Annotated in this window: 58 protein-coding genes and 1 other RNA gene (2 of these 59 cut by a window edge); 27 read left to right on the top strand and 32 right to left on the bottom strand. The window is 40.0% G+C overall.

The genetic code is table 11. From position 1 onward, the window contains the following. On the top strand, positions 1-260 hold the 3' portion of the coding sequence (locus F909_RS06825; protein WP_005152143.1) for a regulatory protein RecX. The gene continues 223 nt to the left of window position 1, outside the view; only the last 260 of its 483 coding nucleotides appear in the window; its start codon lies off the left edge, out of view; its stop codon occupies positions 258-260. A gap of 10 nt (positions 261-270) precedes the next feature. Here the strand turns inward: F909_RS06825 and ffs are convergent. Then, positions 271-367: signal recognition particle sRNA small type (gene ffs, locus F909_RS20880), an RNA gene on the bottom strand. 324 nt (positions 368-691) lie between these two features. Here ffs and F909_RS06830 point away from each other — a divergent pair. Continuing rightward, complete coding sequence (locus F909_RS06830) at positions 692-1546, top strand: YbgF trimerization domain-containing protein (RefSeq protein ID WP_005152140.1); 855 nt, start codon at positions 692-694, stop codon at positions 1544-1546. Between the two features lie 63 nt (positions 1547-1609). Here F909_RS06830 and F909_RS06835 read toward each other — a convergent pair whose 3' ends face one another. From F909_RS06835 to F909_RS06845, 3 genes are all read right to left on the bottom strand, one after another. Next, the gene (locus F909_RS06835; RefSeq protein ID WP_005152137.1) at positions 1610-3481 is read right to left on the bottom strand and encodes a SurA N-terminal domain-containing protein; all 1872 of its coding nucleotides are present in this window, start codon (positions 3479-3481) and stop codon (positions 1610-1612) included. Positions 3482-3620: 139 nt separating this feature from the next. Then, positions 3621-3893, bottom strand: a complete 273-nt coding sequence (locus tag F909_RS06840) for an HU family DNA-binding protein (protein ID WP_004639426.1) — start codon at positions 3891-3893, stop codon at positions 3621-3623. A gap of 168 nt (positions 3894-4061) precedes the next feature. After that, on the bottom strand, positions 4062-4517 hold the full coding sequence (locus tag F909_RS06845; RefSeq protein ID WP_005152136.1) for a phasin family protein: 456 nt from the start codon (positions 4515-4517) through the stop codon (positions 4062-4064). 209 nt (positions 4518-4726) lie between these two features. Here F909_RS06845 and F909_RS06850 point away from each other — a divergent pair, with 209 nt between their 5' ends. The 8 genes from F909_RS06850 (at position 4727) to fdx (ending at position 10847) form a co-directional block, all read left to right on the top strand. Further along, on the top strand, positions 4727-5374 hold the full coding sequence (locus F909_RS06850) for a hypothetical protein (RefSeq protein ID WP_005152135.1): 648 nt from the start codon (positions 4727-4729) through the stop codon (positions 5372-5374). 107 nt (positions 5375-5481) lie between these two features. Further along, entirely contained in the window at positions 5482-5955 is a 474-nt protein-coding gene (locus F909_RS06855; RefSeq protein ID WP_004807972.1) for an Rrf2 family transcriptional regulator, read from the top strand. Between the two features lies 1 nt (position 5956). Further along, a complete protein-coding gene (locus F909_RS06860; protein ID WP_005152133.1) occupies positions 5957-7174 on the top strand; it encodes an IscS subfamily cysteine desulfurase in 1218 nt (405 codons plus the stop codon). Between the two features lie 79 nt (positions 7175-7253). Continuing rightward, complete coding sequence (gene iscU / locus F909_RS06865; RefSeq protein WP_004652980.1) at positions 7254-7640, top strand: Fe-S cluster assembly scaffold IscU; 387 nt, start codon at positions 7254-7256, stop codon at positions 7638-7640. Between the two features lie 29 nt (positions 7641-7669). Then, positions 7670-7990: an iron-sulfur cluster assembly protein IscA gene (iscA, locus tag F909_RS06870; protein WP_004807977.1), complete on the top strand. Its 321-nt coding sequence runs from the start codon at positions 7670-7672 to the stop codon at positions 7988-7990. 84 nt (positions 7991-8074) lie between these two features. After that, on the top strand, positions 8075-8593 hold the full coding sequence (gene hscB, locus F909_RS06875) for a Fe-S protein assembly co-chaperone HscB (protein WP_005152131.1): 519 nt from the start codon (positions 8075-8077) through the stop codon (positions 8591-8593). Between the two features lie 38 nt (positions 8594-8631). Continuing rightward, entirely contained in the window at positions 8632-10491 is a 1860-nt protein-coding gene (hscA, locus tag F909_RS06880) for a Fe-S protein assembly chaperone HscA (protein ID WP_005152127.1), read from the top strand. Between the two features lie 17 nt (positions 10492-10508). Beyond that, positions 10509-10847, top strand: coding sequence for an ISC system 2Fe-2S type ferredoxin (gene fdx, locus F909_RS06885; protein ID WP_005152126.1), 339 nt, complete (start codon positions 10509-10511; stop codon positions 10845-10847). Between the two features lie 63 nt (positions 10848-10910). Here fdx and F909_RS06890 read toward each other — a convergent pair whose 3' ends face one another. The 6 genes from F909_RS06890 to aceI form a co-directional block, all read right to left on the bottom strand. Beyond that, the gene (locus tag F909_RS06890) at positions 10911-11750 is read right to left on the bottom strand and encodes a hypothetical protein (RefSeq protein WP_005152125.1); all 840 of its coding nucleotides are present in this window, start codon (positions 11748-11750) and stop codon (positions 10911-10913) included. 113 nt (positions 11751-11863) lie between these two features. After that, on the bottom strand, positions 11864-13300 hold the full coding sequence (locus tag F909_RS06895; RefSeq protein ID WP_005152124.1) for an adenylate/guanylate cyclase domain-containing protein: 1437 nt from the start codon (positions 13298-13300) through the stop codon (positions 11864-11866). Positions 13301-13350: 50 nt separating this feature from the next. Further along, positions 13351-13785, bottom strand: coding sequence for an HIT domain-containing protein (locus F909_RS06900; protein ID WP_032857985.1), 435 nt, complete (start codon positions 13783-13785; stop codon positions 13351-13353). A 194-nt stretch (positions 13786-13979) separates the two neighbouring features. Further along, entirely contained in the window at positions 13980-17441 is a 3462-nt protein-coding gene (mfd, locus tag F909_RS06905; RefSeq protein ID WP_032878039.1) for a transcription-repair coupling factor, read from the bottom strand. Positions 17442-17608: 167 nt separating this feature from the next. Then, positions 17609-18004: a tautomerase family protein gene (locus F909_RS06910; protein WP_005152119.1), complete on the bottom strand. Its 396-nt coding sequence runs from the start codon at positions 18002-18004 to the stop codon at positions 17609-17611. 192 nt (positions 18005-18196) lie between these two features. After that, the gene (gene aceI / locus F909_RS06915; RefSeq protein ID WP_005152117.1) at positions 18197-18625 is read right to left on the bottom strand and encodes a chlorhexidine efflux PACE transporter AceI; all 429 of its coding nucleotides are present in this window, start codon (positions 18623-18625) and stop codon (positions 18197-18199) included. Between the two features lie 88 nt (positions 18626-18713). Here aceI and F909_RS06920 point away from each other — a divergent pair, with 88 nt between their 5' ends. The 4 genes from F909_RS06920 (at position 18714) to F909_RS06935 (ending at position 22719) form a co-directional block, all read left to right on the top strand. Then, on the top strand, positions 18714-19604 hold the full coding sequence (locus tag F909_RS06920) for an HTH-type transcriptional regulator AceR (RefSeq protein WP_005152115.1): 891 nt from the start codon (positions 18714-18716) through the stop codon (positions 19602-19604). Between the two features lie 114 nt (positions 19605-19718). Then, on the top strand, positions 19719-20708 hold the full coding sequence (gene tal / locus F909_RS06925; protein WP_005152113.1) for a transaldolase: 990 nt from the start codon (positions 19719-19721) through the stop codon (positions 20706-20708). Between the two features lie 73 nt (positions 20709-20781). Further along, a complete protein-coding gene (gene leuE / locus F909_RS06930) occupies positions 20782-21432 on the top strand; it encodes a leucine efflux protein LeuE (RefSeq protein ID WP_005152105.1) in 651 nt (216 codons plus the stop codon). Positions 21433-21540: 108 nt separating this feature from the next. Then, the gene (locus tag F909_RS06935; protein WP_005152101.1) at positions 21541-22719 is read left to right on the top strand and encodes a benzoate/H(+) symporter BenE family transporter; all 1179 of its coding nucleotides are present in this window, start codon (positions 21541-21543) and stop codon (positions 22717-22719) included. A 47-nt stretch (positions 22720-22766) separates the two neighbouring features. Here the strand turns inward: F909_RS06935 and F909_RS06940 are convergent, their stop codons facing one another. From F909_RS06940 to pepN, 6 genes are all read right to left on the bottom strand, one after another. After that, complete coding sequence (locus F909_RS06940; protein ID WP_005152098.1) at positions 22767-24599, bottom strand: monovalent cation:proton antiporter-2 (CPA2) family protein; 1833 nt, start codon at positions 24597-24599, stop codon at positions 22767-22769. Positions 24600-24713: 114 nt separating this feature from the next. Continuing rightward, entirely contained in the window at positions 24714-25433 is a 720-nt protein-coding gene (locus F909_RS06945; RefSeq protein WP_005152097.1) for an MgtC/SapB family protein, read from the bottom strand. Positions 25434-25489: 56 nt separating this feature from the next. Beyond that, positions 25490-26185 carry a hypothetical protein gene (locus F909_RS06950; protein WP_005152096.1) on the bottom strand — a complete coding sequence of 232 codons (696 nt, stop codon included), beginning with the start codon at positions 26183-26185 and terminating at the stop codon, positions 25490-25492. 323 nt (positions 26186-26508) lie between these two features. Beyond that, the gene (locus F909_RS06955) at positions 26509-26946 is read right to left on the bottom strand and encodes an RDD family protein (RefSeq protein ID WP_005152095.1); all 438 of its coding nucleotides are present in this window, start codon (positions 26944-26946) and stop codon (positions 26509-26511) included. 64 nt (positions 26947-27010) lie between these two features. Then, complete coding sequence (locus tag F909_RS06960) at positions 27011-27697, bottom strand: dienelactone hydrolase family protein (RefSeq protein ID WP_032878181.1); 687 nt, start codon at positions 27695-27697, stop codon at positions 27011-27013. Positions 27698-27808: 111 nt separating this feature from the next. Then, complete coding sequence (gene pepN / locus F909_RS06965; protein ID WP_005152093.1) at positions 27809-30415, bottom strand: aminopeptidase N; 2607 nt, start codon at positions 30413-30415, stop codon at positions 27809-27811. Positions 30416-30859: 444 nt separating this feature from the next. Here pepN and F909_RS06970 point away from each other — a divergent pair, with 444 nt between their 5' ends. Continuing rightward, a complete protein-coding gene (locus F909_RS06970) occupies positions 30860-31117 on the top strand; it encodes a hypothetical protein (protein WP_005152091.1) in 258 nt (85 codons plus the stop codon). A 60-nt stretch (positions 31118-31177) separates the two neighbouring features. Here the strand turns inward: F909_RS06970 and F909_RS06975 are convergent, their stop codons facing one another. Together F909_RS06975 and F909_RS06980 are read right to left on the bottom strand one after the other, a co-directional pair. Next, complete coding sequence (locus tag F909_RS06975; protein WP_005152089.1) at positions 31178-31651, bottom strand: DUF2147 domain-containing protein; 474 nt, start codon at positions 31649-31651, stop codon at positions 31178-31180. A 214-nt stretch (positions 31652-31865) separates the two neighbouring features. After that, positions 31866-32342 (bottom strand): DUF2147 domain-containing protein, encoded by a 477-nt coding sequence (locus F909_RS06980; RefSeq protein ID WP_005152087.1) that lies wholly within the window; start codon positions 32340-32342, stop codon positions 31866-31868. Positions 32343-32725: 383 nt separating this feature from the next. On the opposite strand from F909_RS06980, the gene F909_RS06985 reads away from it, so the two are divergent. Further along, positions 32726-33886, top strand: a complete 1161-nt coding sequence (locus F909_RS06985; RefSeq protein WP_005152085.1) for a hypothetical protein — start codon at positions 32726-32728, stop codon at positions 33884-33886. Positions 33887-33924: 38 nt separating this feature from the next. Further along, positions 33925-34740, top strand: coding sequence for a hydroxyethylthiazole kinase (gene thiM / locus F909_RS06990; protein WP_005152084.1), 816 nt, complete (start codon positions 33925-33927; stop codon positions 34738-34740). A gap of 26 nt (positions 34741-34766) precedes the next feature. On the opposite strand, the gene F909_RS06995 is transcribed toward thiM, so the two are convergent. The 3 genes from F909_RS06995 to F909_RS07005 all read right to left on the bottom strand — a co-directional run bounded on the left by F909_RS06995 (position 34767) and on the right by F909_RS07005 (position 37791). Beyond that, on the bottom strand, positions 34767-35618 hold the full coding sequence (locus tag F909_RS06995) for an AraC family transcriptional regulator (protein WP_005152083.1): 852 nt from the start codon (positions 35616-35618) through the stop codon (positions 34767-34769). 86 nt (positions 35619-35704) lie between these two features. Then, positions 35705-36067 (bottom strand): 5-carboxymethyl-2-hydroxymuconate Delta-isomerase, encoded by a 363-nt coding sequence (locus F909_RS07000; RefSeq protein WP_005152081.1) that lies wholly within the window; start codon positions 36065-36067, stop codon positions 35705-35707. Positions 36068-36078: 11 nt separating this feature from the next. Further along, positions 36079-37791: an AAA family ATPase gene (locus F909_RS07005; protein ID WP_005152079.1), complete on the bottom strand. Its 1713-nt coding sequence runs from the start codon at positions 37789-37791 to the stop codon at positions 36079-36081. Between the two features lie 195 nt (positions 37792-37986). Between F909_RS07005 and F909_RS07010 the strand changes: the two genes are divergently transcribed. Together F909_RS07010 and F909_RS07015 are read left to right on the top strand one after the other, a co-directional pair. Next, positions 37987-38952, top strand: coding sequence for an alpha/beta hydrolase (locus tag F909_RS07010; protein ID WP_005152078.1), 966 nt, complete (start codon positions 37987-37989; stop codon positions 38950-38952). 30 nt (positions 38953-38982) lie between these two features. Further along, positions 38983-39699, top strand: coding sequence for a glutamine amidotransferase (locus F909_RS07015; RefSeq protein ID WP_005152076.1), 717 nt, complete (start codon positions 38983-38985; stop codon positions 39697-39699). A 97-nt stretch (positions 39700-39796) separates the two neighbouring features. On the opposite strand, the gene F909_RS07020 is transcribed toward F909_RS07015, so the two are convergent. Next, positions 39797-41524, bottom strand: coding sequence for a glutamine--tRNA ligase/YqeY domain fusion protein (locus F909_RS07020; RefSeq protein ID WP_005152074.1), 1728 nt, complete (start codon positions 41522-41524; stop codon positions 39797-39799). A gap of 167 nt (positions 41525-41691) precedes the next feature. Between F909_RS07020 and F909_RS07025 the strand changes: the two genes are divergently transcribed. The 3 genes from F909_RS07025 (at position 41692) to nfsB (ending at position 43890) form a co-directional block, all read left to right on the top strand. After that, positions 41692-42201, top strand: a complete 510-nt coding sequence (locus tag F909_RS07025) for a peptidylprolyl isomerase (RefSeq protein WP_004661403.1) — start codon at positions 41692-41694, stop codon at positions 42199-42201. Positions 42202-42302: 101 nt separating this feature from the next. Continuing rightward, on the top strand, positions 42303-43019 hold the full coding sequence (locus tag F909_RS07030) for a UDP-2,3-diacylglucosamine diphosphatase (protein WP_005152071.1): 717 nt from the start codon (positions 42303-42305) through the stop codon (positions 43017-43019). Positions 43020-43236: 217 nt separating this feature from the next. After that, complete coding sequence (nfsB, locus tag F909_RS07035; RefSeq protein ID WP_005152068.1) at positions 43237-43890, top strand: oxygen-insensitive NAD(P)H nitroreductase; 654 nt, start codon at positions 43237-43239, stop codon at positions 43888-43890. Positions 43891-43951: 61 nt separating this feature from the next. Here the strand turns inward: nfsB and F909_RS07040 are convergent, their stop codons facing one another. The 7 genes from F909_RS07040 to tsaE all read right to left on the bottom strand — a co-directional run bounded on the left by F909_RS07040 (position 43952) and on the right by tsaE (position 50208). Continuing rightward, positions 43952-44578, bottom strand: a complete 627-nt coding sequence (locus tag F909_RS07040) for an NAD(P)H-dependent oxidoreductase (RefSeq protein WP_005152066.1) — start codon at positions 44576-44578, stop codon at positions 43952-43954. Between the two features lie 72 nt (positions 44579-44650). After that, positions 44651-45244: a TetR/AcrR family transcriptional regulator gene (locus F909_RS07045; RefSeq protein WP_005152064.1), complete on the bottom strand. Its 594-nt coding sequence runs from the start codon at positions 45242-45244 to the stop codon at positions 44651-44653. A gap of 33 nt (positions 45245-45277) precedes the next feature. Continuing rightward, on the bottom strand, positions 45278-46135 hold the full coding sequence (locus F909_RS07050) for a DMT family transporter (RefSeq protein ID WP_005152061.1): 858 nt from the start codon (positions 46133-46135) through the stop codon (positions 45278-45280). 81 nt (positions 46136-46216) lie between these two features. Then, positions 46217-46732, bottom strand: coding sequence for an RNA chaperone Hfq (hfq, locus tag F909_RS07055; protein WP_005152059.1), 516 nt, complete (start codon positions 46730-46732; stop codon positions 46217-46219). 91 nt (positions 46733-46823) lie between these two features. After that, positions 46824-47768, bottom strand: a complete 945-nt coding sequence (miaA, locus tag F909_RS07060; RefSeq protein ID WP_005152056.1) for a tRNA (adenosine(37)-N6)-dimethylallyltransferase MiaA — start codon at positions 47766-47768, stop codon at positions 46824-46826. A 6-nt stretch (positions 47769-47774) separates the two neighbouring features. Next, on the bottom strand, positions 47775-49742 hold the full coding sequence (gene mutL / locus F909_RS07065) for a DNA mismatch repair endonuclease MutL (RefSeq protein WP_005152052.1): 1968 nt from the start codon (positions 49740-49742) through the stop codon (positions 47775-47777). After that, entirely contained in the window at positions 49732-50208 is a 477-nt protein-coding gene (gene tsaE / locus F909_RS07070) for a tRNA (adenosine(37)-N6)-threonylcarbamoyltransferase complex ATPase subunit type 1 TsaE (protein ID WP_005152050.1), read from the bottom strand. The genes mutL and tsaE overlap by 11 nt, the downstream gene beginning before the upstream one ends. 117 nt (positions 50209-50325) lie before the next feature. Between tsaE and F909_RS07075 the strand changes: the two genes are divergently transcribed. The 3 genes from F909_RS07075 (at position 50326) to F909_RS07085 (ending at position 52195) form a co-directional block, all read left to right on the top strand. Next, complete coding sequence (locus F909_RS07075; RefSeq protein WP_005152046.1) at positions 50326-51282, top strand: pseudouridine synthase; 957 nt, start codon at positions 50326-50328, stop codon at positions 51280-51282. A gap of 61 nt (positions 51283-51343) precedes the next feature. Continuing rightward, a complete protein-coding gene (locus F909_RS07080) occupies positions 51344-51652 on the top strand; it encodes a type II toxin-antitoxin system RelB/DinJ family antitoxin (RefSeq protein WP_005152044.1) in 309 nt (102 codons plus the stop codon). A gap of 99 nt (positions 51653-51751) precedes the next feature. Then, positions 51752-52195 (top strand): GNAT family N-acetyltransferase, encoded by a 444-nt coding sequence (locus F909_RS07085; RefSeq protein ID WP_005152043.1) that lies wholly within the window; start codon positions 51752-51754, stop codon positions 52193-52195. Here F909_RS07085 and F909_RS07090 read toward each other — a convergent pair whose 3' ends face one another. After that, a complete protein-coding gene (locus F909_RS07090; RefSeq protein ID WP_005152041.1) occupies positions 52196-52909 on the bottom strand; it encodes a pseudouridine synthase in 714 nt (237 codons plus the stop codon). It abuts the gene before it with no gap. A gap of 246 nt (positions 52910-53155) precedes the next feature. Between F909_RS07090 and F909_RS07095 the strand changes: the two genes are divergently transcribed. Continuing rightward, complete coding sequence (locus F909_RS07095; RefSeq protein WP_005152040.1) at positions 53156-53668, top strand: glycine zipper 2TM domain-containing protein; 513 nt, start codon at positions 53156-53158, stop codon at positions 53666-53668. Between the two features lie 135 nt (positions 53669-53803). Further along, positions 53804-54805 (top strand): LLM class flavin-dependent oxidoreductase, encoded by a 1002-nt coding sequence (locus F909_RS07100; RefSeq protein WP_005152038.1) that lies wholly within the window; start codon positions 53804-53806, stop codon positions 54803-54805. Between the two features lie 60 nt (positions 54806-54865). Here the strand turns inward: F909_RS07100 and F909_RS07105 are convergent, their stop codons facing one another. Continuing rightward, complete coding sequence (locus tag F909_RS07105) at positions 54866-56944, bottom strand: sensor domain-containing protein (protein WP_005152036.1); 2079 nt, start codon at positions 56942-56944, stop codon at positions 54866-54868. A gap of 276 nt (positions 56945-57220) precedes the next feature. Next, positions 57221-57671 carry the 3' portion of a posphoenolpyruvate synthetase regulatory kinase/phosphorylase PpsR gene (locus F909_RS07110; RefSeq protein WP_005152027.1) on the bottom strand. Its footprint extends 386 nt past the window's final position, so the window shows 451 of its 837 coding nt (coding positions 387-837); its start codon lies beyond the right edge, outside the window — the gene reads right to left on this strand; its stop codon occupies positions 57221-57223.

Below are 57671 nucleotides of genomic sequence, written 5' to 3'. Positions count from 1 at the left end.
GCCAAATTAGAAAAGGGAAAGGCTTACAACGAATCAAACAGGCTTTAAAAGCAAAACAACTGGATGCGGAGCTACTTGTAGAAGAACTTCAAGACGTGAACTGGCTCGATCAAGCCTATCAACTCAAAGTTAAAAAATTTGGAGAAGAAGTCGCAACTGACCCAAAAATCAAAGCAAAACAAGTTCGATTTTTACAATATCGTGGTTTTGATATGGGGGTAATTATGAAAGCAATTGCTCGAACGAGCGAAGAGGAATAAATGGTGGCAGCCCTACCAGCATGACTTCGGCACATCATAGATCTACTACCGTTGCTACCTTCCGGTCCTGGCGGGGTTCGTAGAGTACAATTGCGAAGCTACCAGCAGGGCTACCATTGCCTGACAAAGTATAGAGATTTTTGCCTGAGTTGCAAGACTTGTCTCTATTTTTCAGCGAGTTTTCAGTTCAACTGCCTAATTCCTCATCAATCGCTATTTATTTGTTATCTATTTACTTTCAAGGCGTGCAAACATTAAACAACAACCCATCATTTCCCTTCAAAAGTGCTTGAAGATTGTAAATGCTTATTGCATTTAAATGAGTTGCTGTTTTAATGACTTAATCAAAAATCTATATCTGGTGTGTTGCAAGTAAAACGTGAAGACTTGTTCGGCCACAGCTTTATATTTCAACTTATGGATGAATTTTTATGCTAAAAAAGCATTCCGTACTTTTTATTGCCCTGCTCAGCAGTGCGCATCTATATGCCAATGTTCCAATTGAATCGCGCTCTTTGAGCCAACAACAAGCCAATAATGTTGTTGCTGGTACTCCAAGTTTAAACTGGGAAATCATGCAAAAGAACCAGAAGCTTGAAGAAGAAATACGTAAATTACGCGGTCAACTTGAAGAACATGACAATGCGATCGAGCAATTGAAAAAAGAATTGACCAATCGCTATACCGATCTTGATCAGCGTTTAGAGTTACTGTCACAAAAAATTGATCCGCCAGAAGAAAATGCCGAAGCTCAAGATCAGACAGCTGCAACAGGAACTGCCAATGCTGAGACAGCAGCACCTATAATCGCTCCGACAGCGCCTGCGCAGCAACAAACAGCACCTGCGAAAGCACAACCCGCTGCGGATCAACCACCTGCTAATACCGCCACCACGAGCAATACCACCAATCAAATCGAGTTAGAAAAAGCAGCCTATACTGTTGCGCTTGATGCATACAAACAAGGTGGTGCAAAAAAAGCCATTCAGCCAATGCAAAACTTCATCAAAAATCACCCGAATGGTATTTATGTGGGGAATGCATATTTCTGGCTTGCTGAATTCTACTTAGCCGTTGAGCCGGTTGACTATAAAGCTGCAAAGCAAAACTACAATATCGTGGCGACTCGCTATCCAAACTCAGCAAAAGCATCTCGTGCGGTTTATCAGTTGTATAGCATTGCCAAAGAGGTCGATAAGAATACTGCCCTCGCAAATCAATACAAAACCAAATTAATCAGCCAATATCCACAATCTGAAGAAGCTAAATTTATTCAGAAGAAATAATTTATAGCGTCCATAAAAAAAGCCAGTCTAAACAAACTGGCTTTTTTTATGCTTAGAACAAACTTATTTGATCTTCGCCTGTGTTTTTAAGTATTCAGTATAGTCTTCCAACACCTGCTGACCACGGAACTGTTGATAAAGCTTATTCAACTCTTGCAACTGTTCTGCTGGTAATGTACTTGCCACACTACTATTTACATTAGAAACAGCAACGATCACCAATTCATTTGGCAACTTAGCCGTCGTCGCAGACCATAAACCTTCTTTGCTTGGCGCTGGAATACTAAATGCTGCACGTTCAATCGGACGCTTTAAACCTTGTGAACGAGCAAATGTACCTGCATTTTCAAAGGTTACTTGTGATTTTGCAACAACCTGAGCAGCTGGTAACGTTTTAAAATCAGCAAGGATCGTCGCAATTTTCGCTTGAGCTGCTTTATATGCTTTCGCTTCGATCACTTTTGCTTTTACTTCAGCTGTCGCTTGCTCTAAAGGCTTTACACCCGCAGCATGATAGTTACGAACCTTAATCCAAACCGTATCCCCATTGGCCAACTGAATATTTGATGAAGCATTACGATCGCCATTCTTCACATCATCATTAAACAGTTTCGCTTTAACACTCAAATCACTTAGATACGGATTATCTGTTGCTAACGTCACATCATTTGCAGATTCAATACGTGCACCCTTCACTTCCTGTGCAACCACATCCAATGAATCAGCACCAACAACCATTTCATTCAGGTTATTGACTGTATCACTAAATAAATTCGCTGCTTTAGATTTTTCTACCTCAGCAGTTAAACGTGCTTTTTCTGATTCAAATGATGATAGTTTCACCATTGGCGATTCAGCTTCAATGATGTGATAACCATATTGTGTTTTAACAGGTTTCGAAATTTCACCATTTTTTAATGCATTCACTGCATTATCAAAATCAGCCGAGAATGCGCCTGGTGCATAAGCCTCAACCAAACCACCTTGAGTCTTCGAAGTTGGATCATCGGAGAACTGAGCAGCAGCGTCTGCGAATGTCATACCTGCCTGAATTTTTGCATAGACATCATTGGCAAGCTTTTGTGCAGCCGCATCATCACGCGCATCAGTAGTAATTAAAATATGCTTAACCTGACGCTTAATTGCTTTTTTCTGTTCATCTACAAAAGCGGTGTACGCCTGCTGTAAATCAGCCTCAGTCACTGCAAGATTTGTTTTAGGCAGCAATGCTGGTGTTAAAACCACATAATCAACATCGACACTAGCAACTTGCTTAAATTGATTTTTATGCTTGTTATAGTAGTCTGCGATTTCTTGATTTGATGCAGTTACACCTTTTTTGTAATCATCTAACTTGATACTTGCCAAGTGCAAACTGCGTTGTTCAGTTTGCAAATTCGCTAACTGCTGCACATCAGACTTACTCACCAATGCATAATCCATCAAGGAGGTTGAAATCATTTTAAGTGCATGATCTTGACGTAAGCTAGCAATCAATGCCTGATTAGTCATCCCAACAGAGCGCAAATAGTTTTCATATAGTTTTTGAGAGAACTGACCATTTTCTTGAAAGCTTGGCTGTTGAGCTAACATTTGCTCAAGTTGCACATCGCTTAAAGTCAAACCCAATTTCTCAGCTTGCTGTTGCAACAAACTACGTGCAACAAGTGCATCTAATGCTTTTTCCTGAATAACAGGCAAGTTTAAAAGAGATTCATCACCTTTCACTAATGACAAATATTGATCTTTATAGTTCTTGGTTGCACTTTCTAATTCTTTATTAGAAATATCTTGACCGTTTACTGATTTCGCAACGTCTGCTTTATTGCTACCACTAAAATACCCTTCTATACCGACAAGTGCTAAAGGAGTCAAAAACAAAACTAACAGGACTTTGCCAAGCCAACCCTTAATGAGAGTACGAAACGATTCCATAAGAATTCCAATATTTTATTTCGGGGCAATTTTAACTGAAAAACAAAGACGAATGAATGGAGAATAAAGATCAAATTAACTTTTTCATTCAATAAATAAAAAACGCACCCTAAATGGTGCGTTTATTGATTTAAAAAGATTACGCAACCGAATCTTTTAAACCCTTACCAGCTTTAAAGCTAGGTACTTTGCTTGCTTTGATTTGCAGTTCTTCACCAGTTTTAGGGTTACGACCTGTACGAGCAGCTCGTTCTTTAACGCTGAAAGTACCGAAACCAACTAAAGTAACCGTGTCACCTTTTTTAAGTGCTTCAGTGATTGACGCGATTGTCGCATCGAGTGCCTTACCAGCATCCGACTTAGACACTCCCCCTTTTTCAGCAATCGCATCAATTAATTCTGATTTATTCATGATAAAAAATATCCTCTTAATATCGTTTGTTAAGATCCAAGGCTATAGTTTAAAAGGCCATGACGCCTTTATAGCAATGCTTTGGGGGAGAACGCAATACTAGAAAGACCTTTTAATTAAAATAAATACTGAAATACGACATAAACAGACGAGTTACCTGCCATTTTTTTACTTTTTATTCAATTTGGCCTTCAATTGATTATTTTCTTCGATTAAAGCGTCCACCTTAATATGCAGCTGTACAAGAAGCTGTTCGATGTGCTGGAGATCCTTTGGTGTGACCAAACCGATACGATTCAATGAATGATTCACGCCCGTATCTAAAATCTTCTCAACTTTATCTTTGGTATCTGTCACAGACTCTTTTGCTTTCTCTGTTACCTTACCAACCGTATTATCAGCAAAATCGACTGTTTTCGACTCAAGCTCTTCACCGACCTTGACCAGCGAGTCAAACAATTTATTTCCTTCTTCTTCCGCACGTGAAAAAGCACCTAAACCCGCAAGCCAAATTTGTTGTGTATATTTTTTGAAATCCAGGGCAGATTTCTTAGAACTCTTTGATTTTTGCTTAGTTTTTACCTCAGCTTCTTCGTTAGGATTTTCTATATTTGAGTTATCCATTGACCATTGCTCCTAAGCACTTTACAAACAGTATGTCGTATTTAACCATAAAAATGTTTTTATAATATCAAAGTTAAGACTTGATCGTTTTAAAAAACTGTTCTACAAAGCAATAAAGTCATGTAAATTATTTTTAACAATTGAGTAAGGATGCTCAAGTTTACAGACGATATTGTTTCACAACGCTATTGGTAAGGAAAAAGAGATCTATGAGTGATACGCAACAAAGACATAAACATCCCCATTTGTTGCTAAACATTGTCATCATTGTTTTAGAAACTTTTTTCTCCTTCATCCTTACACATGATGCGGCATTGCGCCTGCAAGCCCAGAAATTAATCAATCGAAACATGACGATTCGTATCAATAGTTACATCCCATTTTTCGATTTTTACATTCAATTTACCGAAAAGGGTCTTTTATTTGATATGAAAGCACTCGATCGGACCATTGATTTAGAAATTAATAGCACACTCATCGATCTGATTAAGATTTTTGTGTTTAACAATCAGCGTAGCATCACCAATATGCGTATCTTGGGTGACTCGGCACTGGCAGAAGAATTTCTAGACTTACTTCCCCATCTCACTCTCACCAGTATTTTTGCGAACTGGAAACAATGGTTTAGCCTATTTAACGATGAAGCTGAAGCAGCTGCATCTCAGCAACGTATTGCCCCACTTTTAGATAAAATCGATCAGCAACGCACCGAAATCAACACATTACTGGTGGAAGTGAAGCAATATCAAAACCGTATTCATCGCCTACAAAAGCGTCAACGTTTGATCAATATTGGCTTCACGGTATTCAGCTTTATTTTAATCGCCTTTTTTGTATATAATACGTGGATACAATAATTCCAATATATTTTACTTTTCACGCTGATATTGGCAATTTAAAACTTGACTATTTTAGTCGGAATTCATAAAATTTAGACATCTAGTCTAACCATGTGTACCGAATCATGCGTCTTACAACTCGCGGTCGTTACGCAGTGACTGCTCTACTTGATTTAGCTTTGCAGCCAACTGAACAAACGATCACGCTTGCGGAAATAGCAGCACGCCAATCCATTTCAGTCGCTTATTTAGAACAGTTATTCGCAAAACTTAAACGTCACGGGCTAGTTTCAAGCGTTCGTGGTGCAAATGGTGGCTATCACCTTGCGCGCACTGCAAGTGAAATCACCGTGCTAGAAATTATCGAAGCTGTAAATGAAACTGTTGATGCAACCCGTTGTGACCATAAAGGCAATTGCCAGAATGGTGCAATGTGTTTAACGCACGACTTATGGCAAGAACTCTCCCACCATATTGCCGATTATCTCGCAAAAATCACACTTGCTGACTTAATTGCGCGTGACAACGTTCAAACTGTTGCTCTACGCCAAAATTCACCAAGCCTAGATTCAGCCCTTCTATCGGTTACAGGTATTTGACATGAAACGTCCAATTTATCTTGATTACGCAGCAACCACTCCTGTACTGCCTGAAGTTGCAGAACGTATGGTGGAGTGTTTAACGTTCGAAGGAACTTTTGGTAACCCTGCGTCACGTTCACATGCTTATGGTTGGCAAGCCGAAGAAAAAGCTGAGTATGCGCGTGAGCAAGTTGCAAATTTAATCAAAGCAGATCCACGTGAAATCGTTTGGACTTCAGGCGCAACTGAATCTGACAACATTGCATTAAAAGGGATTGCTCAGTTCTATGGCTCAAAAGGCAAACACATCATTACAAGTAAAATCGAACACAAAGCAGTGTTAGATCCTTGCCGTGAGCTTGAAGAACAAGGTTTCGAAATTACATATTTAGAGCCAGAACCACGTACAGGTTTAATTACACCTGAAATGGTAAAAGCAGCTTTACGTCCAGATACGATTCTTGTATCCCTAATGATGGTGAACAATGAAATCGGTACCGTAACAGACGTTGCTGCAATTGGTGAATTAACACGTGCCAATAAAACATTCTTCCATGTCGATGCTGCTCAAGCTGCAGGTAAAGTTGAAATTGATCTTTCAACGATGAAAGTCGACTTGATGAGTTTCTCTGGTCACAAAATTTATGGTCCTAAAGGTATTGGCGCATTGTTCGTTCGTCGTAGCCCACGTGTTCGCTTAAAAGCACAAATGCACGGTGGTGGTCATGAGCGTGGTATGCGTTCTGGTACTTTAGCGACACACCAAATTGTTGGTATGGGTGAAGCTTTTGAAATTGCTGGCAAAACCATGCAAGCAGAGCAAGAGCGTATCCGTAAACTGCGCGACAAGCTTTGGAATGGTTTACAAGACCTTGAACAAGTATTCTTGAATGGCCATCCAACTCAAAACGTTGCAAACTATCTAAATGTCAGCTTCAACTTTGTTGAAGGTGAATCACTGATGATGGCACTGAAAGATGTTGCTGTTTCAAGCGGTTCAGCGTGTACATCTGCAACTTTAGAGCCTTCATACGTTTTACGTGCTTTAGGTTTATCTGATGAGTTAGCGCACAGTTCAATCCGTTTCAGTTTTGGTAAATACACAACTGAAGCAGATATTGATCACGTGTTAACAATTACCAAAGCTGCAGTTGAGAAATTGCGTGAACTTTCTCCGCTTTGGGATATGTACAAAGAAGGTATCGACCTTTCAACAGTTGAATGGGCTGAACACTAATTCATTGAACTTTCTATTGAAAAACGTGTTTTTACCCTCATATTAATATTAGGCTGACCCCGAGGTTTGGAGAAGCGACATGGCTTATAGCGAAAAAGTAATTGATCATTACGAAAACCCTCGTAATGTTGGTGTTTTAGACAAAAATGCAGAAAACGTAGGTACAGGTATGGTCGGTGCACCAGCATGTGGCGACGTGATGCGTTTACAAATTCAAGTCGATGACAATGGCGTAATTGAAGAAGCTCGCTTCAAAACTTATGGCTGTGGCTCTGCAATTGCATCAAGCTCTCTTGTAACCGAATGGTTAAAAGGTAAAACGCTTGATGAAGCTCAATCAATCAAAAATATTGATATTGCGACTGAGCTTGCACTTCCACCAGTAAAAGTACACTGCTCTGTATTGGCTGAAGATGCAATTAAAGCTGCGATTGAAGACTATCGTGGCAAAAAAGCGAAAGCTTAATTGATGAACGAAATAACATTGGAGTTTTCATGATCCATTTAACTGAAAATGCTGCGAGTCACATCAGCAATTACCTGCAAAATCGCGGTAAGGGTGAAGGCATTCGTATTGGCGTGAAAACTTCGGGTTGTTCTGGGTTGGCTTATGTACTTGAGTTTGTCGACGATGTCGACACGCATGACCAAGTATTTGAACAACTTGGTGTTAAAGTATTTGTTGACCCTAAAAGCTTAGTTTATCTCAATGGTTTAGAGATGGACTATGTCAAAAATGGTCTCAATGAAGGCTTTGAATTTAACAACCCAAATCAAAAAGGTGAATGTGGTTGCGGTGAATCATTTACTGTTTAACTTGCAGCACCCCTCTTTCTTTTCGTCAAAACAGTGTGTTCCGCACTGTTTTAACGTATTTATCAATAGCGGAATTCATCTCCCATGAATCATTTTGAGTTGTTCCAATTACCCGAAGCACTCGATATAGATTTAGCAGCTTTAAAAAAACAGTTTTTAAGTTTGCAACAGCAATATCACCCCGATAAAGCCAGTGACAAAGATCAAGCATTGATCAAGTCCAGCGAAATCAATCAAGCGTATAAAGTACTTTCACAAGTTGATAGTCGTGCTGCGTATTTGCTTGCCTTAAAAAAACAAGATCATCATCTGGATCAATCTATTAGTGATTTTGAATTTTTACAATCTGCGCTCGAAATGCGTGAACAATTAGATGAAGCAACATCTACAGAGCAACTTAATACGTTAAAAATTGAAATTCAACAGTGGATCGATAGTCTAGTTCGCGAATTTAAAATTGATTTTGCTGACGAAGACTGGGCAGAAGCACGTGATACTGTTCGTAAATTACGTTTTTTCCAACGTGTTATGAATGATATTGATAAAGCTGAAGATCGCATGTTGGACGAAGAAGAGAGCTTCGACCTCGATGATGATTTTTAATTCGCTGTTACCGATTATTTTCAAGGGATACCGCACGCATGGCGCTTTTGCAAATTGCTGAACCAGGTCAAGCTACTGCCCCGCATCAACACCGTATTGCGATCGGCATTGACTTAGGGACAACCCACTCTTTAGTGGCGACAGTGCTATCGGGAAAACCGAAAGTTCTACAAGATGACAAAGACCGAGTATTACTGCCGTCTATTGTTCACTATGCAAAGGATGCAACGACGTTTGGCTATGAAGCTAAACCTTTTATGCTGACTGATCCTAAAAATACAGTTGTTTCAGTAAAACGCTTTATGGGTCGCTCACAAGCAGATATCAAATTTCAGCATCCATACACCCTTGTTGGTGCAGAAAATGAAATGCCTGCATTTGAAACAGTAGCTGGACGTAAAACACCCGTCGAAATTTCTGCTGAAATTTTAAAACAGTTAAAAGATCGTGCTGAAGCAAGTCTAAGTAATCCTGTGAATGGTGCAGTGATTACTGTGCCTGCCTATTTTGATGAAGCACAACGTCAAGCCACACGTGATGCTGCACAGCTTGCGGGCTTAAATGTTCTACGTTTACTCAACGAACCTACTGCTGCTGCCGTAGCTTATGGATTGGATCAAGATACCAATCTCAGCACGGATCGCAACTATGTCATTTACGACCTCGGTGGTGGTACCTTCGACGTATCGATTTTACGCTTCTCACAAGGTGTCTTTGAAGTTCTGGCAACAGGCGGACATACCGCACTTGGTGGTGATGACCTTGATCGCTTAATCGTAAAATGGGCGAAAAAACAGCTCAATATCGAGACCTTAAGTGATGAAGAATATGCTGTTTTCATTATGGCCGCGCGTCAAGCCAAAGAATATTTAACAGATCATGATTCTGCTGAGTTAAAATTATTAGATGACCGTCTGACTTTAGACCGCTTAACATTTGAAACCATTATTCAAGTGGCACTCGATAAAACCATGAGTGTCTGCAAACGCGTATTACGTGATGCTAAACTTGAACTCGATGAAATTGAACATGTGGTCTTAGTGGGTGGTTCAACTCGCTCTTATGCAGTACAAAATGCAGTTCGTGAATTATTTAAACGTGAGCCACTCTGCACTATCAACCCTGATGAAGTGGTTGCAATTGGCGCATCAATTACTGCAAACCAGCTCATTGGCAATAGCCAAGATGGTTCTTTGCTACTTGATGTTACCCCACTCTCTCTTGGCCTTGAAACCATGGGCGGTTTGGTTGAACGTTTAATTTCACGAAATACAGCGATTCCTGTTGCTCGCCGTCAAGAATTCACCACTTATCAAGATGGCCAAACTGCCATGTTGATTCATGTAGTTCAAGGTGAGCGAGATTTGGTAGAACATTGCCGTTCATTGGGCCGCTTTGTATTACATGGCATCCCACCAATGACTGCAGGTCAAGCACGTATTGAAGTGACTTTCCAAGTTGATGCGGATGGTTTACTGACGGTATCTGCCAAAGAAACAACGTCTGGTGTTCAAGCGCAAATCGATATCAAGCCCTCATATGGGCTATCATCAGCGGATACTGAGCGCTTACTGGTAGAAGGTTTCCAATATGCTGAGGAAGATAAGCATCTTCGTCACTTGCAAGAGACTAAAGTTGAAGCACAACGTGAGCTGGAAGCATTAGAGCAAGCTTTGAAAGCAGATACCGATTTACTTTCACAGCAACAGGCTCGCGATTTAATTCTTGCTGCTGAAGCGTTAAAAGCCCGTCTTAAAACAGATGAGCTTGCAGCGATTGAGCATGCTGTTCAACAGCTTAAAATTCATAGCGATGCCTTTGCTGCGCTTCGTATGAATAGACATATTGACCATGCCTTAAAAGGTACAAAACTTGAAGATTGGTCAAACTCAAACTAAAGGTATAGGTGATCAATATGCCACGTATTAAAGTTCTTCCTCATGCACAAATTTGCCCTGAAGGTGCAGAATTTGAAGTCGAACAAAACGCCAATCTATGCCAAAGTTTATTAAAACAAGGCATTAAAATCGAACATGCTTGCGACATGTCAGCGGCATGTACGACCTGCCATGTGGTTGTGCGTAAAGGTTTTGATAGTCTTGAAGAGATGAATGATGTAGAAGCTGACTTGCTTGATCGTGCATGGGGTTTAGAACCTGACTCACGCCTGTCTTGTCAGGTCGAGATTGTTGATGAAGATTTAGAAATTGAGATTCCTAAATACACCATCAACCATGCTTCGGAAAATCATTAACGATATCTGAATCGATTAATTTCCAAATTTAAAATTGAAGACTCCTCGTTAACGAGGAGTTTTTTATTGAGTAAAAAAAATAAATAACCACAGCAAAATCACGGTTAAAAAGGGCAAGAAAAACCAACCAAGTTTAATTTTTGATGTACTTGTAGCAATCGATTCTCGAGGCATTTGTTCTTCAAAAATTTGAGATAATTTAGGTTGAAGTAGAATTTCTTCTAAATACACTTCATGCGCAATTTTATTAAGAGCATCTTTTTCTACATCGTATAGGCCACCACCATTTTCATGTGCTGCCAGTTCCAACCACTTAGCCTTAAAGAAGTTATTTGGCCAAAAATAAGATGGTAACGGCATAATATAATTTGGGTTTTGCTCTGACACAATGATTGGAAATACCTTCATTGCAAGAAGCCCACCTGGTAAATGTCGATACTCAAACCACATAGATGACATCTTTAAGGGTAAAGTCGCTAAACTTTGTGGAAAGGGATAATTAAATACTCGTGTAAATTCATTGGTCAAATGCGCTGCATAATGCTGTTGATCTAAGACATTTGGAGTAGTCCCTTTTAGGGAAAATAACTGCTCTGCCGCTTCTACAAGTTGAACTGGTTGCGTTTTCCCTGATGGATCAAATACAACCTCTCCAGCACATGAAATCCACTCAGGTCCGAATAAATTACTATTCGCCTGTACCAATGATGCCCAGACAATTTTACCCGTTGTATATAACGTTGGCATTGCTTTGATTTGCTCGTAAAGCGGATCATCATACATCCACATAGAGGGAGCGACCTGTAAATAAGGTCTCAATGGAATGGGTAACTCGAAGACTAAATCCTTTATATCCAAGTCATCCAGCATCGCCGTATCCAAACTATCGATGATTTGCTGCATTTTATTTTTCTCTTTCTTAAATTTAGGCATCAGTAATCTACACACAACAAAGTGAAGCCCATTCACTCGCTGCTTGATTCCACTTCACATTAACGGAAACTTAATATCAGGAATTATCTAACTTCGTCATCTAAAGTTAGTTTAGGAATGCCTTGCGCATTGGTAATTTTTTGCTGGGTCTTGATACGCTGCACCATATTCTCCAGAATTTCGACCAATTCTGGATATTCATAGTTTTGTACTTCTTCCAGATTTAAGACCAAATGGAAACCTTTGTAATCGAAATCGAACCATTTTTGCGTATCTGATTTCTTGCCTGTGAATTTCTCCATCACCTGCCAAGTTTTAACTGGACCTTGAATGCCTTTTAAATAAATTGGCACTTTCGGTACACATAAAAACTCATTTTTAATCAGCTGATGGGTATCATCTGCAATTAGAATTTCATCAACTTCCGCAGCAGACTGCAAACGTGCGGCCAAATTTACGTCACGGCCAACAATGGTATAGGCCATACGATGAGAAGCGCCGTAGTTACCGACGTGACAATAACCCGTACTGATACCCATACGGATATGTAAGGCTGGATACCCCATTTTCTTCCAGCGTTCACGTAACAATTTCATTTGTTGACGCATCGCAATCGCCATTTCTACACAAGATTTTGCATCCTGCTCAACGCCTTGCGAATTTGGATCACCAAAGAAAATAAGAATCGCATCGCCCATAAACTTGTCGACTGTCGCTTCATACTGCTTTGCAATTTCAGTCATATGACTCAAATAATCATTTAACAGGAAAGCTAAATCATCTGGGATTAAGGTTTCAGAAAGCTCGGTAAAGCCTTGAATATCGGAAAAGAAAATCGTTAATTTTTTACGTTTATATTCAATTTTTGCTTCAGCCTCACCACGCATGATTGACTGCCATAATTGCAGTGGCGCATAACGGCTCAGTTGATTTGCAAAAGCAATATAACGCGTCATTTGATTATGATAATGCTGGCGTTGTTGGCCTAGAATATTCAAGCGACGGTGCTGGTAATAGTTACCAATCACGATAAACATCATCAAACCAAGCAGGCTTACGACTGTTAATTCAGGATTGGTCGGTTCAAAGTATTCTTCAGCACCAAAAATCACAAAGGTACTGAAATAGAAAACAATGACGCCAATCAATCCAATTAAACAGGAAACTGGCAAAGAAATTTTGTTGTTCAGCCCCACATAGAGCAATCCAAATAGAATAGTAAAAGTGGGAACTAAACTGAGATGCAATGCCGCGAGGACCAACGCAATAATGACTGCTTCATTGCCAAAAAGAACATTTTTTTCTATTTTTTTATCAAATTTATATTGCAGCCATTTTTCTAAACGAGGACAAAGCAGAAAATAAATAAGTAATAAAGGAAGAAGGTAGAGTTGATAGCTAGCACTCGTTGAGGTAAATGTATAAATTACCAGAATTAGTGACAGAATCGAATATCCCATCAAACGATGAAAATAAGCAAACTGTCTAGGTTCTTTATCAATCAACCTATCTAGTGGCACTCTATCCTCCTTTTTTATTATAGAATACTGTATTTATCCTATTTTCCGGATCAGTCCATACGCCAATCAAATGGCATATCACCCTGTCCACGCAATGCAAGCATTAACGTTTGACGCATGTGTGCTAGTACTTCATTGCTATAAGGCACAGCTGGTGTTCCCCACACTGGCTTAGGCCATGCAACATCGTTTTGATAACGGACCACATGATGAAAATGAAGCTGTGGAACAACGTTTCCTAAAGCTGCGACATTCATCTTGTCTGCACGGAATACACGTGACAGTTGGCTTGATAACCAGCTTGATTCACGTAAAAACTGTTCTTGGTCTGCTTGGCTTAATTCATATAATTCTGTTACACCTGGCACACGTGGCACAAGGATTAGCCATGGAAATTGCATATCATTCATTAAACGACATGTTGAAAGCGGGAAATCGCCTACAAAAAATGTATCTTGAGCAAGTTGTGGATGCAAACTAAACATATCTTTATAATGATGCAAAATAATGATGATCAATACTATCACATCAGTTTTGATGTGAATATTATTAGTAACCCGTTTGATTACAAATAACAATGATTTTCCTCATTTATTGCATGAACATCTGATCAAAAACATCCAGATGTCATGCAAAAAACAGAACCTGCTCAATTAACCATCAATTTATAATGTTCAGCTTATCGATCAAGCTCACTCAAAAGCTTGTTCAACAGATCAACAATGAACTGTATCCGCTTGTCATATTCAGCCAATTGCACCATGACTTTGAGACGTTGCCCACCTTCCATCCGATAATAGGTTGGGTTCTTCTGCATCAGTTGGATAATACTCAACGCTTGTACGGGTGTATCTGGCGCAAATTCGATATAGCCACCATTACTGTTAATATCAATTTTGGTGATGCCAAGTTGTTCTGCTCGCAAACGAAGCTGGTGGACACTAAACAATTGCTTCACAGGCTGTGGAGGAATACCAAAACGGTCGATCAACTCCATACGGATATTATCCAGTTTCTCTTGGCTATCGGTACCACTGATACGTTTATAGAACAACAAGCGTTGATGCACATCACCGAGATAATCATCTGGAATCAAGGCTGGCATATGTAAATTAATTTCGGCAGTCAATGATAAAGGCGCATCGAAGTTTGGTGTCTTGCCTTTCTGAATGGCTTTCGTTGCTTTCTCAAGCATTTCCATATATAGGCTATAACCAATCGCTTGCATCGAACCACTTTGCTGTTCACCCAGCAACTCACCTGCACCACGAATCTCCAAATCTTCGGTCGCCAGCATAAAACCAGCACCCAAGGTCGAAGCACGTTGAATGGCATCAAGACGTTTTTCAGCATCACCTTTGAGATGTTTAAGAGATGGAACCAGTAAATAGGCATACGCTTGGTGATGCGAACGTCCGACACGACCACGTAATTGATGCAACTGAGCAAGTCCCAACTTGTCAGCACGTTCAATAATAATGGTATTGGCATTTGGGACATCAATCCCTGTTTCGATGATGGTTGAGCACACCAACACGTTATATTCTTTGTGATAGAACTGCTGCATTATCTGCTCAAGCTCGCGTTCACGCATTTGTCCATGTGCCACAGCCACCCGTGCTTCAGGGACTAAATTACGAATTGTTTCAGCGGCACGTTCAATGGTATCCACCTCATTATGCAATAAATACACCTGACCACCACGTAACAACTCACGCAGAATGGCTTCCTTGACTGAATCATCGGTATGTTCTTGTACAAAGGTTTTAACGGCTAAACGGCGTGCTGGCGGTGTTGCGATGATTGATAAATCACGCATGCCAGAGAATGCCATATTTAAGGTCCGTGGAATTGGCGTCGCAGTTAAAGTCAACATATCAACATCGGCACGCAACGCCTTGATCCGTTCTTTATCGCGCACCCCAAAACGGTGTTCCTCGTCGACAATCATCAAACCAAGATTTTTAAACTGAATATTCTCTTGCAGAATTTTATGCGTGCCCACCACAATGTCGACTTTACCATCAGCAAGATCTTCAATAATTTTGAGATGAGTTTTATTACTACCAAAGCGCGATAACACTTCGATACGAACCGCGGTGTCGGCAAAACGATCTTTGAACGACTCATAGTGCTGCTGTGCCAAAAGCGTGGTTGGAACCAATACTGCAACTTGTTTATTATTTTGCACTGCCACATATGCGGCACGCATTGCCACTTCGGTTTTACCAAAGCCAACATCACCGCAAACCAAGCGATCCATCGGTTTGGCAAGTTGCATATCATGCAGCGTTGCATCAATCGCATTGGCTTGATCCAGTGTTTCCTCATAAGCGAAGCCACTGGCGAATTGCATATAACCGGTATGATCTAATTCAAAGGCAAAACCAGGTTTAGATTGCCGACGTGCTTGGATATGCAATAACTCTGCAGCAACGTCATGGATTTGTTCTAAAGCTTTGCGTTTTGCCTTGCTCCACGTATCTGTACCCAATTTATGTAATGGCGCAAGATCTGGATCACCACCACTATAGCGACTGATCAAATGCAGATTGGTTACAGGTACATAAACTTTAGCGCCGTCAGCATAATCGAGCTGCAAGAATTCATGATCCTGTTGATCAATTTCTAGAGTAATTAAACCTGCGTAACGCCCAACACCATGATCGATATGTACCACAGGTGCGCCAATACTGAGTTCAGTTAAGCTACGAACCAAGAACTCTTCAGAAACTTCTTGCTGGCGTTTCCGACGGCGTTGTACAACCCGGTGTTCATATAGCTGGTTTTCTGAAATAACCGAAAGTTGATTCGTGAGTAATAAACCACGATCCAAAGGTGCACTGGTGATCGCAATTTGTAGCTGCTCTTTTTGAAATTGAGCAAAGCTCTCTACATTCTGGATGTCACCCAAAATCGAACGTAGCGCATCTTTCAGCGTTTCACGACGCCCCGCACTTTCAGCAACCAACAAAACAGGATGCTTCACTTGGTCGATATAATGTTTCACCGCTGCGAAAGGCTGTTCTTTTTTAGGATCAACCGCCAGTTTTGGTGGCTGTTCAGCCTTAATATTTAAGACACCCGCTTTATCGTCATAGACTTCTGCAGAAGTTAAAATTCGAGGAAATTGATTCAATGCCTGTAATACATGATTTGGCATTAAAAATAATTCTTCTGGCGGCAGAATTGGTTGATCAATATTATGACGACGATCTTCATAACGTCGTACAACTTCTTTCCAGAAATTGATTAAATCATTTTCAATCTCATTATTTGTAATGACAACGCAATTATTAGGTAAGTATGTGGTAAGCATACTTTGTGCTTCCATCACCTTCTTTTCAAAGAATAAAGGTAAATAGAATTCCAAACCTGGCGTCGGGATCCCGTCTAGCACATCTTGATAAATCGGATTTTTCTTAGGATTTGCAGTTGGGAAGCTTTCTGCATAACGATCTCTAAAGGTCGAACGTCCTTCTTTCAGTGGAAACTCTTTTGCAGGTAATACGGTAAAGTTTTTTAATGATTCTGTGGTCCTTTGCGTCTCTGGATCAAAGAACTTTAAACTTTCAATTTCATCATCAAACAAATCAATACGAATCGGTTGATCTTGCCCCGATGCATAAATATCCATGATGCTACCACGTACAGCAAATTCGCCATGATCATAAACTGTGTCGACTAAGCGATAACCGGCTTGTACCAATTGCTTTTTCTGTACTTCTAAATCAAGTTTTTGACCAACTTTAATATCAAAGTGCTCACCTACTACCCATGAATAGGGTGCAACACGTTGCCCTAGGGTACTGGCAGAAACAAGTAAAATACCCTTTTGTGGCATATTCGATAAGATTGCCAAACGCTCTGAGACGATATCTTGATGTGGAGATAAACGGTCATAAGGCAAGATTTCCCAATCAGGGAAAATAACGGGTTTGATTCCGTAAAATTCAAGTTCGCTTTCAAGCTGTGCTAAATGCTGATTATTTCTTGCAACAATGACGTATAGATTGGTGCTTTGGGTCGCAATTTCTTTGAATAATAGTGCCGCAGATGATCCAAGTAAGGAACCGATCCAGCGTTTTTCACCCGCTTTAAATTGTTGTAGGTTTAATTGAGAGATTTCTTGTTGAAACATAGAGAAAATCATGCAATCTAAAAAGATAAGTGCCCTATTTTAGCATGATGTTTTTTAGTTAAAGAAGAAATTCGCTGTTGAATTAAATGCATTTTAATTTACTTAGGCTATTTCTCTATTTCAAGAAAAGAAAGCCCAGATAGAGCTTTCTTTTCAGCGACCTTGTTTTATACATCAATTTTAAAACCAACATTGACATCACAGGCTGCCTGTCCACCACGAATACCAAAGTTCTCTGAAGGTAATTCTCTTAACATTATTTTGACGTGGTCTTTAGGAATACCAATTGGTTCAAGGTTGCTGACGATCTGTTTATAAAGCTGTCGTTTTGCATCTAAAGATCGCCCAAGAAAAGCATCAATACTAATTAAGGTATAGCATTCGGGTTGAGTCTTTTCTGGTGGACACTGAAAACGATGCGGCTCATGCACGACTAAACGTACATTTCGATCACTGGGCATAATTTTAAACGCACTTCTAAGTGCCGAATGGACTGCCTCCATAATTCCAAGTTCTACGTCTATTGTATATTGTTGCCTGACTTCGATAAGCACACTCGGCATTTTTTATTCTCCTACAATCTAGCATGATGAAATCTTTATCTTTTTACTATTTTTCTAAAATTTTCTCTTCCGATATTAAATAAACTTTGTGCTTCTGACTTTATTAATACTGTAATCAAACCACCCTAATTTGATGAAAATAAAAAAGCATTCTCCAGAAAATTCCGAAGAATGCTTTAGATGGTCTCATGATTAAGATGCAAGTTTTGCATTTGGAAAGAAACGCCCTTCCACAATGTCATAACACCATTGGAAGATAAATGTATAAATCAAAATACACATCGTCAAACCAAAATCTAGAATCAAAGCTTCAATAAAGCTCATGTTCATTAAATACGCAATAATAGGGATTGTCGCAAGCATCAGGCCGCCTTCAAATCCAATTGCATGTAGAATACGTACTGGGATCGTTCTTTCCCATTGATATTTATGCTCAATTTTCTCAAAGTAATGGTTAAAGATCATATTCCAGAATACGGAAATCACAGCCATGATCGTACCGAGAATACCTGTTACTTCAAGTGGCATACTAAAAATAAAACTTAACGCAATTGCGATGATGACCAATAAAATCACTTCATAGCTAATTGCATGAACGAGTCTTCTTTTGGAAATCAACATTTCTATAACACTCTGTTGTTTGGATAGTCGCTATTTTATTTTTATAATATTGATCAATCCAATCAGGTTCTTTCAGTTTTTTTGACAGATGAATATTAATCAAGAACAATTACTCATGTTTCAAACCGTGATTGAAACAGGCTCTTTTTCAGCTGCAGCACGCAAATTAGGCAAAGTACCTTCTGCGGTCAGTATGTCCATTGCCAATTTAGAAATTGACCTCAATCTCAACTTATTTGAACGTGTTGGACGTGAACCCGTTCCGACAGCAGAGGCAATGGTGCTGTATGAGAAAACCCAGCAATTGTTGATTGAAATGAATCAATGGAAGCAACATGCCCATGCCTTAAGTACTGGACTAGAATCCACTCTGAATATTGTGGTGGTTTCTGAGCTATTGCATACCAACTGGACTGATTACATCACCCTGCTTGGGCAACACTTTCCAAGTTTAGCAATCAACATCTTCTCTGCACCGCAAGAAGATGCCCTACAGATGCTGCTTGATCAATCGGCGCAACTTGCTCTAATGTTTGAACGAGAGCAATTGGACAGTCGAGAACAATTTGTTGAGTTAAAGCGAGAAGCCTTGGTTCCCGTGATTGCTAAAAACCATCCTTTAGCAGAACTTGATCAAGTGTCATTTGAGCAAATGGTGCAGACACGGCAAATCGTTGTCGCTAGCCGTGATAACACCATAAAACCAGAACTGCTTTATTCAAAAGACTATTGGCGAACAGACAATCACCATTCTGCGAGTATGATGATTGTACGTAACTTAGGCTGGGGAGTGCTTCCTTTAGAAATGTTTAATGAGAACCCAGAGCTTAAGAAAAAGTTAAAAATCTTGGAGCTTTATGATTTCACACCAAAATTTGAATATTATGTTGATCTGGTGTGGAGCAGAGAAAGTGAATTAGGTGCCGCAGCAAGGTTCTTGATTGATCATATTCGTACACAACGTCAGCACACCAAGTAATACAAAGATAACCTTAAGGAAGAGCGCTGCCAACAAAAGCGATGCTTTGCTTTCGGCTAGATTGTGTTATAAAAGAAATTACCAATAATATTGTTTATTAAGAACGCGATATCAATGACTCAGACCGCATTAGACCAATTAAAAAATTTGACCACCGTTGTTGCCGATAGTAGTGATCTAGAGGCGATCGAAAAGTTTCGCCCCTTAGATGCAACAACTAATCCATCACTGATTACTGCTGCCGCTGAACAACCAGAAAGCAAAGAACTGATTGAAGATGCATATACGCAAGCAAAGCAGGAAGGCTATCAAAGTGATGAATTAATCGAACGTACCATTGATATTTTAACTGTAAAATTCGGCGTCGAAATTTTAAAACTGATTGAGGGTCGTGTTTCAACAGAGGTTGATGCTTCACTTTCTTATGATACTGACGCGACGATTGCCAAAGCCCGTGAATTATCAAAACTTTACCAAGGTTATGGCGTTGAACAATCGCGCATCCTGATTAAAATTGCATCTACTTGGGAAGGGATCCAAGCAGCCAAGGTCCTAGAGGCTGAAGGAATTCCTTGTAACCTCACTTTATTGTTTGGCTTACATCAAGCGCAAGCCTGTGCAGATGCAAAAGTGACCCTGATCTCTCCTTTTGTTGGGCGTATTTTGGATTGGTATAAAAAAGCTGAAGGTGTAGAGCAATACCCAATCTCCAAAGATCCGGGTGTGCTTTCTGTGAAGAAGATTTATAACTATTACAAACAGCATGGTATTCCAACTCAAGTGATGGGAGCTAGTTTCCGTAGCACTGCACAAGTCCTTGGTCTTGCAGGGTGTGACTTACTCACGATCGCACCAAATCTATTGGCTCAGTTACAACAAGACCAACAGGTTATTGAGCCCCAACTCAGTGCTGAATTTGCTCAACAAGCAGAAAAAATTGAACGCCCTGCTCAAAGCAAAGACAGTTTTAAAGCCGAACTTGAACAAGACTTGATGGCATTTCAATTACTGCAAGGTGGGATTGATGGGTTTATCAAAGCCCGTGATCAGCTCAGTTTATTACTGCGTCAATCTTTTGGTATTGATGCTGAAATCAAACCATAATTAGTCGATTTTTCACCTATAAAAACCGGTTTTTGTTATATTAGCGAAAATCGGTTTTTTTAATGAGTTCATCGTGTTCGGCATAACAGATTTAACCACTTATATTATTGGTACAATCTTAATTGTGTTACTTCCCGGCCCGAACTCTTTATATGTGATGTCAGTGGCCTCTCGCTATGGTATCCGTACAGGTTATGCTGCCGCTTGTGGGGTATTTACAGGCGACTTTATTTTAATTCTCTGTACCGTATTGGGTGCAGCATCTTTACTCAAAGCATTTCCCATTCTGTTTATTATTCTCAAATTAACGGGTGCATGTTATCTCGCTTACTTAGGTTTTAAGCTATTACAGGGTGCTTATCAGACTTGGAAAAATCCACCGCATAATGCTGAACTTGCTGATTTACCTAAACTCGACCAGATTCATCCCTACCGTACCGCACTCAGTATTAGCTTACTAAATCCTAAAGCAATCTTGTTTTTCCTCTCTTTCTTCGTTCAGTTTGTTGAGCCAAGTTATGCCTATCCCGCATTAAGTTTTTTAATTCTGGCAATCATTCTGCAAATCATCAGTTTCAGCTATTTAACTGCCTTGATTTTTTCAGGGATTAAATTGGCAGGCTTTTTTAAGCATAATTATAAGCTGGCAGCAACTGGCATTTGTTTGGTTGGCATCCTGTTTTTTGGTTTTGGTTTAAGATTGGCAACCTCTACCATTTCCTAATCAGAACTTTGATCAAATGATCAATTTATTCAATCATCTTAGAACTACGATTTAGTGCACATTAACGATATACTTTTCAACAAATTTTAAACAAGTATAGATGCATAGATGCAACGTCTTATCCAAGATTTTTCAATCCCTGCTGTTTTCGCTGGTTTTATCACCTTCCTGATTGGTATTAGTGTTTCTGCAATCTTGGTGATCCAAGGTGCTCAGTCTTTAGGTGCCAACACCGCTCAAATCAGCTCGTGGTTTTGGGCCTTGGGTCTTGCCATTGGATTATCAGGCCTACTTCTTTCTTGGAAGTACAAATATCCTGTAGCCACCGCCTGGTCAACGCCAGGGATTGCTTTAATCATTGCCTCTACTGGACATTATGATCTCTATGAGGCGATAGGCGCCTTCCTCATCTGCGGTATTGCGATTGCGATTGTTGGTTTCTCAGGTATCTTCCAAAAATTTTTAGCACATATTCCTCAGAGTTTAACCTGTGCCATGCTGGCAGGAATCCTGTTAAAGTTTGGTATCCAAATTTTCAGTAGCTTAGAAAGCCATCTTGGTTTTGTACTGAGCATGCTGGTGATTTATCTGGTTTCGAAACGCTTATTTCCACGTTATAGCATTGTGCTGACCGTGATTTTAGGTGCTGCAATTTGCCCATTGTTTATTGACTTTAAACTACAAGCAATCACATGGTCACTGACTCAACCGATCTGGATGCAACCCTCATTCTCATGGTCTGCTTTACTTGGTCTGGCATTACCCCTGTTCGTCATCAATATGACGTCACAGAACCTTCCAGGTATTGCCATGATCAAAAGCTATGGCTACCACCCACATGTCAATCAATTGGTCGGTTGGACAGGTATTGCACACGCAGTATTTGCTCCTTTCGGCTGCTTTTCAAACAACTTGGCAGCAATTAGTGCCGCAGTTAGCTTGGATGATCAAGTGCATCCAGACCCAAGCAAACGTTATATTGCAGGCATCAGCTGTGGATTGTTTTATATTCTCATGGGGCTTTTTGCAGCAACTTTAGTTAGCCTGCTGATGTCATTCCCGCAAATCTTCATCGTTGCTTTGGCTGGAATTGCCTTATTCGCGACAATTAGCCATAACATTGCAGTTGCTTTCTCAAATGTTGAAGAACGTGAAGCCGCACTGCTTACCTTTTTATGCAGTGCTTCTGGTATTCAGTTTTGGGGAATTGGTTCAGCATTTTGGGGTTTATTGTTAGGTATCTTTGTGCTGATCTTATTTAGATTTAAAGCAAAAAATAAGCCTTAGATGAACTAAGGCTTATTCGAAATCATGGGAGGATCATGGTTTAAATGCTACTTTTCCTCCAAATTCTTCTGTGCTTCTTCATCATTTAAAATACGTCCTGCTTTTTTAGGACGGATCAATGGTGCTGTTGGACGTGGATGTGAATGTGTATATTGCAAGCCTACACCTGCATAAACATCATCGGCAGCGATCTCTGTTTCAAAACGCTCATCATCGCGATCACGAATTTCGTCACTAATGCGTTGCACTTCATCTTCATCAACACCCAGCTCTTGTAAAATCACACCACCGAACTTAATCGCCGATTCAAAGGTTTCACGGATCATATAATCCACTTTTTGTTTGACTAAATAGAGTGAATGTTCACGGTCATAAGAACGAACCAGCAGTTTGGCCAACGGAAACTCATGCGTAACCAACTCGACAATTCGATTGGTAGTGTCTTTACTGTCCACACAAACTACGATAGCTTGAGCGGAAGATGCGCCTGAAGCATGTAAAATATCTAAACGACAACCATCGCCATAATAAATTTTGAAGCCAAATTTCTCGGCATTTTGAATCATGTCGATGTCATTATCGATAATCGTAACATCGACACCTCTTGCCAAAAGCAATTGACTGGTGACCTGTCCAAAACGACCAAAGCCAATCATCAGAACACTGCCACTTAAGCCTTCAGCAATATTTACATTATCCAAATTTATCTCATCTTTGGTTTCAGTGAAACGCTTAAAGATAATGCCTAAAATTGGGGTCAAGACCATCGACAAGACCACAATCGCCGTGAGATTCGACTTCACCGAATTATCAATCACTTGGGCACTAACTGCAGCCGCAAACAGGACAAAGGCAAACTCACCGCCCTGTGCCATCAATAATGCTCGATCTAAAGCTTCAGTATGTGGGCTCTTGGTGACACGTGCCACGATGTAAATCATCAACGCTTTAGCAAACATCATGGCTAGAACACCACTGACGATCAGCTGCCAATTCTGTGCAACGACAGATAAGTCCAGTGACATTCCAACACCGAGGAAGAAAAGCCCCAATAACAAGCCACGAAAGGGTTCGATATCTGCTTCAATTTGATGTCTAAAGGTTGACTCAGACAACAGCACCCCTGCCAAGAAAGCCCCCATCGCCATCGAAAGGCCACTGACTTGCATCAGCAAGGCTGCACCTAAAACGACGAGCAATGCTGCCGCAGTCATCACTTCTCGTGCTTTTGCAGCGGCCAGCAATCTAAACAGTGGATTTAACAACCAGTACCCTGCAGCAATTAAACCTGCAATCGCAATTAAGCCAATGCCGATACTTTCTAAACGGGTTGAGGTGGTCTCAACCACGTGATTGGGTGCCATAAAAGCAACGATGGCCAGTAAGGGGACAATCAATAAATCTTCAAATAATAAAATTGCGACAATCTTTTGGCCTTGTGGTTGAGCAATATCTCCTCGATCACCCAAAAGCTGCATCACAATAGCGGTTGAGGTCAAGACAAAGCCAGCCGCGCCAATGAATGCAACCTGCCAAGTAAAACCAAATAAAATCCCGACACCGGTCAAGGCCAAGGCGCAGGCAATAATTTGCAAAGTTCCTAAGCCAAAGATTTCACGCCTTAAACTCCATAAATGTGAAGGCTGCATTTCCAGACCAATCACGAATAAATACATCACGATCCCCAGTTCTGCGATATGCAGAATCGAGGCCGAATCGTGGAAAAAGGCAAAACCAAATGGACCAATAATCAATCCTGCGATGAGATAACCTAAGACTGAACCCAACCCAATACGTTTAAAAATAGGGACGGCAATAACAGCAGCAGCCAACAAAACCACTGGCGCAATTAAACTGATTGAATGTGCTTCTGAACTCATACTGTTCTCATTGTTTTCAAGCTGGTTTCATTTTATGTGAAACAATAAAAGTCTTATATATCATTTATGGGATAATGCATCCCAATTCAATACTTTAGAATAGGGAGAATACGGCTAATTGATTGCATTCTTATCCCAAAATGCTTGTCTAATTTGTGGCATGGCATTGAGATGATTAATAATATGCTGTGCTTCTTCGGCTTCAATTGAGGTAGCAATCAAAGTCACTTCAATTTCAACTTCTTTTTCACCAAATGGCGTGACATCAATATCTTTGGCAGGATAATTATGATGTTTTAATGTTAGATTCAACTCGTCCATCACCACCTTACTCTGACTGCGATCGCAAATAATATAGATGACATGTAAAACTTCTGTGTCATCATCAATTGGACGACGGTCAATCACATGGACAATCGGTCTTAATAACGTATTTGCCGCTAAAATAAATCCAGTGGCCAACACCGCTTCAATAATCAAATCCGAACCTGCAGAAGCTCCAACCGCTGCTGAACACCAAAGTGTCGCAGCCGTATTTAAACCATGAATATTGCCTTCCTGACGCATAATGACACCTGCGCCCAAGAAACCGATGCCTGATACCACATAGGCAATCACACGGACTGCCCCTTCTGCACCCGTCAAATTGGTTGCAATATCAACAAAGATGGCAGCACCAACAGCAACTAGAACATTGGTTCTCAATCCTGCTGTGCGTTGTCGATACTGGCGTTCCAGTCCGATTAACGCACCTAAAATGAACGCGGCAGACAGGCTGATCAAGGTATCTGCGATATTTGATAAATCAATATTCTGTAAAAATTTTAATTGCATCTTACACCTATTTATTATCAATAATTTTAATGAGGGATAAACTCAATTTAAGGCAATTATGAAGATAGCGTATAACTTATACCCAGCCCAAACCAATGCTGTTTCAAACGATGTAAGCGATCACCAAATGATGCTTCTAAGGTGAGAATATTCGGAATAAGACTATACTGCACCGCAGTTTGGAAGAATGGTGCTTGACGATCTTGATTATAGGTTTCAAGTGTTAGGCCAACGCGCTCTGACACAGTATAGGTTGAGGCAACGCCCCAACGTAGCAAGCGTTCATCGGCATGCTGATAGCCTACATTGGTATCCAAAGCTAAACGTTGATCTAAAAGCTGGAAACTCACAGGAACATTAAAAAACCAGTCCAAATCACCACCATGATGCAAAACATCATCACGTGATAGCAGCAAGCTACTGGCAACACCCCAATCATTGTCCATTGGCTTTAGAATGGACTTCGCTTGAGCTGAAAAACCATGAATCTGATCAATGTCTTTACTTGAATGATACCCCAATGAAACCTCCAAATTCTGAGTGAGGTTACAGGCAGGTACAACTTGATAGGACCAAGTTCGATCTTTGTTGTAACGATAAGTACTTTCTAGCTGACAATGCTGTGCTGTAGTAATAGACACATCATCTGTATTGATGAGTGGACCAGCCTTACTCTCTTGTGTGAACAACAATCCACACAATATAAATACGTTGAGAACAGCAAACCATTGAATGGAAGCGTGAAAAAACATAGGCTTCTCCCCATTTTTAGGTGAGAAACTAAACAGGTTGCAGTCAATACAATAAATTTTGTGAATACAGCAAAATTTTATAGAAGGGTGAAAATGATTTATATCAAAGCTATCTCATTGCAAGATAGCCAACCTAAAAGGCTAACTTGCTCAGTATTCGCTTTGGTTTAATCCATTATTAAACCCGAACCTCGAACAACTTCCCATTTAGGATCTCCGTGAATAAACTCAACGGCATTATAGGACATGCGAACTGATTCACAAGTCCTATTTTATGAAATTTTTATTGCAAAGCTCAGCAAAAGCATTAAAACAAATTTAAATTACAGTTCCTTTACCACAACTGTTTTCGCCATTTTGTCATGCCAACCCTGCTTTTTAGAATCAAAAGCCACCCAGATTAAACCAATAAAAAACACCAAAGTTGCTGGAATATAACCAATGTAGCGAATAATGGCTTGCCCAACAGTCACATTTTCACCCGTTTTTTCATCCAACACTTTTAAACGCAATAAACGTTTACCCGGTGTTCCTGCAAATTTAATCCAGCAGAAAATGTAAAATACGGCGGCAAGAATTTGCCATATCCAATCTGCGGTAGACATAAATTGAAATGATGAGAAACCATCAGACGCAACAGTGGTATTTCCACCACCAAAAATCATGGTTAATGGAATCATGGCAACGATCACAATGATTGAATCAATAATCGCTGCACCAACACGTATCCAGAAGCCCGCGTATGCATATTGTTGAGACATATATTCCCCTCTCTTTTTTATTTCTATAAAATATTGATAAATAATAACCTGTTGTTGCAATGATTTATATTGTGTTTTGTTTTAATTCTCGATCAAAAAAATCAAGCGTACGTTGCCATACCACTCGGGCCTCGGGCATACCACGGCTCACGCTACGAAAACCATGCGGCATATTATAGGTATAGGCTTCAACACGTTCACCTAGTTGCTGAATCAGTTTATTACGCTTGGTTGCTGGGCAAAATGGATCTACCGTCGACCAATGCCCCTGTAGTATTCGGACCTCATCCAAGGATTCTTTGTTTGGAACACCTGCCCCCTGAATCCCCAAAGAATGGTGATATACCACAGGTGCCAGCATGTCGTCACGTTTGGCCATTTGTATGACGTAGCCACCCGTTAAGCATTGTCCGAGCATACCTAAACGGCCATTACATCTCGGATCTGCTTTGAGCCCATCCAGTAGAACATGAATTTCTTGATTGACCTCACTGTCAGCCGCGTTGATTCGCCCTGCTTTACTCACCATTGCACGGATACAGTATTTCACTGCACCACCGCTAAATAAGTTGGGCACGTAAACCAAATAGCCACGATCAGCCAAGTCTTGGGCGTCTTCACGATAGACATCCAAAATGCCAAATAACTCGTGCAGCAATAATATCGCAGGTGCCTTTTCCGTCGTTTGTGCAGGTGTATACACTTCAACTTCGATTTGACGTGTTGGTAATGTGATTGTTTTTATTTCCATCTCAGTCATCCGTTGCGTTCGAATGATTTCCATACTATTTCTGACAATTACAATTGTCAAATAAAAAAGGATGCCTGACAGCATCCTTTTTTAATACATTTTACTGGCCTATTAAATACTTAATAAACTGTTCAATGTTTCCGCAACATTTTTAGATTTTACTTTCGGTTGTAATGCTTTGAGTGCCTGTTGTACTTGTGAACGCTGCGGTTCCGCCAAGGTGTACCAACGAGACAGAACTTGCAGTAAACGAGAACCTAAAATTGGATTTTTTTCATCCAAATATGCAGCAAGATCAATAAAGTGATCGACACCAAAGCTCCATGTATTCACAGGATTTGCCGCTAGACCACCACTCACAGCACGAATACGATTTGGTGTGCCCAAATCATAATCGGCATGTTTAGTGAGGTATTCAATAGTTTCCGCTGTCGCACATGGATTCGAAGCTTGGATACTAAACCATTGATCTAAAGACAAGGCTTCATCTTTAAAGCGGTTATAGAAATCGCCTAATGCCACTTGTGCTTGTGGCGCGTCATTCCACACCAAAACACGTAATGCGCCTAAACGCTCAGACATGTTCCCTGTTTGTTGATATTGCGCATAGGCCAAATCAAATACAGACTCATCCCCTTGACGTGCCAGCATATTCAACATGATATTTTTGAGTGCGCGCACACCCATGGCTAAAGAAAATTCTTTCTGCAAATCTGGATCTAAAGCCAAATAGGTCTCTTTCCAGAATGCTCCTAAGTCACGTGCTAAACGATCAAGCACTGCTTCACGCTTTTCACGGACCAGTTCAGGCTCATAATCTTGATCGATTCGGCTACCCAAATAATTTTCACTTGGGACATCAAATAAACGTGATGCCAATAATGGATCTTTCTTAACCAATTCTGGTAACGTACTTTGAATCGCCTGAATATAAATATCAGCTTTATGATCTTCTAATAAGATACGTTCCAACAACGTCTGTGTCGCTTGCCATTGGTTAAAGCCATTGGTTTCGTGCTGAATCAAGAACGCAAGATCATCATCAGAATAATCAAATACCAAATTGACTGGCGCTGAGAAATTACGCAATAACGAAGCAACAGGTTGTTCAGTTATCCCTGTAAATTCAATTGTTGCCTCATCTTGATCAAATAAATACACACCATCTTTAACGTCATTTACAAACAAATCTGTGCTGTGCAACGTGTATTGTTCGCCTGTGTTGGCATTGAACAATGCCAAAGCCACAGGAATAGGTACAGCCTTTAAGTTTGGATATTTAGGATGTACTTTTAAGCTTTGTTTGAAACTCAAACGATACGTTTGTGCAGCAGCATCATATTCACCTTTTGCTTCCAACTTTGGCGTACCTGGCTGGTTATACCACGTCAGGAAATTGGAAAGGTCAACACCAGAGCCTGCACTCAATGCAGCAACCCAGTCTTCAACCGTAACAGCTTGCCCATCATGACGCAGGAAGTATTCATCTGTGCCTTGACGATATTTTTCTTTACCAAGCAAAGTCGCCATCATGCGGTTAATTTCAGCCCCCTTCTCATACACTGTCGCGGTATAGAAGTTATTGATTTCAACAAAATGGTCTGGACGTGGTGGATGTGACAAAGGACCCGCATCTTCAGGGAACTGATGTGATTTTAAAACAGCAACATCATCAATGCGTTGCACGGCGGCTGATTGTAAATCTTCAGAGAAAGACTGATCACGGAAAACCGTTAAACCTTCTTTTAAACACAATTGGAACCAATCGCGACAAGTAATTCGGTTGCCTGTCCAGTTATGGAAATATTCATGTGCAATCACCGACTGTACCCGCATAATTGCGGCATCAGTCGTATATTCTTCATCCGCAAGTACACACGAGGTATTAAAGATATTTAAACCTTTATTTTCCATTGCGCCCATATTGAACTGGCTCACCGCAACGATCATATAGTTATCGAGATCATAAGGGCGACCATAATGTTCTTCATCCCAACGCATTGAATGCTTCAATGCTTCCATGGCTATGTGACATTTTGGAATATCTTTTTCAATTGCATAGATTTCTAATGCTACATCACGGCCTTCCGACGTTGTATAACGATCTTTAAGCACCGCCAAATCACCAATCACACAGGCAAATAAATAGCTTGGTTTCTTGGTCGGATCTTGCCAGATTGCAAAGTGACGACCATTACCTGCATCACCTGTTTCCAATAAGTTCCCGTTTGCGAGCAATACTGGATATTTTTTATCTGCTTCTACACGCGTGGTAAATTCAGCCAGCACATCCGGACGATCTGGATAAAAGGTAATTTTGCGGAAACCTTCTGGCTCATTTTGAGTAACAAATAAATCTCCCGCCTGATATAAACCTTCAAGCTGCGTATTTGACTCTGGATGAATCACCACTTGAATTTGCAAAATGACCTGATCTGGTGCATCGGTGATCACCAATTGCTCATCATCTAAATCATATTGCGCTGCGCTCAGGATTTGCCCATTCAGTTGAATTGACTTCAACTCAAGATCACGCCCTAGAAGCACCAAGGCACCAGTTGTCTGACGCTTCATCACCAAAGTAGAGTCAACAATCGCATGACTATCATGGACTTGAATATCTAAATTAATTGATTCAACCAAGAAAGATGGCTTTTGATAATCTTTGAGGTAAATGGTTTGATCTGCTTGTACGGGAGGTTGTGCAGCAATATTCATCAGTATTCCTTATCTTTCATCATGTCGTTTAGATGGTCTTGTTCGCAAGACTTCTTGATTAAAGTCATTCAGTTGCACAAATCATGCCTTGTATCACCTAAAATCATGTGACAAATCACTTTTTGTCATCAGCATCGGTGAAATAACCATGGACTCAATCAGATCATACGCCAACTTATAAAACCTGTCTTTACGGCTCGGTATCAGTTTTAATAATTTTATTGGGTTTGCTATTCAGGTTTTCAAATTTGATCTGCAAATTACCCGATCATTTAGACAAAATTACAACATCGTTTTCCATTCTTAAATAAAAACTACAGAACCAATTGCGTTCTATCGCGCAACTTACATTTTTTTCCTGAGTTTTACATTTTGTGCACGGTTATTGCTTAACTCTATATGCCAATCTAGGTAAATACAATAAAACAAGCGAGGGTTATGACGATGGAATTAAAAGCACATCTATATCGTTTAGAGAACATCAAAGCAATCCATGATCTGGCTAAAGCTGGCGTAGATCATCATGTAATTTCAGTTTTTTTAACAGCAGAAGGAATTGAATTGACAAGCTTAGAAGTGACCAACATTGTGAATACATATGATGCACTAGGCAAAGAAAAACTGCCGAGTAAAAAAGTCCAAGCACTTATTGCAGCCAAAAAAATCGGTCAGGAGGACGAAAATTTACCATGCCCTGTTTAACCACTCACGTTAACCATAAAAAAAACCTCGAAGCGAATTCGAGGTTTTTTTTATTTTCAATTAAGGCGTTGCATTATCCGTACGCAACCACACTACGGTACGACCCAATGCAGAAACACCCATATAACCACGCATACGAAGACGTTTTCCTTCTCCAGTAACAACACCCTTGCCTTTATAGACACGGCCAGAAGTCGGTTCTAGCACGCGACCATCAATATATGAATCAGGCTTATTTGGATCTTCCCTAAAGCCCGATAAAATTTCCAGCCCAAGAATCGGTTTATTGGTATTTGGCGCTGCACATTTGGTGCAGTTCGTCAACGCAATACCATGCGAATTTGGATAACGATAAACAATCTTCCCATGATAACGACCGTCATTTCCCTTACGGATTTCTACGATAGAGAGTTGCTCCCCAGTTCGTTCTTCGATACTTTTCCAATAGCCTTCAATAGATGCAGCAAAAGTTGTTGTACTTGCACAAGCGATAGTAAGCCCCATGATTCCATTCATGAGCATTCGATTTAGCATATTAACCCCGTCTTTAAAAAGTAACCTATTCATCTTTATAGGTTTAATGGACGGAAATTATCACACTTTTACACAAGTTACACTGTACCCTTGCGTTCATTTGTATAAGAAATAGCTGATCTGGATGCTAAACTCGACACGATAATTAAAACTCTTTAGCACAAACAAAAAAGCCTAAACGAGTCGTTTAGGCTTTCTAAAAAACAGCAATAGTTTAAGGATTTGCACTATCGGTACGAATCCAGACTTGAGTGCGGCCCAACGCAGAAATTCCCATGTAGCCACGCATGCGCAAACGCTTACCATCTGCACTGAGCTGCGCCTTACCTTTATAGATATTACCTGTTTTGGGTTCCAAAACTCGTCCATCAATATATTGATTTGGATTCTTTGGATCTTCTTTTAAGCCCCAAGCAATTTGTAAACCTTGAATCGGCTTGTTCTTAAATGGTTCAGGACACTTCACACAATGCGTCAAAACTGTGCCACCACCTGGAACAGGATAGCGATATACGATCGTTCCTGTGTAGGTATTATCAGGTTTCCTCTTGATTTCTACGATGGAGAGTTGCTCGCCTGTACGATCGTCAATACTTTTCCAAAACCCTTCAGGTGTAGAAGCAAAACTAATTGTCGTGAACAATCCCAAGGAGATGCCCATGAATCCTTTCATGAGTGAGTTTATTTGCATAATAAGCTCCGTAATGCAAAATCGATCCGTCTGTAGTTCCATTTTTAGTCTAATGTTCATCTACAGTCAACACAGCCAAGCTATATTTAACTATCTAAAATCAAACAAAATTTTAATCAGTTCACATATTTTAAAATTAATGTTTGCTGATATACGCTACTGATTTAAATCCATGTGACAATACGAGTAAATTTATAAAACCCAACCTAGCTGCACATATTAGGACATTCATCATTCATACTGAAATATGCTTCTATTTTGATAGAGATTTCATCCAATTCAGTCACATTTTAGCCTTAATTTGGATCCATCTATAAACTTTGCATCACTCTGCTGGTACAGCATGTATAATTCTCTTTTTAATGGTTACAGGTTTAACATCAATGGATTTACAGATTCTACAGAAACAGTTAGATGAAAGTAGCCATTGCCCGCTGTGCCAAGCCTCTATGTTCTGGATTGAGGCAGAACAATACAGCCAAGAATTGCAATTCCATGAATGTAGCCATTGCCAACACCGTGTCTTTAAAAGTGACAGCAAACTGAGTTGCCATTGCCCACAATGTACAGCTCAACGGAAAAAGCAAACCCAACAGACGATTTTACAAGAACAACGCAAATACAAAATCAAAGACGAAGTGATTTATAGTCTGAATCAACTCAGCTTTTTACATAAATTATTTTTACTGAGTCTTTTGGACAGTTATGCCCGTGAGGATGTCCAACATGATGAATTGATTCATTGGAAAAATATTAAATATCATGACTTTACCCCAAACTATTTGTTTCAGAACCATTTAGTCCAAGAGTTATTAAAATTAGGTGTTTTTAAGCCACAAAATGATAATTTAGAAACTGAACATTTTTACCTTAATCTGCGCCTCGATGGCTATTCAGATCCTAGCCTGTTTAGTGTCACACATCAGCTACGCCAATGGTTCTATGAAAATCTCAGTTTAGGTATTCCATTTAAAACCACAGATGAAGTAAAAGACGCCCTATATTTGGTGCTTTACCAAGAAATCGTACAATTTATGCAGTTTTACTGTCGCACTTGGGGCATTCAAATTGCAGGAAATCGTAGCTTCCAAGCTTTTTGCTATCGTTTAATGGAAGGCTTAGCAGTAGGTCAAATTTTTTATTTGATCCAAACCGCACTAGAATATCTGTATAAACAGAAAGCCTTGCAGCCAAGAAATGATAAATTTATCAACACTAACTTGCTGAAAAAAACACTGGAACAGTATCGAGAGCGCGCATTAGCAGAACGTTGGGAAACCACAACCCTGCCAAGGCCCTACACCATTCCTTTTAGTAAAATGAGTGAAGTACTGCTGTTTAAATTTTTGGGTTATGACGAAAGTATTTTTATTCAGCCTGTTTGGAAGTCTTGGCGAAAAATCGAACCGCGATTAAATTTTTATTCAGTTAAACGCTGTATGTATTGTGGTTCAAACGATTTAATTGTCGATTATGATGCAAAAGATTATGTCTCATTGATCTGCCGTCGCTGCAAACATCAAGATCATTATTTCACACATTAAACACCCATACCCAAATCAATACCTATGAAGGATGTGTCATGTCACAGAAACAACAACTGATTGATCAAGTCATAGAAGCTTGGCAAGCCTTACAACAACAAACCCCATTAGTGCAGTGCATTACCAATAGTGTCGCAAATAATTATGTTGCCAATATTTTGCTTGCAGCGGGCGCATCACCAGCCATGATCGACAATCCATTTGAAGCAGAAGATTTCACAAAAATCAGTTCAGCTTTAAGTATTAATGTCGGAACGCCAACGACAGAACAAACCCAAGCCATGTTGATTTCAGCCAAGACCGCAGATCAACATCAGTTGCCTTGGGTACTTGATCCTGTCGGATACGGCCCTGTTTTAAAATGGCGTAGTGAGACCATCGAGCAACTTTTACAATTTAAGCCAAGCATTATTCGTGGCAATGCTTCAGAAATTAGTACATTGGCAGGTAACCAAGCCCAATCTAAAGGCGTAGATAGCACTTTGAATAGCCATGATGTCTATGCTCAGGCAAAAAGCCTGTTACAGCATTCTGAATGCATTGCCATTTCTGGTGAGTCGGATTACATCATTTCCAAACAGTTTAATACTGTCATCCAAGTTAATGGCGGTTGTTACTTACAACCTAAAATTACCGCAACAGGTTGTGCATTGGGCGCTTTAACAGCAGCCTACCATGCGGTGAGCACAGCCAGTATTGCCGCGCTGGCTTCACATATCCATTTTGCCATCGCAGGGAAACTTGCCTATGAGCATGCGCAAACCGTAGGAAGCTTTAATGTCGCATTTTTAGATTATGTCCATATGCTCGATGACAATTTAATCCAGCAGTATGTGGACATTAAAATTGTATAGCTCTGCTTCACAGCAGAGCCTCAGGCTTACTTTAATAATAAATAAATGTCTGTAATCAAATCACATTCATCTACATCATGAACAAAGTTGTGATAGTGAAAAAAGACGGGAAAATCCCCTACTTCACGGGCTGATTGTGGCAGCCAGTCCCGATATAGATAGTAAACACTGTCTTTAATATTATCGTGACTACCCAAATGCCGAACCACGGCATAGTTGCCTTTGGGAAGAGTTCCTGTGCTTACACCATATGTATTTTTAGTGATATCCGCCGTGATTGTTCCAGCAATATCAAAACGGAATTCATCACTTAGAGTCTGTTCAGGGTCAGAAAATGGAATACCGTAAGTATGACTTTTTACTACAGGAGATAATCCCGTTTCTTTGCGCCACTGAATAAATTGTGCTGCCGTTTCAAAGACACGTTCCGGGGCACCGTAGTGTGATATGAATGCAATCTTCTCTTCGGCTCTTTCTACAATATTAACGTTCATCATGATTTCTCTCGGAGGTAAAGAAAAAACAAACCTTTCATGCCAAGACGGCCAATGCGGCTGCTCTCTAAAAGCACTTGGAGTTTGATCAAATGAACGTTTAAATGCGCGGCTAAATGCTTCAGGGCTCTCAAAACCAGACTGCAAGGCAATATCAATAATTTTAATATCAGCTGAAAACGCCAGTTGGAATGATGCCCGTTTCAGACGGGATAATTGGATAAACTTCATCACATTCACACCGATATTTGCTAAAAAAATGCGGTGGAAATGAAATTTAGATAAGGATGCAACCTGACTTAAGCGATCCAAATCAAGCTCATCATCTAAATGCTGTTGGATATATTCACATACGCGCTGCAACTTCTGATCATTTAGCGTCATACATTTAACTCAATCATTTGATGAAAGCTAATTTGCCAGATTCATATCCTGTAAACTTGATCAGAATTGCGAATTTTCAAATCAAATTAAACCGTTGCCTTAAAATAGTTTTCTTTAGGCATATCGATCACTTCAACACACAACTGAATTGGATATCTGGCCTCGGACAGCATATAGCTTTTGCGCTCTAGTCGATTCAACAGAGCTGTACCGACAGTTTGTTTTTGTTGTTGCGTCCTTCCACTCAATAAATACAATTTTAAGTGAATATAGGCTTCTTGAGTATCATTCAGGCCAATTAAAAACACCTCATCTTGAAACGCGCGTGACTTAATATCATGGGCAATAAATAAATCAGTTTCAATTAGCGCAACATTGATATCTTGCAAGAGTTTATACGGATCCAATTCAGTTAAATTGGCTGAATAGTTTGCAATCAGATGAGGCATTTTTATTTTTCCTATTCAATAAAGAGTAACGCTAAACGGACTTGATCATAAGCCATACGTGGGCTGGTTGCTTCCACGATTGGACGCAGTTTTATTGAACCATCATCGGTAAAGTGCTCTGGATTTTTACGTTTATGCAAGCGCTTATAGATCTTACGAACCTCTTCAATCACTTCATCGCCTGGATTTGCCACAGAGATATCTAAACCCTGTTCTTTATGCAGACGTGCAAGATGATTAATAATGGTTGCAGGGGTTAAACCACGTTCATGCGCGATATCCTCAATTTCATAACCATCTTCAAATAAAGCGCGGGTCTCATCTAAAGTCGCAGCAGCGTAATTCTGTTTTGCCCCTTTGGCAATTTTCTTTTCATTACGTGCGATTTCAGTGGCATTCAATGTGCCACCACAATGACGAATAAATGCATTATGTTGAGTGGTTAAATCTATATTTTCAAAATTGACTTCAGCTTCCGTCGATAACTCCTGAAAACGGCGATCGGCTTTGATTGCCAGACTATCCAATTCCAGTGCCTGATCATTAAAACCAAGTAGCTTAAGTCCTGTCAGTGACTTTAAGCGCGACAAAGCCACATAACCCTGACCTTTCTCAAAAGTATGGGTGAGATTAATCTCTGCGGCTTCCAGCGTCATGCCCTGACTTTTATGAATGGTGATTGCCCAAGCCAAACGTAAAGGAATCTGCTGAAAACTAGCAATTGCCTTACCTGCTTCATTTTCAATTGACCATGTTTCAGGTTCAACTAAAAAGGTTGTTCCGTCAGTCAACTTTACTTTAGGCAGAATACCCTGTTTATCATCTTCTTCAAAGCCAATGACTTCACCCAAGCTGCCATTGATATAGCCCATATCAAAGTTATTTTTGACAAACATGACTTTGGCATTTTTTTTCAAGGTCAATTCTTCAGGTGCGCGCACTGAAGATTTTAAGGTTTCCATTAACTTTTCGTTGCCGTCGACCACAGCATTAAACTGATGGCTTTCATTATCAATTTCATTCAGATGTTGATAATTAATATTATCGACATCCATATTGTGCGTATATAAACGTGTAAAGGTTTCGCCAATATCGTGCTGACGAGATTGCTGCAATGCGGTGAGATGATTGCTTTGAATATTTTGTGCGCGGATGGCATTCAAAATCTGATTTAAAATTTCATCATCCTGACGATGTTGCTCGGTTAAATAGCAAACACGGAATTTTGCTTCAACCCAGGCATCTGACATAAAGCAGAATTTATCACGATTGCTTTCATCCTTTTTACCCACTGGCGGTAACTGGAAGAAGTCCCCCGCTACAATGACTTGAATCCCTCCAAATGCTTCATCACTTTCTTTGAAGTATTTCAGCACCTGATTAACCAAATTCAATTGCTTGGCGTGTAGCATTGAAATTTCGTCGATAATCAATACTTGGGCATTTTCTAAATGCTCTTTTAAATATTTACGCTCTTTCATCCGCTTAAGGTCATCATCTGTCAAACGATCTTTAATGCCGATTCCAGCCCAAGTATGAATAGTCATGCCATTCATATGCGTTGCCGCAATCCCTGTCGATGCCGTGATCGCAACAGGCACTTTACGTGCTTTGAGGTAATGAATGTACTGATTAAGCGTATAGGTTTTTCCTGCACCTGCTGAGCCCGTTAAAAAAACATTTTCCCCAGCTTTGAGTAACTTGAGTGCAGTCTCTTGTTTCATAATTTCTTCAGTCAAAAACAACAGCACATAGCTTACCGATTTTTTGCTAAAAATAAAAATCTAAAGCTCATCCAAATCACGTTCAATGGTTCGATAACCTATTGTAGTTGAACTGTTGGTATCGCATATTTACATTGACTTCCAAGGGTTTTCATTTAATGTGTTTGTTAATGAATTCGGACTTGATATATAAAAATGACTACTTCAAATCTCTATACATATCAACCAGATATACTAGGTAAAGATTATCAGCAGCTCACTATGAATTTCGCTGATGATTATGATGGAAAAGTTGTTGCCACCTTGGTTCGCAAGAAGGCTGCTGAAGCGACCAAAAAGGCAGTTTTATATATACATGGTTTTGCAGACTATTTTTTTCAAAAGGAAATGGCTGAGCAATTTAATCAACATGGTTACGATTTTTATGCGCTCGACCTCAGAAAATATGGCCGTTCAAGACTTCCGCATCAAAAATTTTACTATGTTCTTGATTTACGTGAATACGATGCCGAAATCAGTAAAGCGCTCGAAATTATTGGGCAAGAAAATCACAATCAAGTGCTACTGTCAGGGCATTCAACAGGTGGTTTAATTACCACTCTATACGCAGCTCATTATCCAGATCACCGCTTGATTAAGGCAGTATGGGCAAATAGTCCTTTTTATGATTTTTATAAAAGCATGATTGAGAAAAAAGTCGGTATTCCGCTACTCAGTGAAGTTGGGAAACGCTTACCCAATGGAAAATTTCCAAGTGGATTAAATCAATGGTATACCCCAAGCTTACATAAAGATTTCTACGGTGAATGGGATTTCAATCTAGATTGGAAACCTAAAACCATGCCTTTTGTGCATTTGTGTTTCGTTCGTGCCATTCATGAGGCGCAAAAAGAAATCCATCAAGGCGTAACGTTAAGTGTTCCAACCTTGATTATGCATTCACACCAGTCAAACAACCCTAGAAAATGGGGTAAAGCTGCTCAACAGAGTGATGTCATTCTTGATGTGAAAGACATGACTCATAATGCCAAGAAAATGAAAGGTGACGTGCAAACGCTGGCAATCCACAATGGCTTGCATGATCTTGTGCTTTCTGCTCCACCTGTACGCGCTCAAGTTTACAAAGATCTGTTTGTGTGGCTTGAACAAAAAATGCCTTAATTGACAAATAAATCAGTGACTTTAAATATCATGAATACCATTGCAGCATCATTACCTAAAACAATCTACGCGATTCAACATCTTGCTTTTGAAGATTTAGGTTCATTAGAAGATATTTTTTATCAGCTGGGTTTTCGCGTCCGTTATTTTGAGGCGGGTGTCGATGATTTAACTCCTGCACTCAACTATGATGGATTGACCGTGATCCTCGGTGGCCCAATCGGCGTTTATGAAACTGAAGACTATCCGTTTCTCATCGATGAAATTGAAGGCTTGAAACAGCGTTTAAAAGCCAACAAACCCACCATTGGGATTTGCTTGGGCGCACAGTTGATTGCACACGCACTGGGTGCAAAAGTCTATGCAGGACACCAAAAAGAGATTGGTTGGAGTCAGTTGGAAATTAAAGCGGTTGAACATAATCCCTTAGCCGCACTTGAACATGTTGAGGTATTGCACTGGCATGGTGATACTTTTGATTTACCAGCGAACAGCACTTTGCTGGCCAGTTCTGCAATCTATCCAAACCAAGCATTTTCTATAGGCAAAAATATTTTGGCTCTACAATTTCATCTAGAAGTTGTTGAGCAGAATTTTGAAAAATGGTTGATTGGTCACACCTGTGAAATACGCCATGCGGGCTTATCTATTCCTCAGCTGAGACAAGATAATCAGGCTTATGCAGCCCAATTAGAGCAGCAGTGTCGAGCAGTTGTGCAAACTTTCTTAGAAAATTTGACGTTTTAAAATCAATACTTTCAAACACTAAATAAAAAAGCCCAATTCAATGATTGGGCTTTTTAGTCTTAATTCAATCTTTCACTCAGAAGAAATAACTTTAAACTTATTTCTTGTCTGCTTTGAAGCTGTCTTTCAGATCAAGAATACGGTTAAACACTGGTTTATCCGTTTGATGATCATGTTGATCCGCAACGAAATATCCTTCACGTTCAAACTGGAAACGATCTTCAGGTTTTGCTTGAGCCAAAGCAGGTTCAATCACCGCTTGAACGACTTTTAATGATTCAGGATTCAGGTGTGCTAGGAAATCATCATCTGCATCTGGCGCAGCTTCATTAAATAAACGGTCATAAATGCGAACTTCCGCAGGCACACCTTTGCTTGCCGATACCCAGTGAATCACACCTTTTACTTTACGACCTTCTGGGTTTTTACCTAAAGTTTCAGGATCGATTGAACATTTAAGCTCAACCACTTCACCATTGGCATCTTTAATGACTTCATCACATTTGATCACATAGGCATGACGTAAACGTACTTCACCATCAGGAATCAAACGCTTAAAGCCTTTAGGCGGCACTTCTTCAAAGTCTTTACGATCAATATAAAGTTCACGCGTTAAAGGAATGATGCGTTCACCCATATCTACGTTTGGATGACGTGCGTGGGTTAAATCTAACTCTTCTGGTAAATTGGTTAAAGTCACTTTCAGTGGATTCAGTACTGCCATGCCACGAGCCGCTGCATTTTCCAATGACTGACGAATACAGAACTCAAGCATAGCCACATCGACAATACCATCAGTCTTGGAAACGCCAACACGCTTACAGAAATCGCGTAAGCCTTCCGGTGTAAAACCACGGCGACGCATACCCACTACGGTTGGCATACGTGGATCATCCCACCCCTGTACATGATGACCTTCTACCAATTTACGTAACTTACGTTTAGAGGTAATGGTGTAATCGACGTTTAAACGTGAAGACTCGTACTGACGTGGTACAGCTTGTGAATGAACTTTCTCTACAATCCAGTCATAGAATGGACGGTGATCTTGGAATTCTAAAGTACAGAGTGAGTGAGTAATGCCTTCAATTGCATCTGACAATGGATGAGCATAGTCATACATTGGATACATTTTCCATTTATCACCCGTTTGATGATGCTCTGAATGCAATACACGATAAAGAATCGGATCACGCATATGCACGTTCGGACTGGCCATATCAATTTTGGCACGTAAAACCGCACCGCCTTCCTGAATCTCACCATTTCGCATTTGCTCAAAACGTGCCAAGTTCTCGGCAACGGTTGCATCACGGTACGGTGAATTTTTACCAGGTTCAACGAAATTACCGCGGTTCAGCTTAATTTCTTCTGGGGTTTGCAAATCAACATAAGCATCACCTTGCTCAATCAACTGAACAGCCCATGCATAAAGCTGATCGAAATAACCAGAAGCGTAGCGAGGCTCACCATTCCAGTTAAAGCCCAACCATTTCACATCGTTGGCAATACCATCAACATATTCTTGTTCTTCAGCATCAGGGTTTGTATCGTCAAAACGTAAATTACACAAACCTTCAAACTCTTCGGCAATACCAAAGTTCAAACAAATTGCTTTTACGTGACCAATATGCAGATAACCATTCGGCTCAGGCGGGAATCGGGTAACTACTTTTTGAGTACGACCTTCTTTCAGATCTTCGGTAATGACTTGACGAACAAAGTCTAAGCCTGCCTGTTGTTCTTGCTGCGCGGCATCGACAGAGGCATGAGTATTCGGCGTCGGGGTCTTTGGCAGTTCAGAAACAACATCATTTGGCTTCATAGGGTGTAAATCACTTCTTACAGTTAAAAAAGGGAAATAAAAACGCAATCTTTGCTTTTTCTGAAAGATTTTAACGTTTTTTACTTGCCTTGTAGTTTACAGTTTGCTTATGCTTCTCTCAACCAAAAACCCATGGTCAATTTGCCCATGTTTAGGAGATTAATGTAATGAGTTTTCCTCAAGTCGAATTAAACACCAACAAAGGTCGTATTGTTCTTGAGCTTAACGCTGAAAAAGCACCAAAAACGGTTGCAAATTTCTTAGAATATGTACGTGACGGTTTCTATGACGGCGTAATTTTTCACCGTGTGATTGATGGTTTTATGATCCAAGGCGGTGGCATGGACGAAAACTTCAAAGAAAAAGCAACACGTGATTCAATCGAAAACGAAGCTGATAACGGCTTAAGCAACGATGAAGGCACAATTGCAATGGCGCGTACTCAAGCTCCACACTCTGCATCTGCTCAATTCTTTATCAACGTTAAAAATAACTCTTTCTTGAACCACACTGGTAAAACAGCTCAAGGTTGGGGTTATGCAGTATTTGGTAAAGTTGTTGAAGGCCTTGATATTGTAGAAGCAATCAAAGGTGTGCGTACTGGTAACCGTGGTTATCACGCAGATGTACCTTTAGAGAATGTTGTCATCGAATCTGCTAAAATTATCTCTGAATAATAATCCCTCCTGAGTAGCATCGCTACGCAAGTCCCTTTATAAAGGGAGGAAAGTCCCTCTTTCTTAAAGAGGGACTTAGGGAGATTTAAAAGGATAAAAGTGTGACCTACCTGTTTATCTCAGATTTACACTTGTCACCTGATCACCCTCGACTCGTTCGAGGGTTTTTGGCTTTATTGAAACAATACCAAGATAAAGACACTCAACTCTATATTTTAGGTGATTGGTTTAATGCTTGGATTGGTGACGATTACACTGCACCTTGGTTAGATGAAATTGTCAGTGCATTACAAACATTTACTGCGGCAAATAATCAAGTTTATTTCCAAGTGGGAAACCGTGATTTTGCCTTAGGTCAAAAATTCCTGAATCAATTCAATGGTATTTTACTACCTGATGTTTATAACCTCAATATTCAGCAGTATACCTTCCGACTGGAACATGGCGATGCACTCTGCACCGATGATGTTGCCTATCAGCGTTTTCGCAAAGTGATTCGAAACCCACTATTACTGGGTTTTCTGAAAAGCCTCCCTCTCAGCGTTAGACAAAAACTGGCCAATGGGTTTCGTAAAAAAAGTAGCGAAACCAAACAGCTGAAAAGCTATGACGTTATGGATGTAAATGTAAAAGCAGTCGAAAATGCCATTACTCAAGTCGATTATTTAATTCATGGTCATACCCATCGCCCTGAAATTCATCTAGTATTGAATAAACAACGTATTGTTTTAGGTGATTGGCGAGCAGATTCAGCTTGGATTTTAGAGCTGAATGAGCAAGAAAATTTTCAATTAGATTTTAAACAGTGGTTTTATTAATCATTTTTGCAGTCCAACTCACTCTTTACCTGCTTTTTAATCACAGTAATTTTTATTAGACATTGATCAGCTTTGCCTCCTTGCAGTATATCAGAGCTTTTGACGCTCTAACTCACGCACATACGACTTAAATCTATATAGAAATCACATTTAGCTACTTTCAGTGAAATTTAGATCAAGTAGAATAAATTAAATTTTTAAACCGAGTTAATGACGGATGGATACTTTAGCTACAGCAAAAACACGTTATGCCACAAAAGCTTATGATGCAGAGAAAAAAATTCCTCAAGCACAATTTGAAAAACTACTCGAAATTTTACGTTTCAGCCCTTCTTCGGTAAATATTCAACCTTGGCATTTTTTAATTGCTGAAACAGATCAAGCCAAACAACGTATCGCATCAGCATTGACAGGCAATTACATCTATAACGCAGCTAAAGTCCTAAACTCTTCACATACCTTGGTCTTTTGTACGCGTACTGATATCTCAGCAGAATATTTAGAACAATTACTACAGCAAGATGATGTCAGTGGTCGTTTCAAAGATGAAACGGCCAAACAAGGACAACGTGACACCCGTTCTGGTTATGTCGAATTCTATCGTAATGAACTTAAAAATCTTCCTGCATGGATGGAAAACCAAACCTATCTAGCATTAGGACAACTCCTTTTTGCCGCAGGGCTGGAAGGAATCGACGCAACACCTATGGAAGGGTTTGATAGAGAACTCATTAATAAAGAATTTGGTTTAGCTGAAAAAGGGCTCAAAGCATCTGTTATTGTTTCACTTGGTTATCGCAGTGACAGTGATTTCAATGCCAAATTACCAAAATCACGATTACCAGATGATGTTGTTTTTACTCGTCTATAAAACATTTATTGAATGAACGCCCTAATAATGATCAATTAAATCTTATTATTAGGGCTCAATATTATGCATTCGTATTGAATTGAGCTTGACTTAAAACAGACTGGTCTAATTCGTCAAAGAAAATCTTTAGCTCATCGGCCTGAATAAAATCTGCTTTAAATAACATTGATGTTTGAACATCATCAATCCCACAATAGGCAAAAACGCCTTCCACGATTTGTTTATGAATCGCTTGTGTATAACCGTGCCGATCATATCCAGATTGCGTCCCTGTTGCAGTCCCAATGAGTTTGACTGGAATATTTTTTAGAGTACCCAATAGACTTCCCTGTTCATCGTATTTATAGGCCCAGTCCTGACTAAATACACGTTCAAACCAGCCCTTTAAGAAGGCAGGAACCGACCACCAATACACAGGAAAAATAAAATAGACAATATCCGCACGATCAAAGCGCACTTGTTCAAATTGAACATCGGCATCTACAGCTTTGCGGCCTCGATAAGCTTCAATATCAGAAAGCGTCATCACAGCTTGAAAACCTTCCTTATATAAATCGGCAATTTCGACTGAAACTCCCTTTTCAGCTAAATCATGAGAAATATGCTGTGCAATCTGATGAGAAAGTGATTGTGTATCTGGATGTGTTATGACAATCAAAGCATGCTGAAGTTTATTTGAATTAGACATAGAACCATTCCGAATAGATGATTCACACAAGTTACCAATAGTAACTTGTGCTGTCAACTCGGTTTTTGATGCCTATATTTCGGCAGCTGAATAATCTTGTAAAATAACCAAAAGTGAATTTTCCATCACCTGCTGTGCAGTCAATGCATCAATTTGATTTTTACTTGCTGCTGTCGATACTGTTTCAATCAAGCCCATGATCGCAATTACGATCGCTTCACCCTCTTTTCCATCCAATTGAATAAATGGATGCATACTTTGTTTAAAAATTTCGGTGAATTTTTGCTGACATTGCTGAAAATAGTTTTGCAAGATATCACTACCAGACAAAGCAGCAATCACCAATCCAACCTCAGGACCAGTTGAAATAAAACAACTTAAATAAGCTTCGCAAAAAATATGAATGGTTTGCTGCAAGGTTTTTGCTTCAACGGCTAGAGACCGATTAAGCTCTGCAGTCTGTTTATCATCAAACTCCTGATAAATCGAAATCAGTAACCCTTCACGGTCAATAAAATGTCGATATGCAATTGGCTTAGTTATACCTGCTTGCTCTGCTAAATATCCCAGAGTTAGGGCTTCTACACCCTGAGTTCGAATAATTGAACGAGCCACCTGCAACAATTGTTGTCTGCGCTCTTCTTTACTCAGTCTCTTACCAGTCATAATTTTACTTCCATCAAATTTAACCAAATCGCTTTACATCATTGCTTTGGCTAAACACAGGACTGCAACTACACCACAGATCAATCCAATCCAGGTATAAGCTTTTAAGCGTTCTTTAAATAATACAACACCACTGATAACGCCAAGTACTACCACAAGGATATTCATACCAGCAAAAACAATGGCTGGCGTTTCTTTGAAAATCATATGTGCTTTGACATATAAGGCGATATTGGCAAAATTGAGTACACCTAAAAATAAACCTGTAAAAATATTTTTAGGCTGCCAATTCGGTTGAGTAATTGCGATATAAACAATGGATAAAATAAAAGCTGCAATAAAAGTTAAATTCAGTGTGACTGCAAACTGTAAACCTAAACTACTACTATATTTAAGTAATATATCTACAGCAGCATAACCGGCCCAGACGCTAAACAAAAACAAGGCTGATTTTAAATTCATGCCTTTACTTGCCTGCTCTGTGGCCTGACCAATAATAATCGCTAAAATCGCAATGATCCCCAGCACCACACCAATTAATTTTAATTGGCTAAATTGCTCTCCGAAAATAAAATAGGCAGCTAATAACGACAGTATAACTGCAAGCCGTTGTGCAATTTCTGTTTTCAGGATGCCTGCAAATTGCAAAGACTTTGCCAAGCATAAAAATATGCTGGGTAATAGCACTGCTAAAATAAGAATTAACCACCAAGGGGTATGATTCAATGAGATATGCGTAATATCGGTTTTAAACCAATAAAAACATAAAAGGCTTGCGCTCAAATAATTCCACGCAATCATTTGAAAAACATCGAATCCCTTTGCCTTTAAGTATTTCAGCAAAATCGAGACCAATACACTACAACATGCCGCAGCAACAATCATTTCCATAGTATTTATTCTAGCTTTCTAATAGACAAAAAAATGCCAGTCTAGCGTGAGACTGGCATTTTCTTAAAGATCATCAATCAATTAACGATTATTTTCGTCTTCTTGACCATCTTCAAATTTAGTTTCGCCATCGAAGCCACCTTGATGACCGAAGCCACCTTGACCACCGAAGCCACCTTGACCACCGAAGCCACCTTGACCACCGAAGCCACCTTCTTGACCACCGAAGCCGCCTTGACCACCAAAGCCGCCACCTTGACCACCGAAGCCACCTTGACCACCAAAGCCACCACCTTGACCACCAAAGCCGCCAGTAGCACCTTGACCACCGAAGCCACCAGTAGCGCCTTGTGCAGGGAAGCCACCAGCAGTACCTTGAGCACCAGCAGGACGTGGGTTACGCGCAGGAACAACTGTAGAAATCGCATGTTTATAAACCATTTGACTTACAGTGTTTTTCAACAAAACAACATATTGGTCAAATGACTCAATATGACCCTGCAATTTGATACCGTTTACAAGGAAAATAGAAACTGGAATACGTTCTTTACGGAGAGAATTTAAGAACGGATCTTGTAAAGTTTGACCTTTAGACATTTTTAACTCCAAAAATTTTTTAAATCAGCGCAAAAAAACTATCTTTATTTTTAAACTAAAAATTATAAAAAGACAGCCTGCGAATTTTGCTTTATCCAAAGAAGTTTCGCAAGTCTTCTTTCGCCTGCTTTATCGTCACGTAAGTTTTAAAATCGTGTATTTCTTGCAAAGAACGTAACCATGTGTATTGACGTTTAGCTAATTGCCTAGTCGCAAAAAGGGCTTTGTTCTCCATTTCTACTTTATTTTTGAGACTTAAGTCACTTTTTAGTAAAAAATCTAAAGCTTGACGATAACCCACAGACCGCATAGACGGCAAATCATCATTTAAATCGTATTTTTTAATCAATTCCTCTACTTCATTCAAAAAACCAATATCCCACATTTTGCTCAATCTTTGCTCAATGCGTTGATGTAATTCTAAACGATCTGGCATTAATGCGTAGTTATGAAATATGTAACGATATGGTTGATTTTTAGGTTGTTCAGCTTGTAGTTTTGTTATCGGTTCACCCGTGATTCGAAACACTTCAAGCGCACGAATGATGCGCTGCTTATCCGATACTTTAAACTTTTCTCCTGCAACAGGATCCACCTCAACCAACTCATCGTAGACGGATTGCCACCCTTGCTGTTCAGCTTTCTGAATAATGGCATCACGTATCGTTTGATCCGAATTGGGTAAATTACTTGCCAGACCATCAAGTAAGGCTTTGAAGTACAACATGGTTCCACCCACCAAGATCGGGGTTTTGCCACGGGCATGCATATCATCAATCAATGGGCAAACATCTTCAACAAATTGTGCTGCCGAATACACCTCTAAAGGGGTAATAATATCAATCAAATGATGCGGATATTGCTCTTGTTCTGCTTTAGTTGGTTTCGCTGTACCGATATCCATATCTTTATAAACTAAAGCTGAATCGACTGAAATCAGTTCGCAATTTCCACGCTCATAGAGTTCACATGCCAATGCTGTTTTACCGCTTGCGGTAGGCCCCATTAAATTGATGACGGGCAATTGATTTGACATGTAAAACTACTCTCCTCGAGCAAATAATTTATCTAATTGATGTAGTGGAAATGCACGCCAAGTTGGGCGCCCATGATTACATTGGCTGGCAAACTCTGTTTGTTCCATTTGACGTAATAAAGCATTCATTTCCGATAAACTTAACTGACGATGCGCACGCACAGCACCATGACAAGCCATCCCTGCGAGCAATTCATCACGTTTTTGCAATAGACCTCTGGCCTCATCATTAGGATCAAGATCATTCAGCAGTTCCGGAATAAGGTTGCTAAAATCAGCCTTATGCAAAATCGCTGGGACACCACGCACAATCACTTGATCATCGCCATATTGATCGACTTCTAAACCAAGACGCTGCAATTGTGATTGTAAATCTTCGATCCGTGTCGCCTGCATACGCGTGATGGATACAATTTTTGGAATCAATAACTGTTGAGATGTCCAAAATTCAGGTTTATCCCAAGCCGATTTCATTTGTTGGAGCAAGATACGTTCATGCGCTGCATGCATATCTACAATAATCAGACCTTCGGTATTTTGCGCCAGAATATAAATCCCATGCAGTTGTGCAATCGCAATACCTAAAGGAAATTCATCTACTCGTGATGGACCTTGATCATCTCGTGCCCCCCCTTTATCAAAGGGGGCTGGGGGGATTTGCTCTTCACGTAAAGGTGCTAAATAGCTTTTTAATGCATTATTCAGTTGTACAGAACCATTATATCGAGGCTGCTGTGCTTGCGATGAGTTGTATTGCACAGCTTGTGGTCGACTTTGATTAAACTCTGTCAACAAATCTGTCGATACTTCAGCCGATAAATTTGATTGAGGTTCTGCTTCTACCGCCGCGCGATGTAAATTGAATTGTTCTTGATATTTCGGCTGCGGTTGATAATTAAAATTATTGTCCGTCTCATCCGTTTTCATCGCTTGCGCTAAATCTGCAGTCGCGGTCTGAAATTGCGATAGCGTTGCTTTGGCGTAGTGACGTACAAACTCATGTACTTCACGTTGATTCAAAAAGCGAATTTCATGTTTGGTTGGATGCACATTCACATCGATATTTTCAGGGTCTACTTCTAAAAATAGCAAATAGGATGAATGCTGATGTCCATGCAAAATTCCGTCATAAGCCATACGCAACGCATGTGAAATCGTTTTATCTTTTACAATACGTCCATTCACATACACATATTGCAAATCGGCTTGAGCACGTGCATCAGATGGATGTCCCAACCACCCAGACAAACGCATATTGATACTGTCTGAATCGATCCAGTAGGCATTTTGGATAAATTGCTGACCTAACAATTGTTGCACACGCTGATAACGCAATTCACCACTATCGGCTACAGGCAGGTTTAAACGAATATTATCGTTATGTTCTAGTACAAAACGAATATCGAAATGCGTTAAAGCCAACCGGCGAACAATTTCTTCAATATGATTAAATTCAGTTGTTGGTTTTTTTAAGAATTTACGACGTGCAGGCACATTAAAAAATAAATCCTGTACACGAATGTGTGTGCCTTTTTGTGCAGCAACCGCCTGAATTTGTTGATGGTCAAACGCCGTACCATTCACTTCAACCTGATAACCCACTCCTTGCTCATCTTGACTACTGGTCAGAGTTAAGCGCGATACGGCTGCAATTGAAGCTAAAGCCTCTCCACGGAATCCCAAACTGACAATCGCATGTAAATCATCGGCAGTTTGAATTTTGCTGGTGGCATGACGCATCACCGCCAATGGTAAATCTTCGGCATGAATACCATTACCATTGTCAATGATTTCAATCAGGGTTGAACCACCCTGCGCCACTCGAATAATCAGCTCCGTTGCGCCCGCATCAATTGAGTTTTCTAATAATTCTTTAACCACAGATGATGGACGCTCAATCACCTCACCCGCAGCAATCTGGTTGGCTAAGGCAGCATCAAGGGTATGAATACGACGAGTTGAATCATGCGCCATTCAATTGTTCCTGCAAAGTTTGAGATAGAGATTCGGATTCGGTGGTTAGCGTGACAAACCGTGTCAATTCATCATCCGATTTTTGAATATCAATCACCACATCAGGTTTTGGAATTTCATCCCCACCTTTCGATGGCCATTCAAACAAAAATAAAGCATCTGGTGTTTCTAAATAATCACGAATTCCCATCAGTTCCAATTCATAAGGATCATCCACACGATATAGATCGAAGTGAAAAATTTCTTTAGCTTGAATTGAATAGGGTTCAACCAAAGTATAGGTTGGACTTTTTACTGCACCTTGATGTCCTAAATTTTGTAGGAAATAACGGGTAAAAGTGGTCTTCCCAGCGCCTAAATCGCCAATTAAATAAATAATGCCAGAGCGCACCTGCTCAGACAGGATATGTGCAAAACGCTGAGTGTCTTGTTCATGATTTAAAGTAAATTTCACTGAATACGACATGGCAAATAAAACAAAATTGGAATGGCAGCTATGATAACATTGCCCTGCTTTAAAGCCTAATAAACTCCCTTTAAACTGGCTTTTTTTACATCGTTTATACCGAGTCGATATCGCTGTATGTCATCAATCATTGAATTTACGCCTCCGCTCATCAATGGCGTCAGTGCCAGTAAAGTCTTTTTACCTCACGATGTTTCCGCACCTACAATCTTTGAATACCTTTGCCAACATTTTCCACATATTCAAACCAGTGAATGGCAGCAACGCTTTGCAGATGAACTGATTTATGCTGTGGATGGCAGCAAACTGACATTCGAAAGTCGATATACACCCAACACTCATATTTTTTATTATCGTTTTCTCGCTCATGAAGTGTCCGTACCATTTCAACATGAGATTCTATTTGAAAATGACGATTTACTTGTTGTTGATAAGCCGCATTTTCTGACAATGACACCAACTGGACAATATGTTCAGGAAACGCTTTTGGTCAGATTAAAAAAACAAACGGGCTATACGGATTTAACGCCAATCCACCGACTTGATCGAGAAACAGCAGGTGTGGTCTTATTCAGTAAAAAAACCGCCTCAAGAGGTGTATACCAACAGCTTTTTGCCGAAAGAAAAGTGCAAAAAATCTATCATGCGGTTGCAAAATATCGATCTGAACTGGATTTTCCACACATTTTACAGCTACATTTAGAAAAAGGTCAGCCTTTTTATACCATGCAAATTAATCCCGAAAAACCCAATAATACAGAAACACGAATTGAATTATTAATGCATGATCAGCAGTATGCCAAATACAAATTAATGCCTAAAACAGGAAAACAACATCAGTTACGTGTGCATCTAAATTATCTGAATATTCCAATACTTAACGACTCTTTTTATCCACAGATTGAACATAAAGCAGAAGATGATTTTAGTCAGCCATTACAGCTACTTGCCAAAGAAATTTGCTTTATTGACCCGATTTTAAATCAAGAAATGCACTTTAGTTCTAACTTTGAACTTGCATTGCCAACACAACGTAATGACAAAAATTCTATTTTTTCACTTCAAAAATATTGAAATTACATTGCAATGGTTTAAAATACATGACGATAACTAAAAATATTTGGTCTTATTCTTCATGCGAAAAACAGAAGTTTATCAGGTTCGCCTCGATTCACAGGAAAAGAAGCAAGCTTTTGCAGTGTTTAAACAGTTGGGTATCTCCCCTGCTCAAGCCGTTCGTCTTTTCTTTAAACAAGTGGTACTCACCAAGTCGATTCCGTTCGCAATTGAGAATCAGAACATCAACATGGAACAGTTACTGAAACTGCGCAAATCAAAAGCAGCAGCCAGTACTGAAAATCCATCTTCTGTCGAAATTGAAGATGATCATGAAGACCTGTTTGAAGAGTTGAATGCACTTCTTGGCGAAAGTGACAAAACTTAACAATGTTGCATTTATAAACAAGTTTTTATTTTTTAAGCTGAATTTTTTTCGCTATTCTGACAGTCCTAATAAAATTAATAAGCGTAAGGATGGACAGGAATGATTGTTAAGCGAGCAACAAAGGAAGATCTTCATCAACTTGCTGTCTTGTTTGACGAATACCGTCAGTTCTACGGTGCATCCTCAAATATTGAACAATCGTATCAGTTTTTAAAGCACCGCTTCGACAATAAAGACAGTGTCATTTTCATTCATGTTAAAGACGATGTATTTACAGGCTTTGTATTACTCTACCTTGCATTTTCTTCTGTGGCTTGTGAAACCTACTATATTCTCGATGATGTTTATGTCACCCCCTCTTATCGGAAACAAGGTGCAGCAAAGCAATTGATTGATACTGCGATTTTATTTGCACGTCATGAAAATGCACAGCGTATCAGCCTGGAAACCCAAAAAAATAATTATCAATCTCACCGCCTATACGAACAGATGGGCTTTATTCAAGACAGTGAGTTCAAAACCTTTCATTGTTTTTTAAAGTAATCATTCATCTAAAGCGATGTTTTGACTTAACTGTTTTTGCGCAGGGCTTAAGTACATCCATTCTCCCTCCTCCAAATCAGGAAGTTCGAGTAAACCCACTTGATGACGATGCAGGACTTCAACTTTATTTCCAACAGCGGCCAGCATCCGTTTCACCTGATGGTAAACACCTTGGTGAATAGTCATTGCAATTTGATGCTCTGAGAATAATTGCACATCCGTAGCAGCATAGGTACCTTTCTCATTACGCAGCTCGACACCTTGCACTAACCCCTGTTGCTGTTCAGCCGTCACAGGATCTGCAGTGGTCACATGATAAACTTTGGGTACGTGTTTACGTGGATGTGTTAAGGCCTGTAGATATTGTCCATCATCAGTCAGCAATAATAGACCTGTGGTATCTTGATCTAGACGGCCCACACACTGAATTCCACGATGCATTAGAATTTCAGGAAAAAGACTGAATACGCTTTTGTGATGTGTGGCTTGATGTGAACATTCATAACCTTGCGGTTTATTCAAAACAATATAGACATGCTCTCGAAATAGGTATTCTTCACCAAATACCTGAAAGACCAGTTGATCAGTCTTGAAATTCTGTTTCGGATTATCACAGACCTGATTTTCAATCTGAACAGAACCGTTTTTAATTAACTGCTGACAATACTTACGTGAACCAAAGCCTTGTGATTGCAAAATTTTTTCCAGCAGCATAAATAAATCCTAATTGAAACTGCGCTCATTGTACTCGATTAAACCGCAGGCCGTTGCTCGTAGCCTATTCATTCTTTATTTTTATAATTTATCCACAATCTCTTCATTTGTTATAGAACACCAACAAAACCCTCGTCAAACACTCTCAATCTAGATATTGCACTCCATATTTTCACTCAAAAGTCTTGTTAGATTTGTCACAAGCAAAAAGAATATTGTCCAAAAGAATGGATAAGGAGTTTCAGCATGAAATCGAATATGTGGTTATGTAGCGTGATCTTAGCAGCGTCTTCAATGATGACCGTTGCACATGCAGATAATACAACGCGTGTAGCAGCAACCTCTGCTCTAGGAAGTGTGGTTGGTACCGCCTTAGGAAAACAACTTGGTGGTGATACTGGTGCAATGATTGGCTCTGCAATCGGTGGTGCTGGCGGTGCAGCTGCATCGAGTAATCGACGTGATCGTACTGAAGCTGCCATTGGTGGTGGTTTAGGTGGTGTGGGAGGTTATACCGTTGGCCGTAATATGGGTGGAAGCAATGGTGGTTATATAGGTGCAGCACTCGGTGCAGCTGGTGGTGCAGCTTTAGGTCAAAAAGTTGGTCAGGACCGCGATGCTGATCGACGTTACGATGATCGTCGCTATGACCGCCGTTACGATAACCGTCGTTCTTATGATGACCGCCGCTATTACAATTCCCGTGAAAGCTACCGTCATGACAATGGTCGTCACCGTGGTTGGTACAAAAATCGTTAATTCAATCGGGTTTACCCCTTTAGCACCTTCGGGTGCTTTTTTTATTTGGTTATGAAAACAATATATCGATCTAAAACGATATACAAAGTCCAACTTATATCGTATTATTTCGATATATAGCTTTGAGACACCACGATGAAATCATTAAAAGATATAAAGTTCTCTATCCTAGAACTCGCTCCCGTACGAGATGACAAGAGTATTGAGTTTTCTCTCCGTCATGCATTAGAACTCGCACAACATGCGGAACAGTTAGGTTATGAGCGGTTTTGGTTGGCTGAACATCATAATATGGACGGGATCGCCAGTTCGGCTACAGCAGTTTTATTAGGATTTATTGCCGCAAATACACAACATATCCGTTTGGGCTCTGGCGGTATCATGCTGCCAAACCATGCACCATTAGTGGTTGCAGAACAGTTTGGAACACTGGCTACACTCTATCCAAATCGTTTTGAACTCGGTTTAGGCCGCGCACCTGGAACAGACCAGATGACAATGCGCGCACTGCGTCGAGGTCGACAGGAAACTGAGGACCAATTCCCTCAAGATGTGATGGAAATTTTACAATATTTCAAAGCACCACAACCCAATCAGAGAATTATTGCTACACCAGGTCAAAATACACATGTTCCAGTTTGGTTACTCGGCTCAAGTTTATTCAGTGCCCAGTTGGCCGCAAAACTTGGCCTGCCTTATTCTTTTGCCTCTCATTTTGCGCCAAGAATGTTAGGTCAGGCGATCGACATTTATCGTGATAATTTCCAAGCTTCTGAATATCTGGATAAACCTTATGTCTCGATGGGTGTCCCAACAGTCGTAGCTGCAAGCGATGAAGAAGCCCAGTATTTGGCAACCAGTTCATATCAGCGTATTTTGAATCTGATTCGTGGCCATAGCTTAAAGCTAAAACCACCAATTGACTCCACTGAAGGTCTTGCCAATAGCGCTGAACAAATGGCGATTCAGAATTTTTATGCCATGGCGCAAATTGGTTCCCAAGCAACCGTTCAAGCAGGTTTAAATAAAATCGCTGCGCAATATGATGTCGATGAATTTATCTTCACCTGCGATATTTATGACACGCAAAAACGCTTGGAAAACTTTAGTCTATTGATGGACATAAAAGGCAACTAAGCTTATTGCTGGAATCTACAAGGTTTATTTTCCGGTCAACCTTGTAGATTCATCATCCATTTAAAGTCCAGCTTGGAGCATCTGTGTGGCTTGTTCTGCGTTCACTGCGCGACTAAACAGAAAGCCTTGTCCGATGGAGCATCCAGAAGATTTTAATAGTTCTAATTGTTCACTGTTCTCAATGCCTTCCGCAACAATATCCAACGACAGTTTTGGTCCCAACGCAATGATCGCCTGTACAATTGCTAAAATCGCCTCATCATCATTCATTTGACGAATAAAATCACAATCAATTTTTAAACAATCTACGGGGTAGTCCCGTAAACGGGTTAACGAAGAATGCCCCGTACCAAAATCATCCAATGCTATTTTCACGCCTTGTTGTTTCAATAAATTTAATGCTCGGATCACATAGTCAGAACCACGATCATCCAATATATGCTCAGTAATTTCTATTTCTACTAAATGATGGGGAATTTTGTAGGCATTTAAACGGTGTAGTAAACGCTCAGCATAATTGTCTTTCAGAAACTCGACTGGTGCTGCATTGATTGAAACAGGAACGACATCCAATCCTTGCGCTATCCAAGCTGCAATATTTTTAAAAACCTTATTCTGCATCGCATCGCTGATTTTTGTCGCCAGAATGTAGTCTTGAAATGCCTGTTCAATATTACAAGGTGAATGGATATGCTGATCTTCCGTCTGCCAACGCAATAATGCCTCGAAACCAACTACCTTCGCATCCTCCAGACGCACCTTGGGTTGATAGAATGGAACAATAAGGTCATCACGAATAATATGACGTGCATCATTTAATTGAATCGCAATGTTTTGAGCTGCAACTTGCATCTGCTGGTTGAACATGCGAAAACCTCCACGCCCAGCCGCCTTCAAATCATTGAGTGCAGTATCTGCACACTTCATTAAATTGGCTGAATCTTTGGCATCTCGTGGATAAATCGCGCAACCAATACTCATACTGCCATTAATCAAATTACCCGCATACATAATTGGAGCTTCTAATTGTCGACTGACATCAACAGCAATTTTTTCTAGCTCTATTTGTGTCTCGATTCCATTTACGACGATAGCAAACTCATCACCACCTAAACGAGCAACAAAAGTATGTTCAGGCAAAATATTTTCTATTCGCTTAGACAAGACCCGAAGTAAATGATCTCCAGCTGCGTGGCCAAGCGTATCATTCACATGTTTAAAGTAATCTAAATCCAACAGCATCAAGCCAAGGAGCTTTTCGCCTTTTTTATGGCGAAGTAGTGAGCGTTTGAGTTGTAGTTTGAAGAAACGACGATTATACAATCCTGTTAAATCATCCAATTCACTTGAGATCTGTAATTGGATTTCAGTTTGTCTTTGTGCGGTCACATCGCGAGACAGACATAGAACCTGCACGGTCTGCCCCTTATCATTTAATATCGGCGTAAGCAAATTATCCCAATATTGTCTTTCAGCCCCTTCACCACTCATGCCACGAAAACGTGCAGCCTTCCCTTTTAATGCCGTTTTTAAGGCATAACTCGCCTTGGATCTTATTTCGACAGGTAACAGCTCGGCCCACTTCATACCAAAGCTATTTTGGCTTTGAGGGATATTGAGTGCGATACACCCCGTTTTATTTACATGCAGTAAGGAACCATCTGCTTCTAATAATTTTATACAATCAACACTATTATCCAACATGTTGGTTTGGGCATTGATACACTGGACTAAGTTCTGTTGATACTGCTTGGTTTCGTGGATGTCAACGCTGTTAATAAACCAGTGCGCCCTTTCTTCTGGATTAGCTTCTACGAATTTTGCCGACAATAAAAACCAGCGATATGCACCAGACTGATGTTTTAATCGACATTCAATTTGAAAGGGGGATTTATAAGTAAATGCTTGCCGCCACTCACTTTGGAAGATTGCTCGATCTTCTGAATGGATTAAATCGATCCAGTCTTTTGCAAAATGTCCTAGGTCGTTAAAACCGATATATTCTTGGCTTAAACTATTAAAAAAATACGCATCACCATACTCAGAGAGTAGCCAGACCAGACTCGGAATACGATTAAAAATATTTTGTTGGGCCTCACTCAGTTGATAATTAGAGTGAAAAGGGATGGCCAAGTTCACAGACTTCTGTTCCAAACAGAACTCTTTCTATCAAGATATTCAGTTGCAATAAAAGCCATAGACCACCAACAATAAAAGTGAGATTTAAATCACAGTATTATAGCAGAAATGCAATAAAATTATCACCAATTACAGTGCTGATCAGTTAGGTTAACTTTATTATTTAATATCAATTATTTATTTTCAATTAACGATCTTTGTCAAAATTTTCTTATAAAAATGATCCAAAAAATTACAGACTCCCCCATCCAGATGACGGAGGTAGTCTGGTCTCATCTAGCCAATACGACGTTTTAAACCGGTCATCTGTAGGACACGTGTCGAGATTTCTTCAATCGACATTTCCGTAACATTTAAATATTTAATCCCTTCAGAAATATAGATCCCTTCAATCGCACGTAATTCCATTTGACACTGGCTGAAACTTGAATAGCGACTATTCGCTTTACGTTCGTTACGGATCGCCACCAAACGTTCAGCATCAATCATCAAACCAAACAATTTGTTTTTATGTTCACGCAGCACTTTTGGCAAACGGTTGTCATCCAAGTCCTCTTCGGTCAAAGGATAGTTTGCAACGCGAATACCAAATTGTAATGACAAATAAATTGAGGTTGGGGTTTTTCCTGAACGTGATACACCAATTAAAATAATGTCCGCTTTATCGTAATGACGTGTTCTTGCCCCATCATCATTATCCAGTGCGAAATGCACTGCATCGATACGT

It is taken from the genome of Acinetobacter sp. ANC 3929, from assembly GCF_000369405.1.
Classification (GTDB): Bacteria; Pseudomonadota; Gammaproteobacteria; order Pseudomonadales; family Moraxellaceae; genus Acinetobacter.
Note: the sequence above shows the minus strand (reverse complement) of the source record. Positions and strands in the feature narration are given on the sequence as shown.

Coding starts and splice junctions, on each gene's coding strand:
- F909_RS06830 (WP_005152140.1), top strand. CDS start 692: ATGCTAAAAAAGCATTCCGTACTTTTTATTGCCCTGCTCAGCAGTGCG.
- F909_RS06835 (WP_005152137.1), bottom strand. CDS start 3,481: ATGGAATCGTTTCGTACTCTCATTAAGGGTTGGCTTGGCAAAGTCCTG.
- F909_RS06840 (WP_004639426.1), bottom strand. CDS start 3,893: ATGAATAAATCAGAATTAATTGATGCGATTGCTGAAAAAGGGGGAGTG.
- F909_RS06845 (WP_005152136.1), bottom strand. CDS start 4,517: ATGGATAACTCAAATATAGAAAATCCTAACGAAGAAGCTGAGGTAAAA.
- F909_RS06850 (WP_005152135.1), top strand. CDS start 4,727: ATGAGTGATACGCAACAAAGACATAAACATCCCCATTTGTTGCTAAAC.
- F909_RS06855 (WP_004807972.1), top strand. CDS start 5,482: ATGCGTCTTACAACTCGCGGTCGTTACGCAGTGACTGCTCTACTTGAT.
- F909_RS06860 (WP_005152133.1), top strand. CDS start 5,957: ATGAAACGTCCAATTTATCTTGATTACGCAGCAACCACTCCTGTACTG.
- iscU (WP_004652980.1), top strand. CDS start 7,254: ATGGCTTATAGCGAAAAAGTAATTGATCATTACGAAAACCCTCGTAAT.
- iscA (WP_004807977.1), top strand. CDS start 7,670: ATGATCCATTTAACTGAAAATGCTGCGAGTCACATCAGCAATTACCTG.
- hscB (WP_005152131.1), top strand. CDS start 8,075: ATGAATCATTTTGAGTTGTTCCAATTACCCGAAGCACTCGATATAGAT.
- hscA (WP_005152127.1), top strand. CDS start 8,632: ATGGCGCTTTTGCAAATTGCTGAACCAGGTCAAGCTACTGCCCCGCAT.
- fdx (WP_005152126.1), top strand. CDS start 10,509: ATGCCACGTATTAAAGTTCTTCCTCATGCACAAATTTGCCCTGAAGGT.
- F909_RS06890 (WP_005152125.1), bottom strand. CDS start 11,750: ATGCAGCAAATCATCGATAGTTTGGATACGGCGATGCTGGATGACTTG.
- F909_RS06900 (WP_032857985.1), bottom strand. CDS start 13,785: ATGTTTAGTTTGCATCCACAACTTGCTCAAGATACATTTTTTGTAGGC.
- mfd (WP_032878039.1), bottom strand. CDS start 17,441: ATGTTTCAACAAGAAATCTCTCAATTAAACCTACAACAATTTAAAGCG.
- F909_RS06910 (WP_005152119.1), bottom strand. CDS start 18,004: ATGCCGAGTGTGCTTATCGAAGTCAGGCAACAATATACAATAGACGTA.
- aceI (WP_005152117.1), bottom strand. CDS start 18,625: ATGTTGATTTCCAAAAGAAGACTCGTTCATGCAATTAGCTATGAAGTG.
- F909_RS06920 (WP_005152115.1), top strand. CDS start 18,714: ATGAATATTAATCAAGAACAATTACTCATGTTTCAAACCGTGATTGAA.
- tal (WP_005152113.1), top strand. CDS start 19,719: ATGACTCAGACCGCATTAGACCAATTAAAAAATTTGACCACCGTTGTT.
- F909_RS06935 (WP_005152101.1), top strand. CDS start 21,541: ATGCAACGTCTTATCCAAGATTTTTCAATCCCTGCTGTTTTCGCTGGT.
- F909_RS06940 (WP_005152098.1), bottom strand. CDS start 24,599: ATGAGTTCAGAAGCACATTCAATCAGTTTAATTGCGCCAGTGGTTTTG.
- F909_RS06945 (WP_005152097.1), bottom strand. CDS start 25,433: ATGCAATTAAAATTTTTACAGAATATTGATTTATCAAATATCGCAGAT.
- F909_RS06950 (WP_005152096.1), bottom strand. CDS start 26,185: ATGTTTTTTCACGCTTCCATTCAATGGTTTGCTGTTCTCAACGTATTT.
- F909_RS06955 (WP_005152095.1), bottom strand. CDS start 26,946: ATGTCTCAACAATATGCATACGCGGGCTTCTGGATACGTGTTGGTGCA.
- F909_RS06960 (WP_032878181.1), bottom strand. CDS start 27,697: ATGGAAATAAAAACAATCACATTACCAACACGTCAAATCGAAGTTGAA.
- pepN (WP_005152093.1), bottom strand. CDS start 30,415: ATGAATATTGCTGCACAACCTCCCGTACAAGCAGATCAAACCATTTAC.
- F909_RS06970 (WP_005152091.1), top strand. CDS start 30,860: ATGGAATTAAAAGCACATCTATATCGTTTAGAGAACATCAAAGCAATC.
- F909_RS06975 (WP_005152089.1), bottom strand. CDS start 31,651: ATGCTAAATCGAATGCTCATGAATGGAATCATGGGGCTTACTATCGCT.
- F909_RS06980 (WP_005152087.1), bottom strand. CDS start 32,342: ATGCAAATAAACTCACTCATGAAAGGATTCATGGGCATCTCCTTGGGA.
- F909_RS06985 (WP_005152085.1), top strand. CDS start 32,726: ATGGATTTACAGATTCTACAGAAACAGTTAGATGAAAGTAGCCATTGC.
- thiM (WP_005152084.1), top strand. CDS start 33,925: ATGTCACAGAAACAACAACTGATTGATCAAGTCATAGAAGCTTGGCAA.
- F909_RS06995 (WP_005152083.1), bottom strand. CDS start 35,618: ATGACGCTAAATGATCAGAAGTTGCAGCGCGTATGTGAATATATCCAA.
- F909_RS07000 (WP_005152081.1), bottom strand. CDS start 36,067: ATGCCTCATCTGATTGCAAACTATTCAGCCAATTTAACTGAATTGGAT.
- F909_RS07005 (WP_005152079.1), bottom strand. CDS start 37,791: ATGAAACAAGAGACTGCACTCAAGTTACTCAAAGCTGGGGAAAATGTT.
- F909_RS07010 (WP_005152078.1), top strand. CDS start 37,987: ATGACTACTTCAAATCTCTATACATATCAACCAGATATACTAGGTAAA.
- F909_RS07015 (WP_005152076.1), top strand. CDS start 38,983: ATGAATACCATTGCAGCATCATTACCTAAAACAATCTACGCGATTCAA.
- F909_RS07020 (WP_005152074.1), bottom strand. CDS start 41,524: ATGAAGCCAAATGATGTTGTTTCTGAACTGCCAAAGACCCCGACGCCG.
- F909_RS07025 (WP_004661403.1), top strand. CDS start 41,692: ATGAGTTTTCCTCAAGTCGAATTAAACACCAACAAAGGTCGTATTGTT.
- nfsB (WP_005152068.1), top strand. CDS start 43,237: ATGGATACTTTAGCTACAGCAAAAACACGTTATGCCACAAAAGCTTAT.
- F909_RS07040 (WP_005152066.1), bottom strand. CDS start 44,578: ATGTCTAATTCAAATAAACTTCAGCATGCTTTGATTGTCATAACACAT.
- F909_RS07045 (WP_005152064.1), bottom strand. CDS start 45,244: ATGACTGGTAAGAGACTGAGTAAAGAAGAGCGCAGACAACAATTGTTG.
- F909_RS07050 (WP_005152061.1), bottom strand. CDS start 46,135: ATGGAAATGATTGTTGCTGCGGCATGTTGTAGTGTATTGGTCTCGATT.
- hfq (WP_005152059.1), bottom strand. CDS start 46,732: ATGTCTAAAGGTCAAACTTTACAAGATCCGTTCTTAAATTCTCTCCGT.
- miaA (WP_005152056.1), bottom strand. CDS start 47,768: ATGTCAAATCAATTGCCCGTCATCAATTTAATGGGGCCTACCGCAAGC.
- mutL (WP_005152052.1), bottom strand. CDS start 49,742: ATGGCGCATGATTCAACTCGTCGTATTCATACCCTTGATGCTGCCTTA.
- tsaE (WP_005152050.1), bottom strand. CDS start 50,208: ATGTCGTATTCAGTGAAATTTACTTTAAATCATGAACAAGACACTCAG.
- F909_RS07075 (WP_005152046.1), top strand. CDS start 50,326: ATGTCATCAATCATTGAATTTACGCCTCCGCTCATCAATGGCGTCAGT.
- F909_RS07080 (WP_005152044.1), top strand. CDS start 51,344: ATGCGAAAAACAGAAGTTTATCAGGTTCGCCTCGATTCACAGGAAAAG.
- F909_RS07085 (WP_005152043.1), top strand. CDS start 51,752: ATGATTGTTAAGCGAGCAACAAAGGAAGATCTTCATCAACTTGCTGTC.
- F909_RS07090 (WP_005152041.1), bottom strand. CDS start 52,909: ATGCTGCTGGAAAAAATTTTGCAATCACAAGGCTTTGGTTCACGTAAG.
- F909_RS07095 (WP_005152040.1), top strand. CDS start 53,156: ATGAAATCGAATATGTGGTTATGTAGCGTGATCTTAGCAGCGTCTTCA.
- F909_RS07100 (WP_005152038.1), top strand. CDS start 53,804: ATGAAATCATTAAAAGATATAAAGTTCTCTATCCTAGAACTCGCTCCC.